Source organism: Variovorax sp. DXTD-1 (genome assembly GCF_003984625.1).
In the GTDB taxonomy this organism is placed as follows: Bacteria; Pseudomonadota; Gammaproteobacteria; order Burkholderiales; family Burkholderiaceae_C; genus Variovorax.
Genome location: NZ_RWKH01000011.1, coordinates 113,287 through 168,360, shown reverse-complemented (window position 1 = coordinate 168,360; position 55,074 = coordinate 113,287). Strand labels below are relative to the sequence as shown.

Below are 55,074 nucleotides of genomic sequence, written 5' to 3'. Positions count from 1 at the left end.
CCTCGACCGCGTGCGCCGCGCCGCCGTCGATGCCCGCGTCTGGGCTGTGGTCAAAGCCAACGCCTATGGCCACGACATCGAGCGGGTGTATGAAGGCCTTCGCGGCGCCGACGGCTTTGCGCTGCTCGACCTGGCCGAAGCCGAACGGGTGCGCGCACTCGGCTGGCGCGGCCCCGTGCTGCTGCTCGAAGGCGTGTTCGACGCACGCGACCTGGAACTGTGCTCGCGCCTCGACCTCTGGCACACGGTGCACTGCGACGAGCAGATCGACATGCTCGCGGCCCACAAGACGCTCAAGCCGCAGCGCGTGTTCCTCAAGATGAATTCCGGCATGAACCGCCTGGGCTTCGCGCCCGAGCGCTTCGGCTCGGCCTGGACGCGCCTGAACGCGCTGCCGCAGGTCGACGAGATTTCGCTGATGACGCATTTCAGCGACGCCGACGGCCCCCGCGGCATTGCGCACCAGATCGAAGTGTTCGAACGCGTCACGCGCGACCTGCCGGGCGAGCGCTCCATTGCGAACAGCGCCGCCACTCTGCGCCATGCCTCGCAGACCCGCGGCGACTGGGTGCGCCCCGGCATCGTGCTGTACGGCAGCGCCCCCGACTTTCCGCAGCACGACACCGCGCACTGGCAGCTGCAGCCCACCATGACGCTCGCGACCAAGCTCATTGGCGTGCAGCAGCTGAAGGCGGGCGACACCATCGGGTACGGCTCCAACTTCACGGCCGAGGGGCCGCTCACCATCGGCGTGGCCGCGGTCGGCTATGCCGACGGCTATCCGCGCCATTGCAACACCGGCACGCCGGTGCTGGTGAACGGCGTGCGCACCCGCATGGTGGGCCGCGTGAGCATGGACATGATCACCGTCGACCTCACGCCCGTGCCGGAGGCGAAGTTCGGCGCCGAGGTCACGCTGTGGGGCCGTTCGGCCGCAACCGGCGCCGTGCTGCCCATCGACGAGGTCGCTCAGGCGGCCGGCACCGTCGGCTACGAACTCATGTGCGCGGTGGCGCCGCGCGTGCCGTTCGCTTCCGCCGACGGCGCATGAAAGTTCTTGCCGGCTGATCGGCGAGGGCCAGCCGATCGTCATACGCTGTCCGTGGGATGGCTGCGCGCCCGTGCGGCCGCCACACTCGTGGCATGGCTGAACCACTTCCCGCTCCCGGATTCCCTCTTGAATACGAACTCTTCGACACCGTCACCGAGGCGGCGCGCGCGGCACTGGAGTCCGTGCTGATCGAGTCGATCGAACGCCGCAAGGAGTTCGGCGCCATGATCTGCCAGCAGGGCAACCAGTTCTTCGCGATGCCGCCGCGCGAGGGCGACACCAACACGGTCGACGTCGGCCACCGCCTCGGCAACAGGGGTTGCCCCGAGGGCGCGACGGCGGTGGCTTACTACCACACGCATCCGGCCTACAAGGGCGCAGGCTTCAACATGGAGCCCGACCGCTTTTCGCCCGAGGACCGCGGCGTCGCGGACGATTTGAAGATCGACGCCTACGTGGGCAGCGTCTCGGGCCTGTTCCTTCGCTACGACCACCGCATGCGCAAGATCATGGTGGCCGGACCGCGCCTGCGCAACGCCCGCGACCTGCCTCAGCCGGTTCCGGTGAAGAAGCCAGCGGTGAAGAAGCCTGCGCCGAAGAGGCCGCGGCAACACATCATTCCGGCGCCGCGGCTGCTCTGAAGCCGTGCGCCGGCGCCCCGGCGTTCAGTACAGCCCGAGCTGCCGCATCCGCAGCCGCGCCAACCCCAGCAGCGCATCGGTGAACGGCGTGGCCACCGCCGTGAGCTCCCCCAGTTCGCGCACCACCGTGACCAGCGCATCGAGTTCCACCGACCGCCCGGCTTCCACGTCCTGCAGCATCGAGGTCTTGAACGCGCCGAGCTTCATCGTCACCGCATGCCGGTCTTCGGGGCTCTGGGTGATCTCGATGCCGATGCGGCGCCCGATTTCCTTCGCTTCGAGCATCACGGCCGAGATGAAGCCGCGCACGTAGTCGTCGCCCATGATCAGGTCGGTGGTGGCACCCGTCAGCGCGCTGATCGGGTTCACCGTCATGTTGCCCCAGAGCTTGAACCACACGTCCTTCTGGATCTGCGGCGACAGCGTGGCGTCGAAGCCGCCGTTCTCGAGCAGCTCGACCAGCTTTTTCACGCGCGGTGTGGCTTCGCCCGAAGGTTCGCCCACGATCAGCCCGTTGCCGAAGTGATGCCGCACCACGCCCGGCGCATCGAGCGAGCAGCTCGCGTGCACCACGCAGCCGATCACGTTGCGCGCCGGAATGGCCTTTGCAATTGCGCCATCCGGATCGACGGCTGCCAGGCGGTGGCCGGTGATGGCCCCGCCGAACCCGCCTTCGAGAAACCACCAGGGCACGCCGTTCATCGCCACCAGCACGATGGTGTCGGGCCCGATCAGCGGGCCGATGCGTTCGGCCACGCCGGCCAGCGCGGGCGCCTTCACGGCGATGACCACCAGGTCTTGCGTGCCGAGCGATTCCGGGTCGGCCACCGCGTTGACCGGCACGCGCGTGCGCACGGCGCCGCGCATCAATGAGAGGCCGCCTTGCTGCAATGCCTCGAGCGTGGCGCCGCGCGCCACCACATTGAGCCGCTCGCCGGCCTGCGCGAGGCCGGCACCGATCCATCCGCCGATTGCGCCGGCGCCGTAGATGCAAATCTTCATGAAAGAGGCCGCCTCAGTTTCTGTAGCTCGGGTCGATGCGGTCGACCTGGCGCACCAGCGCATCGAACACGTCCTGCCCCGCGCCGTGCTCGGGGCTGAACTGCAGCGCATCGCGCGTGCAGCGCTCGGCGATTTCCTCGCTCACGGGAATGGCGGCGCCCATCGAAAACGTCGCCATCTGGACTTCGCAGGCGCGCTGCAAGGTCCACAGGATGGCGAAGGTCTGGGGCAGCGTTTGTCCCCAGGCCAGCAGGCCATGGTTGCGCAGGACCACCGCGTTGCGATTGCCGATGCTCTTGAGCAAGCGCGGACCTTCGTCGGCATGGATGGTGATGCCCTCGAAGTCGTGGTACGCCACCATGTCGTGCAACTGGGCGGTATAGAAATTGGTCTGCTGCAGGCCGCCCTGCAGGCAGGCCACGGCCACACCGGCCGTGGTGTGCGTGTGCATCACGCAGTGCGCGCCGGGCAGGCCGTCGTGAATGGCGGCGTGCACCGTGAAGCCGGCCGGGTTCACCGGGTAGGTCGATCCGTCGAGCACCTTGCCCTGCAGGTCGATCTTCACCAGGTTGCTGGCCGTGACTTCGCTGTAGTGCAGCCCGAAGGGGTTGATGAGGAACTGCTTCTCCCCGCCCGTCACGCTGTCGGGCAGCCGCAGCGTGATGTGGTTGTAGATCATCTCGGTCCAGCCCAGCATCGCGAACACGCGGTAGCAGGCCGCAAGCTCTTCGCGCGCGGCGCGCTCGTCCGAATGGATCGAGGGATGGACCGGTGCCGACGGCGGCACGCGGGTGGCGAGTGTGTTCATTGCAGTTCCTTCATATGGGTTTATCCCTCCGCGGTGAAGCCGACTTCCTTGACGATCGGCGCCCACTTGGCGGTGTCTTTCTTGAGCAGGTCGGTCAGTTCGCCCGGGGTGGAAGACATGGCTTCCAACCCGAAGTTGCCGAGACCTTCGATCACGTCCTTGTGCGCCAGCGCGGTCTTCATGGATGCGTTCAGCCGCGCGACCACGTCCGGCGAGGCCTTGGCGGGCAGGAAGAAGGCGAACCATTCGCTGTGCGCCATGTCCTGGATGCCCTGCTCGCCGAAGGTGGGCACGTCGGGCGCGAAGCGGCTGCGCTTGGAACCCGAAACGCCCAGGATGCGCACCTTGCCCGAGGCCAGGTGCTGCGTGATGTCGCCGATGGGCCCCGACACGGCCGAGATGTTGCCGCCCAGCAGGTCGAGCATGGCCGGCTGCGTGCCGCGGTAGGCGGCATGCTTGAGCTCGACGCCGCCCTTCTTGCCCAGCAGCGCGCCGATGAAGTGCGGCGTGGAGCCCGCGGCGGGCGAGCCGAAATTGGCGCCGGTCGGGTTGGCCTTGGCCCAGGCCAGGAACTCGGGCACCGTCTTCACGTTGGCCGGCACCGAGGGGCCAACCGCAAAGCCGAAGTCGAAGATGCAGGCGATGCTGACCGGCGTGAGGTCGACCATCGGGTCGTACGGCAGCTTCTTGTAGATGTGCGGATAGATCGTGAGGATCGAGGTCGGCGTTTGCAGGATGGTGGCGCCGTCGGCGGGCCGGCCCTTCACGTAGCTCACGGCGATCTGGCCACCCGCGCCGGTGCGGTTTTCCACCACGGCCGACTTGGCGTAGTCGGGGCTGAGCTTCTGCGCGATGCGCCGGCAGGTGGTGTCCGAGGTGCCGCCGGCCGCAAAGCCGGTGACGATGGTGGCGGTTTCGAGCGAGGCTTGCGCGAAGGCGTGCTGGCCCAGGCTCGCGAGCAGCGCCGAGGCGCCGGTGGTCTGCAGCAACTGGCGGCGGGTGAATGTCATGGTCTGTCTCCGGGTGTTGGTGGTTGGTTGCGGGTTTACGACTCGTCGCGCAGCCAGGTGACTGCGCCCGAATGGGTCACTGCGCCCTGATGGGCAGGACGCACGGTGAGCGCGTATTTTTCCAGCAAGCCGCGGTGCGCCACCCCCGCGTTTACCTCACGTTTGGAGAGCCGGAGCGCAATTTCTTCCGCCGTGAGTTCCACCGAAATGCTGCGTGCATCGGCGCGCGCATCGATGGCCACCACATCGCCGTCGCGCAGCACCGCAATCGGCCCGCCGTCGGCTGCTTCCGGGCCGGCATAGCCGATGCACAGGCCGCGCGTGGCGCCGGAAAAGCGGCCGTCGGTCAGAAGCGCCACCCTGTCGCCCATGCCCTGGCCGTAGAGCAGGGCGGTAATGCCCAGCATCTCGCGCATGCCGGGGCTGCCCTTGGGCCCTTCGTTGCGGATCACGATCACGTCGCCGGGCTCGTAGCGGCGGTTCTGCACCGCCGCCTGGGCTTCTTCCTCGGAGTTGAAGACGCGCGCCGGGCCGCGGTGCACCAGCGTCTGCAGGCCCGCGGTCTTGAGCAGCGCGCCGTCGGGGCAGAGATTGCCCTTGAGTACGGCCAGCCCGCCGTCGCGCGTGATCGGGTTGCCGGCTGCGCGCACCACGCGGCCGTCGGGCGCGGCGGCATCGGCCAGCTCTTCGGCCATGGTGCGGCCGGTGAAGGTGAGTGCGTCGCCGTGCAGAAAGCCTTGCTCCATCAAGGTGCGCAAGATGACGCCCGCGCCGCCGATGTAGAACACGTCGCGCGCCAGGTACTGGCCGCCCGGGCGCAGGTCGGCGATGAGCGCCGTGCGCGCGAAGATCTCGGCCACGTCGTCCAGGTGGAACTTGATGCCGGCTTCGTGCGCAATGGCCGGCAGGTGCAGCGCGGCATTCGTCGAGCCACCCGTGGCCGAGACGACGGCGCAGGCGTTTTCGAGCGCCTTGCGCGTGACGATGTCGCGCGGCAGTGGGCTGTCTCCCATCACCGCCTTCATGAGGTTCTTCGCGGCGCGGCGCATCAGCGGTGCCCGCTCGCTGAACACCGCCGGCACCATGCTGGAGCCGATGGGCGCAAGCCCCAGCGCCTCGGACACCATGCCCATGGTGTTGGCCGTGAACTGGCCCGCGCAGGCGCCCGCCGTGGGGAGGCAGGCGCGGCTCATGGCATCGAGTTCGCCGTGGGTGGCGGTGCCGGCCAGCACTTTGCCGATGGTTTCGTACGTATCGACCACGTTGAGGTCGCGGCCATCCGGCCCCGGCATCTGCCCCGGCAGCGCCGAGCCGCCATGCACGAACACGCTCGGCACGTTGCAGCGCACCATGCCCATCATCAGGCCCGGCAGGTTCTTGTCGCAGGCGCCGATAGCGAATATGCCGTCCCACTGGTGGCCGCGCGTGGAAGCCTCGACGCTGTCGGCAATCAGCTCGCGCGAAATGAGCGAGAAGCGCATGCCCGAATGCGCCATGGTGAGCCCGTCGCTCACCGACACCACCGGGCATTCATGCGGCGTGCCGCCACCGGCGTAGATGCCGGTCTTGGCGTGCTGTGCCTGCTCGCGCAGGTTGAGGTTGCACGGGCTCATTTCGCCGCCAGTGTGGAACACGCCGATGTGCGGACGTTCGATGTCCTCGTCGTCCTGGCCCAGCGCATGCAGAAAGCTGCGCGTGGTCGCGCGGATCGTGCCTTCGCGGATGGTGGCGGAGCGGAAGCGCTTTGGGTTGGTCGGGGAAGTCATGGCGCAGGAAGGGGAGCGTTTTCAGTAGCCGTTGGGCGTGGCGGTGCCCGCGGCGTTCTTGTCGGTTTTGTATTTGGCCGCCAGTTGCTTCGCTGCCGCCGTGAGCAGAATGGTGTCCACCCCCACGGCGACGAATTGCGCGCCGGCGGCCAGCCACTTGCGCGCCTGTTCCTCGGTGGTCGAGAGAATGCCCGGCGCCTTGCCGGCCTTGCGGATGCGCGCGATGGCGTCGGCGATCACGGCCTGCACCTCGGGGTGGTTCGGCTGGCCCACGAAGCCCATCGATGCCGACAGGTCGGCCGGCCCGATGAACACGCCGTCCACGCCCGGGGTGGCCGCGATGGCGTCGAGGTTCTTCATGGCTTCGACCGTTTCGGCCTGCACCAGCAGGCAGGTCTGCGCGTTGGCTTCATGCAGGTACCCGGGGTAGGCCTGCCAGCGCGAGGCGCGCGCCAGGGCGCTGCCCATGCCGCGAATGCCTTCGGGCGGGTAGCGCATGCCTCGCACCATGCGTGCGGCCTGTTCGGCGGTGTCGACCATCGGCACCAGGACGGTCTGCGCGCCGATGTCCAGGTATTGCTTGAGCAGCGTGGTGTCGCCCACCGGAACGCGCACCACGGGGTGTGAGCGTTCGGCCTCGGGCTGCGCCGACCATGCGCTGGAGATGCCCTGCAGCTGCGCGAGCACAGAGCGCACGTCGTTGGGCGCATGCTCTCCATCGACCAGCAACCAGTCGAATCCGGTGCCCGCCAGCAGCTCGGCCACATAGCCGTCGGCCAGGCCGACCCAGAGGCCGATTTTCTGTTCGCCGGCCTGCATTGCCTGCTTGAAGGTATTGAGCGGTGTTTGCATGGAAGTCTTTCAGGCGAAACGGAAGGCGATGCTGCCCAGCGGGCCGTAGTCGGCATGGAAGGTGTCGCCCGGCAGGGCGGTGGTCGGCCGCGTGAACGAGCCGCCGAGCACGACTTCGCCGGCTTCGAGGCGTTCGTCCCACGGCGCGAGCTTGTTCGCGAGCCAGGCCACGCCCGTGGCCGGGTGGTTGAGCACGGCCGCGGCCACGCCCGATTCCTCGATCACGCCGTTCTTGTAGAGCAGCGCGCTCACCCAGCGCAGGTCGACCGCATCGGGCTTGACCGGTCGGCCGCCGAGCACGATGCCCGCATTGGCTGCGTTGTCGGCAATGGTGTCGAACACCTTGCGCGGCGCCTTGGTGTGTTGGTCGAACTGTTCGATGCGCGCGTCGATGATCTCGATGGCGGGCACCACGTAATCGGTGGCGGCCAGCACGTCGAAGATGGTCACGTTCGGACCCTGCAGCTTCTTGCCGAGAATGAAGGCCAGCTCCACCTCGATGCGCGGCGCGATGAAGCGCGTGAAGGGAATGTCGCCGCCCTGCTCGAAGAACATGTCGTCGAGCAGCGTGCCGTAGTCGGGTTCGTCGATCTGGCTGGACAGCTGCATGGCACGCGAGGTGAGGCCGATCTTGTGGCCCTTCACGGTGCGGCCTTCGGCGATCTTGGCCTTGACCCATTCGCGCGAGATGGCATAGCCGTCTTCCACCGTCATTTCGGGAAAACGCTTGGAAAAATGCTCGACCTGCACGCGCGATTTTTCGCTTTCGTGCAGTTCGGCCGCCAGCCTGGCAATGGTGTCGGAGGTGAGCATGAGCTTATTTGTTGAAGAGGGGATGCAGGTTGCTGTGCTTGCCGTCATACACCTGGCCCGGGCTTTCGTCTATCTGCAGCGTGATGCCGATGTGGCGCTTGTCGAAAATCGGTTCGAAATGCGCGCGCACGTCGGCCAGCAGTTCGTCGCCGGCCTTTTTCTTCACGGCTTCGGAGCGCCCGCCCGCCATGCGGATGTTGAGGTACACGAAGGCGTAGTCGGCCTTGCCATCGGCCACCGCATAGTGCGCGGCGGGGTAGGCCAGCACGCGGGTTCCGCCGATAGGGAACACCGGCTTGCCGGCCTCGTCGTGCTGCTTGAGCATGGTGTCGGCCAGCGTGCGGCAAAGCGCCGACATGTCGGTTTCGGCTTCGATGTTGGGCGTGTACAGGATCACGAGATGAGGCATGGCGGTGTTCTGCTCATTCTTCGATCGACATCGTCGCGGCGGTGCATGTCACCGCGAAGATGGGGATGGCCTTCATGTGCAGGATGCGGCCCTTGCCGCGCGCGGCCGCAGCCACGCTAAGAAAGGTACGAATCTCGAAGCCGCCCTGGCCGGCTTCGCGGTACGTGGCTTCGTCGTTGTAGTCGGCCTGAGAGAGCAATGCTTCGCGGTCGTTGGCGCACCAGCGTCGCATGAACTCGGCGTCCCACTCCGCGTTGACCTTGCCCGAATCGGGTGTGGCGGGCCAGTGCGAAATGCCGCCGGTGCCCACCAGCGCAATGCGTTCGGGCGCCTTGTCGCAGGCGCGGCGCAATGCCTCGCCGAAAGCCCAGGCGCGGTGCAGCGGCGTGAGCGGTGGCCCCTGGCAGTTGATGTTCACGGGGATGACCTTGGTGTCGAACTTCGGCGTGAGAAAGTGCAGCGGCACCATGATGCCGTGGTCGAACTTCCATTCTTCCGCGTAGGCCACGTCTGCCGTCTGCATCACTTCGCGAATCAGGCGCTGCGAGAGCGCGGCGTCGCCGGGCACTTTGGTTTTCTCGATGCCGAGCCACTTCGGGTCCTCGATCGGCCCCTCATAGCTGTCAGCCATGCCGATGGCGTACGCCGGCATGTTGTTCATGAAGAAGTTCGCGAAGTGCTCGGCCGCGACCACGATCACCGCATCGGGCTTCGTCGCGCGCATCGCTTCGCCGAAGCGATGAAACTGCGCGTGAAATTCGTCCTTCACCGCCGGATCGGCGAGGTGCGCGCGGCCGGTGATGCCAGGGGCGTGGCTGCAAACGCCTGCGAATACAAGACTCATACGCCTGCCACCTTTTCGTCAGTGCCCGTTGTCATCGCGTAGATGCCTGCGCGCACGGGACCGTATTTGCGCACGCCTTCGCGCATGGCTTCCAGGTAGTCGGCCCATGCAATGCCGAGCAGCGGTGCGAAGTGCATCAGGAGCTGTCCGTTGCAGCCGAGCACGTAGAGCTTGCCGATGTCGCCCTTGTCGATGGCTTCGCGTTCTTCGTCGTTGAAATCATAGGCCGCCAGCAAGGCTGCGCGCGTTTCGCCGGCTTCTGCGTAGCGGCGCTGCACGTCGGTGTCGCGGTTGAGGGCGAACAGGAATTTTTGCATTGCGTAGAGGCTCATTGCAATTGCTCTGTGTCGTTGTTCAGGGCGTGTGCAAAGGCCACCGGGTACTCCTCTCCGCGAATGTCCCCCGGGGCTGCGCCCCTCCTCCTTTATTTCGCTGCGCGGAGCACCCGATGCCCTGTGCACTTGGGCAGGCTGTTGGTGCGTGCCCAAGAGGGTATTCCGTGTTCATCTCACACACCCCAATGCGGAATATGGTGCGATCCCATCGACACCGCGACGTTCTTCGGCTCGCAAAACACTTCATAGCTCCACGTACCGCCTTCGCGTCCCGTTCCCGAGGCCTTGGTGCCACCAAAGGGCTGTCGAAGGTCTCGTACGTTCTGGCTGTTGACGAAGCACATGCCAGCCTCAACTGCTGCCGCCATGCGGTGCGCGCGGCCGATGTTCTCCGTCCACACATAGCTCGAGAGGCCGTATTGGATGTCGTTGGCCAGGCGGATCGCGTCGGCCTCGTCCCTGAACGGGATCAGGCAGGCGACCGGGCCGAAGATTTCTTCTTGCGCAATCCGCATGCGGTTGTCGACGTCGGCGAAGACCGTGGGCATCACATAGTTGCCTTTCTTTACGCGGTCCGGCAGGTTGCTCGGAACCTCGAGTCCGCCGCACAAGAGCGTCGCGCCTTCCTTCGGGCCGAGCTCGATGTAGCTGCGCACCTTCGCCATGTGGCCCTGCGAAATCATCGGGCCGATGATGGTGTTCTCGTCGAGCGGGTCGCCCACGGTGATGCGCCTGGCGCGCTCGGCGAACTTCGCGGCAAAGTCGGCGTAGATCGACTGCTGCACCAGGATGCGCGAGCCGGCCGTGCAGCGTTCGCCGTTGTTGCTGAAGATCATGAACACCGCCGCATCCAGCGCACGGTCCAGGTCTGCGTCGTCGAAGATCACGAACGGGCTCTTGCCGCCCAGCTCCATGCTGAACTTCTTCAGGCCCGCGCTCTTCACGATGCGGTTGCCGGTGGCGGTGGAGCCGGTGAACGAAATTGCGCGTACATCGGGGTGTGCCACCAGCGGCTCGCCCGCTTCCTTGCCGTAGCCGTGCACCAGGTTCAACACGCCGGGCGGAATGCCCGCTTCGAGCGCGAGCTCGCCCAACCGTGCGGCCGTGAGCGGCGAGAGCTCGCTCATCTTCAACACCGCGGTGTTGCCGAAGGCGAGGCAGGGCGCGACCTTCCACGTGGCCGTCATGAACGGCACGTTCCACGGACTGATGAGCGCGCACACGCCCACGGGATGGAACAGCGTGTAGTTCAGGTGCGTGGGCGTGGGATAGGTGTGGCCGTCGACGCGCGTGCACATCTCGGCAAAGTAGTAGAAGTTGTCGGCCGCACGCGGAATGAGCTGCTTGCCGGTTTGCGAGATGACTTGGCCACAGTCGTTGGTCTCGGTCTGCGCGATCTCCGGCACGTGTTTCGCGATCAGGTCGCCCAGCTTGCGCACCAGCTTCGCGCGCTCGGTCGCGGGCAGCCCGGCCCACTTTGGGAACGCTTCCTTGGCCGCGGCCACCGCCGCGTTCACTTCGGCTTCGCCGCCGGAGGCAACCTCGGCCAGCACCTCTTGCGTGGCGGGGTTGACGGTTTCGAAGTAGTCGGTGCCGGCCACGCGCTTGCCGGCGATCAGGTGATCGACTCTCATGCTTTTCCTTGGATGGTGTTGACCAGCGCGCCGACGCCCTCGATCTCAGTCGCCACCACATCGCCGGGCTTGCAGTCGACCACCCCGTCCGGCGTGCCGGTGAGGATCAGGTCGCCCGGCGAGAGCGTCATGAAGCGGCTGAAATACTCGATGAGAAACGGTGCGTCGAAGATCATGTCGCGCGTGCTGCCCTGCTGCGTGACAGTGCCGTTGACCGTCGTCTTGAGGGCAAGCGCCATCGGGTCCGGCACGTCGGCCGCATCGACGAACCAGGGGCCGAGCGGCGTGCAGGTGTCGCGGTTCTTCACGCGCAGGTTGGGGCGGTACCAGTTCTCAAGGTAGTCGCGAATCGCGTAGTCGTTGGCCACGGTGTAGCCGCCGATGAAGTCGTAGGCGTCATCGCGCGTCACGTTCTTCGCGGTCTTGCCGACGACGATGGCGAGCTCGCATTCGTAGTGCATGAACTGCACGCCGTTCGGGCGGTGCGTGTGCTGGCGGTGGCCGATGAGCGTGCTCTGGCCCTTGACGAACGCCAGCGGTTCCTCCGGCGCCTTGAACTCGAGCTCCTTGGCATGGTCGACGTAGTTGAGGCCAAGCGCGAGGATGGTGCGCGGCCGCGCCGTGGGTGCGAGCGGCGGCAGCCAGGTGAGCTGCTCTTGCGGCACGACGCGGCCGTCGTCCAGGCGCACGGCCGCGTCGGGCTGGCCGCCGAATTCGTGGGCAATGCCGGTGTGCTCGCGGCCTTCGTAGATGACGCGTGCGTGCTTCATGCGGCGGCCTCCTGCACCAGCGTGTTGATCAATGTCTCGAAACCGGGCGAGGAGATCTCGATGCGGTCGCCCGCGCGCGCCAGCGGCCGACCGGCATCGCAACCCAGCAGCAGCACGTCGCCGTGCGCGAGCGTCATGAATTCGCCCACGTCGGCAAGCAGTTGCTGAGCCGGCCGCACGAGCTGCGAGAAATCGATCGACTGCTTGAGCGCGCCGTTGATGCGCACCTCGATGCGAAAGTTGGCTGGGTCGGCCACTTCCTGCGCATCGCGCAGCGCCGGGCCGATGCCGAGGAAGCCATCGACGCACTTGAACTTCACCGGCGGGCGAAAGAAGCTCGCATGCGGGATCGACAAATCGTTCATCAGCACGAAGCCTTCCACATCGCCCTCGGCGCCGATCACCAGGCCGATGCTCGCGCCGATCTCCACTTCGGGCACGGATGCAGGCACGGTGATCGCGCTGCCATGCGGGCTCCAGGTGTTGGCAGTCTTCACATAGAGCACCGGCGCTTTCGGCGGCGCCTTGTACGGCGGCTGCGTCATTTGTGGCGCGAGCGCTTCCACTTCCGCGCGGAAGTTCAGCAGCGTGCCGTACACCGTGCCGGTGGGCAGGAAAGGAGAGGGGGTCATTCGGGCTGCTCCAGCGCGATGAGTTCGTCGAGCAGCCCGTAGAGCTGGGTGAGCTTGGCCTTGCCGAGCGACTTTTCCATCCACTCGTAGTGCGCCTCGATGCTGGTCGACAGACGCTTTACCAGCTTCATGCCGTGCGCCGTGGCTTCGACCACGGTGCGGCGCTGGTCCGCGGGATCGCGGCTGCGCGTGATGAGCTTGTCGCGCTCCATGCGCGCCAGCACGCCGGTAAGGCTGGGCCCAAGGATGAACGCCTCTCGCGCGACGTGGCCTGTTTCTACAGCGCCGTGCTCGCCGAGCACGCGCAGCACGCGCCATTGCTGGTCGGACAACGCGTGTTCGCGCAAGCTGGGCCGGGTGTGGGCCATCACGGCTTCGCGGGCCTGCAGCAGCAGGCGCGGCAAATTGCGGTGCGCGAAGGTGGTGCTCAAGAGCGGTGCCTTTCAAATTAGTTAACATGTTAAATGATTGGGAGTTTCTTTCCAAGCCGTTTTCCATCAGGGTTTGTGCGGACACCTAAACTCCTTGCATGGCCAAGGAAAAATCTCTCTTCGTCTGCAGCGAATGCGGCGGCACCAGCCCCAAGTGGCTCGGCAAATGCCCGAGCTGCGGCGCCTGGAACACACTCATCGAGCAGGTGGCGGGCAGCAGCAGCGGCCCGGCCAACAACCGCTTCGGCACGCAGTACGCCGCGCTCGCGGGCGTGTCCGAACTCGCAACCCTCTCTGAAATAGAAGCGACCGACGTCGCGCGCACGCCCACCGGGCTCGACGAGCTCGACCGCGTGCTGGGCGGCGGCATCGTCTCGGGCGGCGTCACGCTGATCGGCGGGGACCCGGGCATCGGCAAGTCGACGCTGCTGCTGCAGGCGGTCGATGCGCTGCAGCGCGCGGGGCAGAACGCGCTTTACGTCACCGGCGAGGAAAGCGGCTCGCAGGTGGCGCTGCGCTCCAAGCGGCTCGGGCTCGACCATTCGCAGGTGCAGGTGCTGGCCGAGATCCAGCTCGAAAAGATCATTGCCACGCTCGACGCCAATCGGCCGGCCATCGCGGTGATCGATTCGATCCAGACGGTGTATTCCGATCAGCTCACTTCGGCCCCCGGCTCGGTGGCGCAGGTGCGCGAATGCGCGGCGCACCTCACGCGCTTTGCCAAGACCAGCGGCACGGCGGTGGTGTTGGTGGGCCACGTCACGAAGGAGGGCGCGCTCGCTGGCCCGCGCGTGCTCGAGCACATGGTCGATACGGTGCTGTACTTCGAGGGAGACACGCATTCGAGCTTCCGCCTCGTGCGGGCCATCAAGAACCGCTTTGGCGCCGTGAACGAAATCGGCGTGTTCGCCATGACCGAGCGCGGCCTGAAGGGCGTGACCAACCCGAGCGCGATCTTCCTGAGCCAGCATGCCGAGCCGGTGCCCGGCAGCGTGGTGCTGGTCACGCTCGAAGGCACGCGGCCGATGCTGGTGGAAATCCAGGCGCTGGTCGACAACGGCGGGCCGAGCCCGCGCCGCCTGTCGGTGGGCCTGGACCGCGACCGCCTCGCGATGCTGCTGGCCGTGCTGCATCGCCACGCAGGCGTGGCCTGCATGGACCAGGATGTGTTCGTCAACGCGGTGGGCGGCGTGCGCATCAGCGAACCCGCGGCCGACCTGGCCGTGATGCTCGCCATTACTTCGAGCCTGCGTGGCAAGCCGCTCCCCAAGGGCTTCATCGCGTTTGGCGAAGTCGGCTTGGCGGGCGAAGTGCGCCCCGCGCCGCGCGGACAGGAGCGCCTGCGCGAAGCGGCCAAGCTGGGCTTCAGCGTGGCCGTGGTGCCCAAGGCCAATGCGCCGCGCAAGGGCACGAAGGAAATCGAAGGCCTGACCATTCACGCCGTCGAACGCATCGAAGAGGCGATGGACGTGGTCCGCCGCCTCGACTGATTGATTGATTGCCGGGAAAAAAATGCCCGGCGCACCACAGGCGCGCCGGGCCACCCTCCCTACCCCCCGATGTGCATCGTGAACGCCGGTCCGCCGTTGAGCACGCATTGGCCGCTGCCCAACGTGGCCGAGTTCATCGTGTACTGGCAACTCAGGTTGCCGCCGCGATTGCCGCTGGCATTCGCCAGGCCGGCACCTCGCGAGCCCGCAACCCGGGTCGCCTCTCCCTGAAACTGCTCATCGCCGATCACCGTATTGAAGCGTCCGCGTCCGTTCATGTCGTTGGTCACAGTGCCTGCAATGGTTCCGTAGCGCGCCGCTTCGGCGTTCGACGGATACAACCGCGCACTGAAGCTTTGCGCCACCGGGCCCGGTGCGACGGCATAGGCCTGCGAAGGCGGCGCCGCGGGAGCGGGTTGTCCGAGCGGCACCACGTAGCAACCGCTGAGAGCGGTGGCCGTGAGTGCGGCGCAAAGGCTGAGACGAACGAATGTGACGGATCGGGGAATGCTCATACGCTTTTCAGTGGCCCGGGCTGATGCCCGTGAGATGAAATGTGCCGGCTGGTGCTCCCGCGCCGGGTGCTTTTCAGGGCGAGTACCGCGCCGCGCGCCCGGCGGTAGCCACGGCCGCTACTGACGCCGGCCTTGCCGGGGCGGCAAGAAAGTGCCCGCTATTCACATGCGTACTTTCGAATGATGCCGGCCGGGCGCAGGCCGCCGCGCGGCGACAATGCGCGCCATGAATTTCCAGAAATTGCTGGTGCCCGTGGGCGCCATCGTCCTTCTCGGGCTGGCTTGGCGCAGCGGCGGATGGGGCGGCGTCGCCCTCGCGGGCGGCGTGATCGTGATGTTCCTGCTGATGCACTTCACCCGCGCCATGCAGGTGCTCAAGCGCGCGGCCGATCGCCCGGTCGGCTATGTCGCAAGCTCGGTGATGCTCAACGCCAAGCTCAAGAAGGGCGTCACGCTGATGCACGTGATCGCGATGACGCGAGCGCTTGGCGAGCTGCGCTCGCCGCAGGACGAGCAACCCGAGCTCTACCGCTGGACCGATACCGGCGGCTCGTACGTCGACGCCGTGTTCAACGGCGGCAAGCTGCAAAGCTGGACGCTGACACGCCCTGAAGCGGAGCCCGACGCCCCGCCTTCCGAAGAAAACACGGCGGGCTGAGCCGCCGCGAAGCGCCGTCAGATCAGAACGGCGCGTCTTCCTCGACCTCGGCGTCCGCCGGGGTGGTGGTCATGGGCGCCTCCGCAGCAGCCTTGGGGGGTGCATCGGTCGGCGCGCCGCTGAACGCCGCTTCGCCGCCCAATGCATCGAGCAGCGCCGGCACCAGCTGGCCGAGCTCGCCGGTGGCAATGGCCACGTCGGCGTCGAAGTTGTCTTCCTTCTTGCCGCCCGAGGCACCGTCGCCCGTGCCTTCGAGAAACACGATCTTGCGGATCAGCATGCCGTGCGTCAGCTCGAAGGACACGCGGTCGTCCCAGGTGAGCGCCAGGCGTGTGGGGCGCTTACCGTCGGTGATGTGCTTTTGCACTTCCTCGATGTCGAGCGGATGCTTGGCGTAGCGCACTACCGCCTTGGAATCGTCCGACGCCTTGAGCTCGCACTCGCGGTCGATGGTGAAGCCGGCCGGCGGCTCCTGCGTGAGCAGCCAGTTGGCCATGGCGGCGGCGGGCTCGATCTGCGTATTGATGAGGGCCACGGCAAAGCCGTCGAGCGACTTCACGAGGCTGGTCACCACTTCGTCCGCGCGGGCGGCATTGGCGCTGTTGATCACGAGGCGGCGCTCGGCCTGGTCGATCCACACGGCCACGCGGGCGCTGCGCGTGAAGGCCATGGGCAGCAGCTCGAGGGTGATGTCTTCCTTGAGCTCTTTCTTTTCCTTCTTGCCGGGCTTGCGGCCGGTGGTGGTTTCGATCTGCGCGCAGCGTTCGTCGAGCTTGCGGCGCACCACGGAGCCGGGCACCTGCTTGCTCTCGATCATGTATTCGACCAGCCACTGGCCGCCGATGGATTCGACCAGCGGGCCGTTGGCTTCGCCGCGGGGTTCGACCCAGCCGGCGGATTTTTCCTGCGAAGGGCCGCAGGGTTCGAAGCGCTGCTTGCCGAGGCCTTCTTCGATCTCGGTCAGTGTTTGGGACCAGGCAGGTTCGATGCGATAGACGATGACGTTCTTGAATACGGACACGGAAACCCTTTTTCCACTGGTTTGGACAACCCGCCATTGTCGGGCACCCCGTTCCGCCGGGCGCCGTAAAATCGAAAGCTTTTGCGACTCCCGGGTCGCTCCCCACACAGCTGCCCCCCAAAGGAATCAGGAAATGAGCTCGATCCCCCCCTCGCTGGACGACCGTGACGGCAAGATCTGGATGGACGGCGAACTCGTGGACTGGCGCGACGCCAAGATCCACGTGCTGAGCCACACGCTGCACTACGGCTGCGGCGCATTCGAGGGCGTGCGCGCTTACAAGACGGCCGAAGGCACGGCCATCTTCCGCCTGGCCGAGCACACCGAGCGCCTGTTCAACAGCGCCAAGATCCTGCGCATGAAGATTCCCTTCTCGCAGGAACAGCTGAACGAAGCCCAGAAGCAGGTCGTGCGCGAGAACAAGCTCGAAAGCTGCTACCTGCGCCCGCTGATCTGGATCGGCTCCGAAAAGCTCGGCGTCAGCCCCAAGGGCAACAAGGTGCACGCCATGGTGGCGGCCTGGTCGTGGGGCGCCTACCTGGGCGAAGAAGGCATGAAGCGCGGCATCCGCGTGAAGACCTCGAGCTATACCCGCCATCACGTCAACATCACGATGACGCAGGCCAAGACGGTGAGCAACTACACCAACTCCATCCTCGCCAACATGGAAGCGCTGGACGACGGCTACGACGAGGCGCTGCTGCTCGACGCGAACGGCTTCGTCTCCGAAGGCGCGGGCGAGAACATCTTCGTGGTGAAGGGCGGCGTGGTCTACACGCCCGACCTGTCGGCCGGCGCGCTGAACGGCATCACCCGCAACACCATCCTGCACGTGTGCAAGGACCTGGGGCTCGAGCTGGTGCAAAAGCGCATCACGCGCGACGAGGTCTACATTGCCGACGAAGCCTTCTTCACCGGCACCGCGGCTGAAGTGACGCCCATCCGAGAGCTCGACCGCGTGGAAATCGGCAACCGCGGCGACGGCGGCTCGCGCGGCCCGATCACCGAAAAAATCCAGGCTGCCTTCTTCGACATCGTGAACGGCAAGAACCCCAAGTACGCCCACTGGCTCACGAAGGTCTGAGAAACATGTCTACCAACGCAGTCGTCGAACTCCTGGCCAAGGAGCTCAACCACCAGGGCGGCGTGTTCTGCCCCAGCCCCAAGGCCGACATGAAGCTCTGGAACACCCATCCCAAGGTGTACCTCGACGTGGCGCGCACCGGCGAGGCCAAGTGCCCGTACTGCGGCACCGTCTACCGCCTGAAGGCGGGCGAGACGGTGTCGTCGCGGCACTGAGCAGTGCCGGCCGCTGTCCGATAGCGATCTAGCTGGAAGCGGGAGCCTCGGGCACCGCTGCCATGCGGCTTCCCGGCAACAAGTCGTTCCAGGGTTGCGTGCTCCGGGGTTCCTGCGCAAGCCGCAGGTACACCATTGCAATCCACAGCAGCGCTAGGCCGATCTGCGCGTCGCGTACAGCGGAGTTCACGCTGGACGCGATCAGCGCGATCAGCGTGGCCGCCAACGCGTAGCGACCCGCAATGTCGGGCCGTTTCCACGCCTGCCACACGGCGCCGACCATGATCACCAGCAGGCTCAGCAACGCCGGCAGGCCGCCCTGCGCGCCGACCCACAGGAAGTCGTTGTGCGGCATGTTCGAATCCGCAAACATCGCCGGTCCGCGCTTGTGCCACTGGCTGGTCCAGCCGCCGATGCCCCATCCGGTGAGCGGCCGGTCGGCAATCATGAGGCCGGTGTCGCGGTACATGTAGTAGCGGATGACCCAGCTGCCCTTGAAGACCGCGCCGGCCTGCGCCTTTTCGATCTCCTCGATGCCGGTCTCGACCTTGTGCTGCAGCTGCGGCAGCTGGTAGAGCGCGGCGGCCAGCACCACGGCGCCCAGCACGAGCGAACTCACCAGCATCTTCAGGTGGCTGCGCCATTGGTGGATGCACACCACCGGAATCACCAGCATCAGCGCGAGCACCGAGGTGCGCGAGGTGAGCGGCAGCGCCACCACCAGGCCCAGGCCGAGCACCAGCACAAAGGCGGGAACGGCACGCAGCGGCCTGTGCGCGGCAATCTGCGCAATGCCCCACACCGCGGCCGTGGAGGCCACCACGCTGAAAAGCAGTGCGTTGCTGATGGACTTGTTGCCCACCTCCATGACCACCGCGCGCAGCGGCGACCAGATCGGAAAGCCTGTGGCGTAGAACGCGACGATCAGCACGATGTTCAGCGCCGCGATCAGCAGGAAGCCGCGCAGCGCCCAGATCGCTTCTTCGCGCGTGAGCGCCATCGCCATCAAGATGGTGATGCCGATGCGCAAGCCGTGGAACAGGTTGGAGCCGGTTTCGGGGTAGTGCGGCCCGATGGCCAGCACGATGAAAGTCCACCCCAGGTACGCCACCAGCGGCCACCACAGCGGGTTGGCGCGCAGCCGCTCATAGCGCTCGCGCAAGCTGCCGGCCACCAGCATGGTGGCGAGCAGCAGCAAAGCCGAAAGGTAGGTGACGCCGACGGGCAGGAACACCACCAGCCCCCAGAACGCGGCCGCGGGCCTGACGATGTGCGATCTCTGCATAGGGGCGGGATTTTAGGTGGGGCCGGGTGGCCCCGACCTGACTGGCCCCGGCCCGCCGCCGGGAGGCGGATTCAATGTGCGGGTGCGCCCGCCGGCAGGCGGATCACGAAGCTCGCGCCGCCCTCCGGCCCCTCTTCGCAGCGCACGCTGCCGCCATGCCGCTCGGCAATCGACTTCACCAGCGCCAGCCCCAGGCCGACGCCGCCGTTGCGCTCGCTGGCGCCGGGCAGCCGATAGAAGGGCTCGAAGATGCGTTCGCGCAGGGCCGGTGGCACGCCCGGTCCGCGGTCGGTAACGCGCACCGTGGCAAAGCCGTTGGCACTGCCAAGCTCCACCCGGATGTCGCCGTTGCCATAGCGGCGCGCGTTCTCGAGCAGGTTGCGGATCGCGCGGCGCAGCAGGCGCGACACGCCCGGCACGGTGAGCCTGGCGTTGTCGGTACCTTCGACCAGGTCGAGTTCGGCATTCACCTGCGAGCACTCCTCGGCCGCGAGCCCGGTCAGGTCGACCGCCTCGATGGTGCCCATGTCGGCCTCGCTCGCATCGAGCCGGCTGGCCAGCAGGATCTCGTCGATGAGCTGGTCGAGCTCGCCGATGTTGCGCGAGATTTCGTCGCGCGCCGCGGGGCTCGGGCGGTCGCCCATCAGTTCCAGCCCCATGCGGATGCGGGTGAGCGGCGAGCGCAGCTCGTGCGATGCATTGGCCAGCAGCGATTTGTGCGAGCGCACCAGTTTTTCGATGCGTTCGGCCGATGCGTTGAAACGTTTGGAGAGATCAGCCACTTCGTCCTGCCCTTCTTCGATCACGCGCACCGAAAGGTCGCCCTCGCCCCAGCGCTGCACACCGCGCTGCAGCGTCTCCAGCCGCTGGGTCAGGCGCCGCACGATGGGGTACACGCCCAGCGCCACGGCAATGCCCACGAGCGCAATCATCCAGCCCAGGCCGAAAGGCGTGCGCCAGGGCGCGAACCCGCCGGTGCCGGTGGGCCGGTCGCGCGGCGCCACGCGCAGCGTGATGGCCTTGCCGTCGCTCAGCGTCACGTCGAACTCCAGCCCCTGGCCCGGCACGCGCAGCGCCTTGCCGCTGCCGATGGTGCGGTCCTGCGCATCGAGCACCACGACGTTGCGCGGCACCGGCGCCAGGCGCTCGCGCTCGGCCTCCGCGGCTTCGCGCACGATCCAGTTGGCCATCAGCGTGAGGATGACGACGCCGCCCACCACCGCAAGCCAGATGCGAACGTAGAGGTGCCGGGAGTACAGGCTGCGCAGCATCGGCCGGTCAGTCCTGCTGCTTGGCGAACACGTAGCCCACGCCGCGCACCGTGAGGATGCGCTTGGGGTTCTTGGCGTCGACCTCGATGGCGGCGCGGATGCGGCCCATGTGCACGTCGATCGAGCGGTCGAAGGCCTCGAGCTCGCGGCCGCGCACGGCTTCCATGATCTGGTCGCGCGTGAGCACGCGACCCGCGCGCTCGGCCATGGCCACCAGCAGGTCGAACTGGTAGGAGGTGAGGTCGGCCAGCGCGCCGGCCACGGACACGGTGCGCGCATTGCGGTCGATCTCGAGCGTGCCGAAGCGCATCACCGTGCTGGCTTCGGTGTCGGCGTTGTTCTCGCTGCGGCGGCGCAGCACCGCGCGGATGCGCGCCAGCAGCTCGCGCGGCTCGAAAGGCTTGGGCAGGTAGTCGTCGGCGCCGATCTCCAGGCCGATGATGCGGTCCATGGGGTCGCCCTTGGCGGTGAGCATGAGCACCGACACCTTCGACGCCGGTGCGGGCAGCGAGCGAATGCGGCGGCAGATTTCAAGGCCGTCGGTGTCGGGCAGCATCAGGTCGAGGATCACCAGGTCGGGCGCGTGCTGCTGCAGCTGCTCGAGGCCGCTGGCGCCGTCGCCGGCATGGGTGAAGAGAAAACCCGACTGCGTCAGGTATTCGCCCACCATCTGCGCCAGGCGGGCGTCGTCTTCGATCATCAGGAGTTGGGGGGTGCTCATGCGCTTCATGGTCGTGCACGGGGGGCAACGGGGCTTGAACGCTCCGTAAAGTTGGGTAAACGCGGCTCCCGGTGGTCAACCGGAAGCGCTGCGAAAAGCATAGCGCCGCTTTCCGCGCGTGCGGGCGGCGACGACATGTTTTCTTCGAGGAGAGAGGGCAGGGGGCAATCGCCCAGGTCCGTATTGTCGGCCCGCGCCCGCTCGAGAATTTCGCGTGCGAGCTGCCGCAGCTGCGCTGTGGAGGCCCGGATGCGCGCCTTGAACCCGGCATCGTCCAGCCGCGGGTCCTTCAGGCTCCGGTTGAGTTCGGCGAACCATGGCATCGCGGCCTGGTCGAGCAGGGCCGGTGCATTGCGCCTGGCGCTTGCCGCGGACCATGCCCGCAGCAGCTGCTGGACCGCCAGGTTCAGGCGCTGGCAATGCTGCAGTTCTTCCTTCAGGCTGCCGAGCAGCATCAGGTCGGTGAGCCGCTGCTGGAAGAAGATCTGCGACAGCACGCCCCAGTAGTAGGCATAGTCCCAGATCACCTTCACCGGCAGCACCTCGGGGTCGCCGAAGAGGGGGTACTGGTCCTGGTAGAGCGCCAGCGTGCTCTCGTAGAACGAGTGGTAGATCTGGTCGTACAGCTGCGCGCGCGCCTCCACCGAACGGCCCGCGCGGTCGTGCGCCACCAGGTCGGTGATGTAGGTGTTGCTCATCGCGATGAAGTCGCTGCCCGGCGAATAGAACGGGTCGAGGAACAGCCCCGCCTCACCCGTCAGCGCCCACCGCTGGCCCGAGACCACCTGCTTGCAGCCATGCGAGAAGTGCTTGAGAAAGGCGAAGTCCTGCAGCAGGTGCCGCTTGCCGTCGAGCGCTTCATGCAGCCGCGGCTGGTAGGTGGCAAACCACTGCATCGCCTTGTCGAAGGTGTCGAAGGTGTCCAGCGGATGCAGCTTCGGGTCCGCCACGATGCCCACCGAGTGTGAACCCGAAGCCAGCGGGATCAGCCACGCCCAGTACCCGGCGCCGCACAGGTGATTGGTCGAAAGCCAGCGCGCGCGGGGATCGCAGCGCGCCTGCCAGTCGGCGTTGTCGCTCCAATCGTCGATGGCAATGCGCTCGCCGATGCGAAACCACACCGCGTTGACGTCGTGCGCGTTGGGCTCGGCCAGCCCCAACTTGCGCTTGAGCAGCCCGGCCCGCCCGCAGGCATCGATGATCCAGCGCGCCTCGGCGCTGTGCGTCTCCTCGCCGCGCGACCATTCGACGCGATGCGGCGCCTTGGCGTCCGAAGCCAGTTCGACCCGGCGCACCAGCGAGGCATCGTCGAAGCGCACGCCGCGCCGAACGGCCTCTTGGGCAAGATAGTTCTCGAAGATGCCGCGGTCGATCTGGTAGCTGGGCACCGCCAGGTAGCGGCTCGCGCCGATTTCGGTGACCTGGTCGATGTCGCGTCGGCCCTCGCTGAAGAAAAAGCGAAAGCCGAACTTGCGCAGCTGCGCGCTGTCCATGTGCGGCTTGAGGCCGAGCACCGTGTCGAAGTAGTGCGCGCCGATTTCCACCGACGACTCGCCCACCTTGTGGGCCGCGTGCGGCACCGGGTGCTTTCGCCGCTCCAGCACCAGCACGTCGATGTCGTCGAAGCGCTGCTTGAGCTGCAGCGCCAGCGTGAGGCCCGCGAGCCCGCCGCCCATGATCACTGCGTCACATGTATGCGCAGTGCCGGTCATGGAACTTCAGTCCCGGACCCGCTGCAGTTGCAACCGCAGCGCCAGGGTGGAAGAAAGCGGCAGGTCCAGCGGCCCGGGCGGGTCGTCGTCCGCCACGCGCGCCAGCGATTCGAACAGGCCGAGCGCGTGCGCCATCGGGTTGATGTGCACCAGCGTCTTGGCGGCGTCCGAAATCGGCGCCGGCGCGCTGCCGTCGCCGCTCTGCGTCGACCAGTCGAATGAGGCCACGGTGCGCTCGGTGCGCTCGGGCGCAATCACCAGCGCCACGGCCAGCAGGCCCTGGCTGTCGGTGACCGAGGTCAGCGCGCCCACGGTGGGCGTGTCGTAGCCCACCAGCAGCACCGGCGATTGGTCGGCCGCGCACTGCACCGCGGCCTCGAGCAGGCCGGCGGCAAAGCTGTTCTCGTAAGCCGACACCGAGTTGCTGGCCGCCATGCAGCCCGTGCCGATGGTCCAGTAGCCCACGGCCGCGTTGTGCACCGAGTTGTGAAAGCGCGTGGGCGACAGCACCGTCGGGTCTGTGGCCAGGGTGCTGCACATATAGTCGTTGATCGACAGATCGCCGTGCGCCGAGACGAATACACAGGGCACGTCTGCCGCATTGCGGCCCGCGCCCGCCATGGAGGCGGCAGCCACCTCCAATGCGAGCGCCACGGTATCGGGTGCGCGGCGGCGCTCGGCGGGCGCCAGCACCTGCGGCGATGGGCGCTTGGCGGGCGGGTCGGTGAGCGTGCCTTCACCGCGAAAGGCGGCACGGGCGGCCTCCCAGCCGGGCAGGGTGGGCGTCCAGAAGGCTGGGCCTTCGATGTAAAGGGTGGGCGGCTTCGGAGCCTGGTTCGCGGCGGTCATTGAGCGGCCTTGCCGAACACCAGCGAGCAGTTGTTGCCGCCGAAACCGAAGGAGTTGGTCAGCGCGTAGCGAACCTCGCCGTGCGCAGGCTCCAGCTTGATCTGCGGCCCGAAGCCGGTATCGAGTTCGTTCGTGTTCACGGTGCCCGGCATCAGCCCGCGCTCGATGGCCAGCAGGCTGATCACCGATTCGACGATGCCCGCCGCGCCCAGCGTGTGGCCCATGAAGCCCTTGGTCGAGCTGGCGTGCGTGGAGGCGGGGAAGCGGCGCGCCACCAGCGCGCCTTCGACCTCGTCGTTTTTCTGGCTCGCCGTACCGTGCATGTTGATGTAGTCGATGGCGTCGGGCGCCAGGCCCGCGCGCGCCAGCGCCTCGTCGAGCGCGCGTTCGGCGCCCAGGCCTTCCGGGTGCGGCGTCGACATGTGGTGCGCATCGCTGGCTTCACCGTAGCCGAGGAGGCGCAGCGGAGCGTCCGCATCGTCCTGCACGCGCTCCACCAGCGCAAAGCCGGCCGCCTCGCCCAGGCTGATGCCCTTGCGGCCGGCGTCGAAAGGCCGGCAGGGCTCGCTCGACACCAGCTCGAGCGAATTGAAGCCGAACAGCACGCTGCCGCACAACGTGTCGACCCCGCCCACCACGGCGGCGTCGGCCAGCCCGAGGCGGATCAGCCGCTCGGCCGAGGCGAACACCTTGGCGCTCGACGAGCAGGCAGTGGAAATCGTCTCGCTGGCCCCGGTGAGCCCGAGCACCTGCTGCACGAACATCGCCAGCGAATGCGGCGTGTGCACGGCCGGTCGGCGCTGGTTCACCGGAAAGAGCCCGTCGGCGTCGAGCTGGGTGTAGGCCAGTTCGGTTTCGCCGATGCTGGACGTCGATGTGCCCAGGATCAGCGCAATGCGCGAGGGCCCGTACTTGGCCCGTGCGGCCGCCACGGCTTCGGGGAACCCATCGGCGTGCAGGCCGAGCCAGGCGAGCCGGTTGTTGCGGCAGTCCCAGGGGGCGAGGTCTTCGGGCAGGCGAATGTCTTCGAGCCCGTCGACCCGGCCGATCCAGGTGGGCAGCGGCGCATCGCCGAAATCGTTGGCGCGCAAGCCGCTGCGCGAATGCGCGAGCGCCTCGGCGAGCGGCTCCTTGCCGACGCCGACGGCCGAAGTGGCCGTGAAGGCGCTGATCTGAAGGGGAGAAATGCGGGGCGGCACGTTGCTTGAGGGTTCGGGCGAAAGTAAACGCTTTGAAAGCGATGCGGAAGGTAACCGGAAAGTCGCAGCCTACCAGTTGTACGGGGGCTCCAGCGTCAGCTGTTTTCCTATAAGGCCCGTGCTCTATTGACGCTCGGCGGGGGCTGTGGTCGTGGTGACGCGGGCGGCCAGCGCCACCAGCAACAGCACCGGCACCCCCAGCAGGGCCGTGACGGTAAAGAAGGGGGCGTAGCCGTAGGCATCCACAAAAACGCCCGAGTAGCCGGCAATGAACTTCGGCAGCAGCAGCATCAGCGAACTGAACAGGGCGTACTGCGTGGCGGAGTAGCTGATGTTCGTCAGGCTGGAGAGATAGGCGATGAATGCCGCCGAGGCGATGCCGCCAGCCAGGTTGTCGGCCGACACCACTGCAATCAGCGCCGTGAGGTCGTGCCCGCGCGAGGCCAGCCAGGCAAACAGCAGGTTGCTGGCGGCGCTGAGGACCGCGCCCAGCATGAGCACGCGCATCACGCCCAGTCGCATCGACAGCACGCCGCCGACGAAGGCACCCGCCAGCGTCATCACCACGCCGTAGATCTTGCTGACCGTGGCTACTTCGTCCTTGGTAAAGCCCATGTCGACATAGAACGGGTTGGCCATGATGCCCATCACCACGTCGCTGATGCGATAGATGGCAATCAGCGCGAGGATCAGCGCGGCCTGCCACTTGTAGCGGCGAATGAAGTCGGCAAAGGGCTCGATGAGCACGCCCTGCAGCCACTCGGCCGCGTTCTTGGCCTTGGGCAGCACGCGCCGCGCGGGCTCGGGCGAGAGCAGCACCGTGAGCACGCCCACCGCCATCGAGGCGGCCATGACCAGGTAGGCCGTCTTCCAGGCTGCGTTCTGGTACGCCGCCGCGCCGGTGACGCCGGCCACCGGCGCCGCCTCGGCCCAGGCCGCGACCCACAGCACGCCGGCACCGGCCCAGATCATCGCGAGGCGGTAGCCGGTTTGATACGCGGCGGCGAGCGCGGCCTGCTTCCGGGTTTCAGCCGATTCGATGCGGAAGGCGTCGAGCGCGATGTCTTGCGTGGCCGAGCCGAACGCCACGAGCAGCGCACACCAGATCAGCGGCACCAGTCCCTGGCGCGGATCGTTCAGCGCCATGCCGACCAGCCCCGCGATCACCAGCCCTTGCGCCAGCAGCAGCCAGCCGCGCCGGCGCCCGAGCAGCGTGGTCAGCGGCGGCAGCGGCAGCCGGTCGACCAGCGGCGCCCAGACCCACTTGAAGCCGTAGGCCAGCCCCACCCAGCTCAGGTAGCCGATGGTGGTGCGGTCGATGCCTGCTTCCCGTAGCCGGAAGCTCAGCGTGCCCAGCACCAGCAGCAGCGGCAGGCCGGCGGAAAAGCCGAGCGCCAGCATGCGCAGGGTGGCAGGCTCGAGATAGACCTTCAGCGCGTCGCGCCAGGGCAGGGAAGAGGCGGTGGGGGTTTCGGCGGGCTGGGCAGACATGAACCCCGGATTGTCCATGAGGGCGCGGCATGCGCCGAGCCGTCTTTTTGTCGGCAATTGTTCCTATGATCTGCGCATGTGCACACGATGCGAGCTCCTTCTTCCTTCTGCGGCTTCTTCAGTCTCCCGTTCCTCGGCCTGGCAGCCGCGGCGGGCCTTCCTGCTTGCCGCGGCCGGCGTGGCACTGACGGGTCCGGCGCTGGCGCAGGTCAACGTGGGCAATGCCTCCGTGGCGCGCAACCTGGTGCCTGCCGACCGGATCGAGGCCGCCGGCGTCCAGCAGTACGGGCAATTGCTCGCGCAGGCGCGCGCCAAGGGGGCGCTGGCGGGCGACGGCAACGCCCAGCTGCAAAGGCTGCGCACCATCGCCAACCGTCTGATTCCCTTTGCCACGCCCTGGAACACGCGGGCGCGCGATTGGAAGTGGGAGGTCAACCTCATCGGCAGCAAGCAGATCAATGCCTTCTGCATGCCGGGCGGCAAGATCGCCTTCTTCACCGGCATCCTCGAGCAGCTCAAGCTCACTGACGACGAGGTGGCGATGGTGATGGGCCACGAGATGGCCCATGCGCTGCGCGAGCATGCGCGCGCCCGCATGGCCAAGAGCGCCGGCACCGGCGCCGCGCTGTCCATCGGCGCGCAGCTGCTGGGCCTGGGCCAGATGGGCGACCTGGCGGCCCGCGCCGGCACGCAGTTGATCACCCTCAAATTCAGCCGCAGCGATGAGACCGAGGCCGACCTCGTCGGCCTGGAACTGGCGGCGCGGGCGGGCTACGACCCGCAGGCCTCGGTGTCGCTGTGGAAGAAGATGGCCACGGCGTCCAAGAACCAGGGCGGGCTGAGTTTTCTGTCGACCCACCCGAGCGGGCCGGACCGGATCCAGAAGCTCGAAGCCAACCTGCCGAAGGTGGAAAAGCTCTACCGCGAAGCCAGGCGCGGCAGCTGACCGTTCCTTGTGGAAGGCGGCACCCGCGTGCGCGGGTACCGCGCGATCACGGTGCGCCGAGCGGAATGAACGCCATCCGAGGGTCGCTCGTCAGACCGACGGCGGTCATTCCGTCGGGCGTCACCACGAGCTGGCGGTCGAGGAGGTTTCTCGCGTAGCCTGCAAACTTGAAGGACCGCAACAGGGCCCCGTCGGGCGCGTGGACCCAGATGTCGGCACTCGAGTACAGGCCGCTGATGCCGCAGATCGCACGGCCGTCCCGCGTGACCTTGACGTTGTTGGGGTAGGCATCTCCGCCTGGAAGGCTCGCAATGAAGGCCAGGTTAACGGGATTCACGGAGGAGCAGAGATACGGCGCACCCGATGCGATATAGAGCGCCGTCGCGTCGGCGTTCACCGCAATGCCCTGTCCATTGCTGCTGCCGTTGATGAAGCTGGCCCCTGCGGTGCCTTTAGCGATCAGGGTTCCTCCCCCCATGGCCGAATAGTCGAGGTCGAGCGCCTGCACGCCGGAGGGGCTGAGGCCCCGGGTGTGGGAGAAGAGCCTTCGTCCGTCGGACGATGCTGCGTACACCACGTTGCCAAAACCGCTCGGCAGCATGGCAATCCTTCGACCATCCGCGTAGGCGCCGCCGTCACCGGCAAGAACGATGTCCTTGCCATTGGTGCGGATCGCCAGCAGGCTCAGGCTCGCCTGGACGCTCCCTTGCAGCGGCCAGGCGTCGGTCTTCGACGCGGTCGCCAGATCGACCACCACGATGCTCTTGCTGGTCGTGTCCACTGCGTAGAGCTTGCTTCCATCGGCTGCAACGGCCATCTCGGCCAGTGTGGTCCCCGCGTTCGCGATGGTGCCGACCTTCGTGCCCAGGTGGGCGTTGTAGATGTCGATGGCGCTGCCGCCGTTGTGTGCGTAGACGTAGGGCCGGATCGTGTCGGCGACGGCGTTCAGATAGTCCGTGGGCAGCGTGGTCAGCGTGCTAAGCCCGTCGCCGGAGCGCCACAGGCCGACGCGGACGATCGCATCCGACACACCAGGGGTCGAGGTTCTCAGCGTGACCGTCGCATAGCTGATCGCGTCAGTCGCAGCCAATGCCGGATTGGCGACGAGCGCCAGGTCCGGCCCGGTGCTGGTCGTGCCGCCGCTCGTCACCGAAAGCCATGGCGCGCTGGAGGTGGCGGTCCATGGGATGGCGGCGCCGAAGTTGTCGGTGACCCGCAGGGTTCTGGTGAGCACCGATCCTGCCGGCGTGCTGGCGAAGCCGATGCCCCATTCGGAGGAAAGAAGCTGCCGCTTGTCCCGGTTCAGGACCACCGTCAACGGCAGCGAGACCGTGTCGCCGTTGACCTTGGCCGAGACCGTCGCAATGCCGGAATGGGTGCCGGGCGCGGCGGCGCTGACAACCGGAGAGAAGCTCAGCGGCGTGCCGCTCGCATCGACGCTCCCGGACGTGGGCGACACGGTGGCCCACGTGATGAGCGGCGCAGACAGGGTCCAGGGCCACTTGTTGGCGCCGGTGTTCAGGCTCACCGAGACCGACTGCGCGACCTCGTCACGACCTTTGGGGCCACCGAGCGTGACGGTGGTGGACGGCGCCGACAAGGTCGGCTTCGCGAGCGTGAGCGCGGCGTTCACGGTCTTGCTCGGGTACCCGGCCGAGGCAAGCACGATGCTCGTGGCGTGAGCGCCCGAGGCCAGGCTGGACTTGCTCGCGTCGGCCCGCGCGGTCAGCAAGCCCGGTGTGATGCCCGACCCTGGCGCGAGGAGCAGCCATGGCGCGGCGGTGTTGGCCGTCCAGCTCGCGGATACACCGTTGTCCAGATCGAATGTCAGCGTCTGCGGCGGGATGGTCGCGCCATTCACGCCGGTGAAAGAGAAAGCCGCGGTGCTGACCCGGAACTGCGTGGGCAGCAGTTCCAGCGTGAACCCGACCCGGGCCTCTTGGCCATCCGCCGAGCGCACGACCAGCTGGTCCTGATAGATCCCGGCAGCCATGCCCTGGATGGCGAACCGCGCCCTGAGGGTGGCGGGCAGCGTGCCTTCCGAGGGGGTGGGTTGGAGCCAGCTGCTGCCGGTGCTGGCCTTCCAGCCGCCGGCGGGCCCCCTGATTTGCACGTCGATCCCGGGCGGATCGGCTGCGCCCACGTGAGCGGTCGCGCGGGTGCTCATCCACGTGAAGGCCGTCAGCGGGTTGGGCGTGACGTTGACAAGGTAGGGCAGGGAAACCCGTGAGCTCGCGTAGCGTCCGGCACAGGCCGGATCCTTGCAGAGATAGGCCGGGAACGCTCCTTGGTACTTGCCCGGTGCGAGAGTGGCCGAGGTGTTCAGGACCGCCGCGTAGCTCGAGGCGTCGATGCGGACCAGGCTGAGGCCACTGCCCTGGCTCAGTATCTGCTGCGGATCGTCCAGCGCCAGATAGACCGGGCCATCGAAACCGCCTGCATGGGTGACGTCGACCTTCACCATGTGGCTGACGCTGGTGCCGGGCCGCTGGTTGCCGGTGAGCGCCGCCAGAGAAAAGCTGATGTCGGCCGGGGCGGTGCCCGTGTCGGTCGGCGCGGAAGCTTCCGAACCGGCGCCGACTGCACCTGGGAAAGCTGAACCGCCTCCACCGCCTCCACCGCCACATGCGGCAAGTGCCAAACAAAGGCCGACGACGGCCGCGAATCTCAGCGCCATATTCCTCCCGCTTTTTTCCCCAACCCGCTCGAAGCCATGCAACGATGCCATCGCTGCATGGTGGCGAATTCTCAATACTTGTGTCGCAAGTATCGCAGCTTCGCATGTCACGGCGAGCGTCGGCGGCGGCCTGGCCACCGCTGGCACACAGTTTGCATCTCAACTTGTACACAAGTTTGGATGCTTTGAAATGGTGCATGAAGAAAACGGATCGGCCGCCGCGGCGTGGATCGCGCGCTTCCCTCGGCCCGTGCCCGGCATGGATACGGGAAAAGGCCCGCTCGCCGGCCTGCGCTTCGCAGTCAAGGACAACATCGACGTGGCCGGCGTGCCCACCACGGCCGCTTGTCCGGCCTTCGACCGCAAACCCTCGGCACACGCGGCCGTGGTGCAGAAGCTGCTCGATGCCGGTGCATCGCTTCTCGGCAAGACCAATCTCGACCAGTTCGCCTGCGGCCTGAACGGCACGCGCTCTCCCTATGGCGAGGTGCCCAATGCCTTCGATCCGCGCTACGTCTCGGGCGGCTCCAGCTCGGGCTCGGCCTATGTGGTGGCCGCGGGCGAGGTCGATTTCGCACTCGGCACCGACACGGCCGGCTCGGGCCGCGTGCCCGCGGGGCTCAACAACATCGTCGGCATCAAGCCCTCGCGCGGCTTGCTGAGCGCCTTCGGCGTGGTGCCTGCTGCGCAGAGCGCGGACTGCGTGTCGATCTTCGCGCGCACCGTCGGCTTGGCTGTCGACGTGCTTCTTGCGGCCGCGGGTCCGGACGCGCGCGATCCCTATTCGCGCGAACTTGCCTTGCGCAGCGACCCATTTCCATCGGCATTCCGCTTCGGTGTGCCCGATACGCTGAGCTTCTTTGATGATGCAGAAGCCGAAGCGGCCTTCCGCGACGCACAGGCGCGGCTCGTCGCGCTCGGCGGCACGCCGATGACGATTCCCTTCGCCCCGCTCGCCGAGGCCGCCGCGCTGCTTTATGAGAGCGCACTGGTGGCCGAGCGCTATGCCGCGGTGCGCGGGTTTTTCGATGCGCATGGCCCCCAGGTCATCGAACCGGTGCGCGGTATTCTCGAAAGCGGGCGCGGCTACAGCGCCGCCGACGTGTTCGAGGCGCAGACAAGACTGCGCGCGCTCGCGCAACAGGTCGAGCCGATGTGGCGCGGCATCGACGTGCTGCTGGTGCCGACGGCGCCCACGCACTACACGCGCGACCAGATGCGCGCCGATCCGGTCGTGCTCAACCGCAACCTCGGCGCGTACACCAACTTCGTCAACCTGCTGGACTACGCCGCCATCGCGGTGCCGAGTTCGCTGCGCGCCGACGGCCTGCCGTTCGGTATCACGCTGATCGCCCCGTGCGGCAGCGACCTTGCGCTGGCCGATCTGGGCCAGCGCTATCACGACGCCACAGGCCTGCCGCAGGGCGCTACCGGGCAGCCGCTGCCCGAGCCGCGTCCCATTCCGGGCCTGGGCGTCTCGCAAGCGCAGACGATGCCCATCGCTGTCGTCGGCGCACACCTTTCGGGCATGCCGCTCAACAGCCAGCTCACCGAGCGCGGCGCCACGCTGCTGCGTGCCACGACCACCGCGCCGCGCTACCGGCTTCACGCATTGCCTGGCACCGTGCCGCCCAAGCCGGGACTGCAGCGCAGCGCAGGCGGCACCGCCATCGCGCTCGAAGTGTGGTCGGTTCCGGTTGCGCAGGTCGGCAGCTTCCTGGCGCTGATTCCGCCTCCGCTGGGGCTCGGCAGCGTGGAGCTTGCCGACGGCAGCTGGGTGCACGGCTTCATCTGCGAAGGCCATGCGCTGGCCGACGCCGAAGACGTGAGCCACCACGGCGGCTGGCGTGCCTACATCGCGAGCCGCACCGTTCCTTCCCAAGCCATTTCAACCTGATCGATCGAGGAGTCTTCATGCGCATCCCTGAAAAATCGCCCGCCGCCGCCTCGCGCCGCCAGCTGTTGCAGGCCGGCGCAGCGGGCTTGGCCGTGCTGGCCGCACCGGCCATCGTGCGCGCGCAAGCCGCACCGAAGATCCGAATCGGCTTCTGGCCCGTGGCCGCCGGTCTGCCCTTCTTTGCCGCGGTGGACCGCGGTTACTTCAAGGAAGCCGGCCTCGACGTGGAGCCGCTCAAGTTCGCGGGCGCGCAGCAGGTCATGGAAGGCATGCTGGCGGGCCGCTGCGACGGCAGCTCCAACGGCACCGGCTCGGCCAACCTGGCCATCGGCGAGATCGCGCAGCCGGGGCTCTTCAAGATCTTCTGCACCAACCCGAGCAACGCCAAGTTCGTGCTCGACGAATTCATCGTCGCCAAGGACAGCCCGATCAAGACCATGGCCGAGCTGGCCGGCAAGAAGATCGCTTCAGGCCCCGGCATTCAGAACGTGACCTTGTGCAAGACCATGCTCGAACGTGCCGGCGCCAAGGGTGCCACGGTGAGCGAACTGCCCATCGGCCAGCACGTGGCCGCGCTCGTCGCGGGCCAGGTCGACGCCTGCTACACGCTGGAGCCCACCGGCACCGTGGGCCGCATGAACGGCACCACGCGCGTCATCGAGGCCGGCGTGGTCGCCAAGTACATCCTGGGCGACCCCATGGCGCCCTGGCACGGTGGCGCGGCCAGCCTTACCAGCGAGTTCATCAAGAAGAACCCCGAAGTCGCCAAGAAGTACATCGCCGCCTATGCGCGTGGCGTGGAGCTGGTGCGCACCAAGCCCGACGATGCCCGCCAGCACATGAAGGGCTACACCGCCATCGAGGGCAAGCTCACGGCCGAAGTACCTCTTGCCTCTTACATGCTCTACAACGAGTTCAAGCCGAGCGACGTGGCGTATTTCCAGAAGTTCTACGACCTGTTCACCGAGAAAGGCATCTTCGAGAAGAAGGTGCTGGTGGACGGGCTGCTCTACAAGGCATGACTATGGCCCTGCCCAAGCCCTCGCTGCGCGACCGGCTGCTGCCCTTCATCGGACCCGTGGTGCTGTTCATCGTGTGGGACCTGGCGGTGCGGCTCGGCTTCATCAAGCCGATCCTGCTGCCCACGCCCGCCGACACCGTTGCGGCGCTGATCACGGGCCTTGCGGGCAGGCCGCTGCTCACGGACTTTGCGATGACCGTCTGGCGCACGCTGCAGGCCTTTCTGATTGCGGCGGTCGTCGGCGTGCCGCTGGGCGTGCTGCTCGGCAGCAATGAGAAGGCCTACCGCAGCGTCGAATTCCTGATCGACTTCTTCCGCTCCACGCCTTCGTCCGCGCTCATTCCGCTGTTCCTCCTGATCTTCGGCGTATCCGACGTCAACAAGGTGGCCATTGCGGCTTTCGGCGCGCTGCTGATCGTGGTGTTCAACAGCGCCTATGGCGTCATCAATGCGCGCAAGCAGCGCGTGATGGCGGCGCGCGTCATGGGTGCCTCGCGCTGGCAGATCTTCAAGGACGTGCTGGTGTGGGAAAGCCTGCAGCCCAGCTTCGTGGGCCTGCGCTCGGCGGTGTCGATGGCCCTGGTGATCGTCATCGTGGCCGAAATGTTCATCGGCTCCGACACCGGCCTTGGCCACCGCATCATCGATGCGCAGCAGGTGCTCAACGTGAAGAGCATGTATGCGGCCATTCTTGCCGCCGGTGCGCTGGGCTATGCGCTCAACATTCTTTTTCTTGTGGCCGAACGCCGCATCGTGCACTGGAGCGGCCGATGAAAGCCACGCAAGACATCGTCGTGAACGGCCCGGTGTATGCCGACGTGCCCAAGCCCGTGTTCAAGCCCGGCCCGGCCGGCACGCACATCACCATTCGCGGGCTTACGAAGTACTTTGCGGGCTGGCCGCTGTACGAGAACTTCGACCTCGACATTCCCAAGCACAAGATCGTCTCGGTGTTCGGCCCCAACGGCTGCGGCAAGTCCACGCTCATCAACATGATCGCGGGGCTCATTCCCATCGATGCGGGCGAGATCCTGTTCGACGGCAAACAGCGCAAGGACACCAAGATCGGCTACGTATTCCAGAACTACCGCGAGGCGATGTTCCCGTGGATGCGCACCATCGACAACATCGCCTATCCGCTGAAGCTCGAAGGCCGCAGCAAGGCCGAGGTCGACCGGCGCATGGAAGAGCTGGTGGCTTCGTTCGACGTCAAGTTCGACCTGAAGCGCTTTCCGTACGAACTCTCGGGCGGCCAGCAGCAGACCGCATCGATCATGCGGGCGCTCGCGCCCAACCCCGAGGTGCTGTTTCTCGATGAGCCGTTTTCCGCGCTCGACTTCGAGATGACGCTCTTCATCCGCGAGAAGCTGCAGGAGGTGTTCATGCAGACCGGCACCACCATGCTGCTGGTGTCGCACGACCTCGAAGAGGCTGTGTACCTGGCCGATGAAGTGCTGCTCCTGACCAAGCGGCCCACCAAGGTGGCCGAGATCCTGCGCTACGGCGATGCACGGCCGCGCACGGTCGAGACGCTGAGCACCGAGAGCTTTGTCGCAATGAAGAAGCTCAGCCTCGACATCTTCCAGCGCGAGGTTCGCAGATGACCCTGGAGATCAACATCCCCGAGGTGCTTGCCGAAGTGACCGCGGTGTTCGCGCGGTATGAAGAAGCACTCGTCACCAACCGCCGTGATGTGCTCGACGAGCTGTTCTGGAACAGCCCGCACACGCTGCGCTACGGCTACTCAGAGAACCACTACGGTCACGCGGCCATCAGCGCCTTTCGTGCATCGCTGCCGGTCCAGAGCCCGCCGCGCGAGCTGCTGCGCACCGTCATCACCACCTACGGCCGCGACCTTGCGACCGCCAATGCCGAGTTCCGCCGCGAAGGCAGCCGCCAGACCGGTCGCCAGAGCCAGACCTGGCTGCGCACCGCCGACGGCTGGCGCGTGGCCGCCGCGCACGTGAGCCTGATCGACTGAACACCCAGGCACATTTTTTGCACCCTACCTTGTATCCAAGACCGGAGATCCTCATGACCAGCCCCATCAATCGCCGCGAGTCCCTCAAATCCCTGGCCGCGCTCGGCGCTGCCGGTTCCCTCGGAGGCTGGAGCGCCCTTGCCGGCGCACAGGCCAAGCCGCTGACCGTCGGCGTGATCTACGTCGGCGCGCGCGACGACTACGGCTACAACCAGGCGCACGCCATGGCGGCGGCGGAGGTCAAGAAGCTGCCCGGCGTGAAGGTGGTGGAAGAAGAGAACGTGCCCGAGACGGCCGCCGTGCAGAAGACCATGGCCGGCATGATCTCGCAGGACGGCGCCAAGCTGCTGTTTCCCACCTCGTTCGGCTATTTCGATCCGCACATCCTCGCAGTTGCGCCCAAGAACCCCGATGTGCGCTTCTCGCACTGCGGCGGCCTCTGGACAGAGGGCAAGCACCCGAAGAATGCCGGCAGCTTCTTCGGCTATATCGACGAGTGCCAGTTCCTGAACGGCGTGATCGCCGCGCACATGACCAAGAGCAACAAGATCGCCTTCGTTGCCGCCAAGCCCATTCCGCAGGTGCTGCGCAACATCAACGCCTTTACGCTCGGCGCGCGGTCGGTCAAGCCGAACATCACCTGCAGCGTGATCTTCACCGGCGACTGGTCGATGGCCGTGAAGGAAGCCGAGGCCACCAACAGCCTGGCCGATCAGGGCTGCGACGTGTTCACCATGCACGTCGACGGCCCCAAGGTGGTGGTCGAGACGGCGGCCAAGCGCGGCAAGATGGTTTGCGGCTACCACGCGAGCCAAGCCAAACTGGCGCCCAACGCGTACCTCACCGGTGCCGAGTGGAACTGGCTCACGGCCTACAAGGCGGCCATCGACGCCGCGCAAGCCGGCAAGCCGCACCCGAACTTCCTGCGCGGAGGCCTAAAGGAAGGCTACGTGAAGATGTCCGCCTACGGCCCCATGGTGCCCGACGCCGCAAGGAAGCAGGCCGACGACATCAAGGCCAGGATGATCGCGGGCACCTTCGACATCTTCAAGGACGGCATCAAGGACAACAAGGGCGCCGTCGTGGTGCCGGCGGGCAAGGTGCTGAAGCAGACCGACCTGGAGCTGGAAAAGATGAACTACCTGGTCGAAGGCGTGATCGGCTCGGCCTGATTCCAAGTTGATCTTCACCATGCGCCACGCGCTCAAGGAATTCGCCCTGCCGGTGTTCGCCATTGCGGCGGCGCTGCTGCTGTTTGGTGTGCTGGTGGCCTTTGCCGGCGCCGATCCGGTGGAGGTCTGGGCAACGCTGTTCAAGGGTGCGTTCGGCGACTGGTTCTCTTGGCAGAACACCTTGCAGCGCGCCGCGCCGTTGATGCTCACCGCGCTGTGCGTGGCGCTGCCGGCGCGGGCGGGGCTCATCGTCATCGGCGGGGAGGGTGCGCTGGTGCTGGGCGGCCTGGCCTCGGCGGCGCTCGCGCACGCGGTGCCCTTGCCTCATAACGTCGTAGGTACCGCGGCAGTGTGCGTTGCGGGCGCTCTTGCCGGGGCGCTGTGGATCGCGCTTGCGGGCTGGCTGCGCCAGTACCGCGGCATCAACGAAACCATCAGCAGCCTGCTGCTGGCCTACATTGCCATCGGCATCTTCAAGCACCTTGTCGAAGGGCCGCTGCGCGACCCGGCCAGCCTCAACAAGCCATCGACCCATGCGCTGAACGAGGGGCTGCTGATCGGCGGCATCGGTGGCTCCGACGTGCACTGGGGCTTCGTGATCGGCGTGGTCGCCTGCCTCGGGCTCGCGTGGTGGCTGCGCGCCACCGCCTCGGGTTTTTCGGTGCGCGTGGTGGGCGGCAATCCGCGCACGGCACAGCTCGTGGGGCTGCCGGCCACACGGCTCATCCTTGGCGCCTGCGCGCTCGGCGGTGCCTGCGCGGGGCTCGCGGGCGCGGTCGAGGTGACGGCGGTTCACACCAATGCGAATGCCTCCCTGATTGCGGGCTATGGCTACGCGGGCATCCTGGTGTCGTTCATCGCGCGGCACAACCCCGCGGCCATCGTGCCGGTGGCCATCCTGTTCGGCGGCTTCGGCGCGGCGGGCAGCCTGTTGCAGCGGCGGCTTGGTTTGCCCGATGCCTCGGTGCTGGTGCTGCAGGGCATTGCGTTCGTGCTCATTCTTGCGAGCGAGGGCCTGCGCATGGTCGACTGGGGCGCGCTGCGCGCACGCATGCTCCGCGCTTCGGGGAGCCCGGCATGAACGCAGCGCCAAGGGTGCACCAATGACCGCTGACCAGTGGATCGCGCTCGTGGCCGGCATCGTCGGCGGTGCGCTGCGCGTGGGGGCACCCTTTCTCTTCGTGAGCCTGGGTGAATGCCTTACCGAGAAGTCGGGGCGCATTAACCTGGGGCTCGAGGGCGTGCTGGTGCTGTCGGCCATGGCGGCTTTCGGTGGCGCCTATCTCACCGATTCGGCTTGGCTCGGCGTGCTGATCGGCGCGGTGGCGGGCGCGGCGCTCGCGCTGCTGCACGGCCTGCTGTGTTCGCTCGACCGGGTGAACGACGTGGCCACCGGCATCGCGCTGATGCTGCTCGGCACGGGGCTCGCGTTCTACTTGGGCAAGCCACTGATCCAGCCGCAGGCGCCGCAGATTCCCGCCATACCGCTGGGCTTCTGGAGTGACAACACGGTGGTGCGATCGGCGCTGCAGCTCAATGCGCTGGTGCCCATCGGTGTGGCACTGGCCGTGCTGCTCTGGTGGGGCTTTGCGCGGACACGCGCCGGCTTGCTGGTGCGCATGGCCGGCGATTCGGCGCAGGCCACACGGGCGCTCGGCTATTCGGTGTCGGGCCTGCGCATTGCAGCGACCACAGCGGGCGGCTTCATCGCGGGGCTCGGCGGCGCATCGCTCACGCTGTTCTATCCGGGCAGCTGGAACGAAGGCATCTCCAGCGGCCAGGGCCTCATTGCCGTCGCGCTCGTGATCTTCGCGCGCTGGAGCCCGCTGCGCTGCGTGGGCGCTGCGTTTCTCTTCGGCGGTGCGGGTGCCATCGGGCCCGCGCTGCAGTCCATCGGCGTCGGCTGGGGCTACCACCTGTTCAACACCGTGCCCTACGTGCTCACGCTGGTCATTCTTGTGCTTACCTGCAGGCCCGGCAGCACGGCACTCGGCAGCCCCGGCGAACTTTCATCGACAAGGAACTGAACGCCATGACAACGACAACTGGCCGCCATGTAGAGGCCGAGCCCTACGCCTGGCCCTACAACGGCGCATTGCGGCCCGACAACACCGCGTTGATCGTGATCGACATGCAGACCGATTTCTGCGGCAAGGGTGGCTACGTGGACGTGATGGGCTACGACCTTTCGCTGGTGCAGGCGCCGATTCAGCCGATCGCGCGAACGCTCGCGGCGATGCGGCCGCTGGGCTTTCACATCATTCACACGCGCGAAGGCCATCGGCCCGACCTGGCGGACCTGCCCGCCAACAAGCGCTGGCGTTCGCGCCAGATTGGCGCGAACGGAGTGGGTATTGGCGACGACGGGCCGTGCGGACGCATCCTGGTGCGCGGCGAGCCGGGATGGGAGATCATTCCCGAACTGGCGCCGCTCGCCGGCGAGGTGGTGATCGACAAGCCCGGCAAGGGGTCGTTCTACGCGACCGATCTCGAACTGATCTTGCGCACGCGCGGCATCGAGAACCTGATTCTTGCGGGCATCACCACCGACGTGTGCGTGCACACCACCATGCGCGACGCCAACGACCGCGGCTTCGAATGCCTGCTGCTGTCCGACTGCACCGCTGCCACCGACCATGGCAACCATCTGGCGGCGCTGAAGATGATCACGATGCAAGGCGGCGTGTTCGGTGCGCACGCCGCCTCGCAGCAGTTGCTCGCTGCGCTCAGGTGACGCACGCATGAGCGCCGCGCCCCATGCGATCGGCGCCCTGCCGGGCGGCAGCGGCGCACTCGCGCTCGACACCTACGAGCTGACCAAGCGCTTCGGCAGCTTCACCGCCATGGACCGCGTGACGATGCGCGTGGAGCCCGGCACGGTGCATGCGCTGCTCGGCGAGAACGGCGCGGGCAAGAGCACGCTGGTGAAGTGCGTGGCCGGTTTCCAGCGCGCTGAGGAGGGTAGCATCCTGATCGACGGCCGCGAGCAGGACATTGCCAATCCCATCGTGGCGCGCGCGCTGGGCATTGGCATGGTGTACCAGCACTTCACGCTGGCGCCGGGCATGACCGTGGCGGAGAACCTGCTGCTCGCGGGCGGCAAGACGCCCGCGCTGATCGACTGGAAAGCCAAGCGCGCGGAGCTGAAGGATTTTCTCGCGATCACGCCCTTCAGCCTCGACCTGGACGCGCGGCCTTCGGAGCTTGCCGCGGGCGAAAAACAGAAGCTCGAACTGCTCAAGCAGCTGTACCTGAAGCCGCGGCTCCTGATCCTCGATGAGCCCACTTCTGTGCTGACGCCGCAGGAGGCGGACGAGGTGCTGGGCCATGTGCGCGAGTTCGCGCGCAGCGGCTTGTGCACCGTGCTCATCATCACGCACAAGTTCCGCGAGGTCATGGCCTATGCAGACGGTGTGACGGTACTGCGCCGCGGCAAGGCGGTGCACCATTGCCGCGTGGCGGACACGAGCCCGGCACGGTTGGCAGGGGCCATGATGGGCGGCGAGGATGCTGAGGCTTCCTCCTCCGCACCGGCTGCATTGCCCGCTGCCAGAAAGCCCGTGTCCGCAGCGGCACCCATTGCATTGAAGGTCGAAGGTCTCCGCGCCCAGGGCGACCGGGGCACCCTGGCGCTGCACGACCTGGCGCTTTCGGTGCGCGCGGGCGAAATCCTCGGCGTGGCGGGCGTCTCGGGCAACGGGCAGCGCGAGCTGGTCGAGGCCCTGGTCGGGCAGCGGCCGCGGCTCGCCGGCAAGGTGAGCGTCATGGGTCAGCCATACAGCGCACGGCGCGGAGAGAACCGAAGCCTCAAGGTGCGCAGCCTGCCTGAGGAGCCGCTGCGCAACGCGTGCGTGGGCGATCTCAGCGTGGCGGAGAACATGGCGCTGCGCGATTTCGACAGGCCGCCCTTGTCGCGAGGCGGCGTGTTGAACTTTCCCTTCTGGCGCAATCGGGCGCGCGAGTGGATTGCCGAATACGGCGTGAAGACGCAAGGTGAGGGCGCGCCGATTCGCAGCCTTTCGGGCGGTAACGTGCAGCGCGCCGTACTGGCCCGTGAACTCGCCGGCGACATCAACGTATTGATCGCCGCCAACCCGGTGTTCGGCCTCGACTTTGCGGCCGTGGCCGAGATTCACGAGCGCATCGTGCAGGTGCGCGGGAAGGGCGGAGCGGTGCTGCTCATCAGCGAAGACCTCGACGAACTGCTTGAGCTGGCCGACCGCATCGTCGTGATGAGCGAAGGGCGCATCGTGTTCGAGACTTCGGCTGAGGGCGCTGAGAGGCACGTGATCGGGGCGCACATGGGTGGCGGGCATCATGAGCCGTTGGAGGCTGTGGCATGAGTGCTCTGCTGTTCATCGGAAGGCCGCAAACCGGGCTCAAAGGTGGAGTGTTTGCCCCTGTGCATCCCGCCCATCGCCGCACCCGCGCCCTCTGAACAAGCGAGCAACAACATGCGCATAGAAGAAGCCATTCCCTTCCCCTACGAGTTCGGGATCAAGAAAGCTGCCCTGGTCCTCATCGACATGCAGCGCGACTTCATCGAACCCGGCGGCTTCGGTGAAACGCTGGGCAACGATGTGACCCTGCTCGAAGCGATCGTTCCGGCGACAAAAGCGGCGTTGCAGGCCTGGCGGGAAGCCGGCGGCCTCGTGGTGCACACGCGGGAGGCGCACAAGCCTGATCTTTCCGATTGCCCGCCTGCCAAGCGCAACCGCGGCAATCCGGCATTGCGGATCGGCGACGAAGGTCCGATGGGCCGCATCCTTGTGGCGGGCGAACCGGGCAACCAGATCATCGATGCGCTGGCGCCGGTCGAAGGCGAAATCGTCATCGACAAGCCCGGGAAGGGCGCGTTCTACGCCACCGGTCTGCATGAGCTGCTGCAAGCGCGCGGCATCACGCACCTGCTGTTCGGCGGGGTGACCACCGAAGTGTGCGTGCAGACCAGCATGCGCGAAGCGAACGACCGCGGCTACGACTGCCTTCTGCTCGAAGACTGCACCGAGAGCTACTTTCCGGCCTTCAAGGAGGCCACACTCGACATGGTCCGCGCCCAGGGCGGCATCGTCGGCTGGACCGCGCCAAGCAGGGCGCTGCTGGCTGCGCTTCGCGGCGGGCAATGACAGCGACTAATATTCCCCACGTGCCTACTGTTCGTTCCCGCTCCGCTTCGCCCGTATCCGCCGTCCCCGCCCCCGGCGAAACCGCTTTTCGTACGCGCGCCGACGAGGTGTACGCGCAACTCAAGCGCGACGTGGCCGATTTCATCCTTGTTCCGGGCGACCGCTTCACCGAGAACGAGATCAGCGAGCGGCTCGGCGTTTCGCGCACGCCGGTGCGGCAGGCGCTTTTCCGCCTTCAGCAAGAGGGCTTTGTCGAGGTGCTGTTCCGCAGCGGCTGGCGCGTGCTGCCTTTCGACTTCGACCAGTTCGAGCAGCTTTACGACCTGCGCATGGTGCTCGAGACCACGGCCGTGCATCGCCTGTGCGAAGCCGACCGCCGCGTCGACCGCAGCCTGCTCGAGGCGCTGGCCGACATCTGGCTTGTGCCCGCGGCCCAGCGCAGCAGCGACACCGCGCAGGTGGCGCAATGGGACGAGGCCTTTCACTGCTCGCTGGTGGCCGCCGCGGGCAACGCCGAGATGGCGCGCGTGCACGGCGACGTGACCGATCGCATCCGCATCATCCGCCGCCTCGACTTCACGCAGCAGCCGCGCATCGACGCCACTTATGACGAGCACGCCAAGATCCTGAAGGCCGTTCGCGCCAACCGCGGCGACCAGGCCGCAATGCTGCTGCGCGCGCACATCGAGACCAGCCAGGCCGAGGTGCGCAAGATCACGCTGCACCAGGTGCACCTGGCGCGGCACGCGGGCAAGACAGCGCCGCGCTGAAGCGGGCAGGCGGGCTACAGCGTGAAGTCGTAGTCGACCGTGATCGGCGCGTGGTCGCTGAACTTGATGGTCTTGTAGATCTGCTCATTGCGCGCCAGCGCGCCGAGCGCCGGGGTGGCCAGGTGGTAGTCGAGCCGCCATCCCACGTTGTTGGCATAGGCCTGGCCGCGGTTGCTCCACCAGGTGTACGCCTCGGCGGTGGTCTCGGGCTTGAGCATGCGGTACACGTCCACCAAGCCCGCGCCATCGGCGCCGGCGTCGAGCAGGCGGGTCATCCAGGCGCGTTCCTCGGGCAGGAAGCCGCTGTTCTTCTGGTTGCCGCGCCAGTTCTTGAGGTCGATTTCCTTGTGCGCGATGTTGATGTCGCCGCAGAGGATGAACTCGCGCTCTTTCTTGAGCGCAATCAGGTGCGGGAAGAAGCCCTTCAGGAAGCGGAACTTGGCCTCCTGCCGTTCCTCGCCCGAGCTGCCGCTCGGAAAGTAGCAGCTGATGATCGAGAGCTTGCGCTCGGGCGTGTCGAAGCGCAGCTCGAGATACCGGCCTTCAGCGTCGAATTCGGTGTCGCCCCAGCCCACGACCACGGCGCTTGGCGCGTGCTTTGTGTAGATGGCGGTGCCGGCGTAGCCTTTTTTCTCGGCAAAGTGGAAATAGCCCTTGAGACCGGCCATTTCTTCGAACCTGCCTTCGATGTCGCTGGCCTGCACCCGGATCTCCTGCATGCAAATACAATCCGGCGCAAGTTCGGCCACCCAGTCCGCCACCCCTTTCGTGGCGGCCGAACGCAGGCCATTGAGATTGAGGCTGGTCAGTTTGAACACAAGGAAATTCCGATGGCTGTAGATGGTGTGGAAAGCAGTGCGGTGGCGCAGGACTTCGTCCAGTTCGCACTCGACTCTGGCGTGCTGCGCTTCGGCGAGTTCAAGACCAAGGCCGGCCGCCTGAGCCCCTACTTCTTCAATTCGGGCCTCTTCGACGACGGCGCCAAGATCGCTCGTCTCGCCGGATTCTATGCAGACCGGCTGATCGAAAGCGGCGTCGAGTTCGACATGATCTTCGGCCCCGCCTACAAGGGCATTCCGCTGGGCGCCACGGTGGCGGCCGAACTGGCCCGGCGTGGCCGCAACTACCCCTTTGCCTACAACCGCAAGGAAGCCAAGGCCCACGGCGAGGGCGGCAACCTGGTGGGTGCGCCGCTCAAGGGCCGCGTGCTCATCGTCGACGACGTGATGTCGGCCGGCACCGCGGTGCGCGAATCGATTGCGGCCATCGAAGCCGCCGGCGCCACGCCGCACGCGGTATCGATTGCGCTCGACCGGCAGGAGAAAGCCACCGAAAACGGCGTGGACGTGGACCACAGCGCCGTGCAGTACGTGCGCAACCAGCTGGGCCTCCAGGTGGTGGCCATCGCCACGCTCGACGACCTGCTGAACTACCTGTCGGGCAACGCCGCCGCCGACCTGGGTGCGCATCGCGAGCGCGTTCTCGCCTACCGCGCCCGCTACGGCGCCATTTGAGGCCACTCCCATGCCCGTGCGCAAGCTCGACCAGCCGGCCCGTCCTTTCGCCACGCCGGTGCTGCCGCTGCTGCTGCCGCTGATGGCAGCGCTGTTGCCCATGGCGGCGCCGGCGCAGCCCGCGCCGGCACCGGCCGCCATCTATTCGTGCACCGACGCCCGCGGCCGCACGCTCACGGCCGACCGGCCGATTGCCGAATGCATCGACCGCGAGCAGCGCGAACTGAGCCCGAGCGGCACCACTCGCCGCAAGATCGAGCCGACCTACACCGCGCGCGAACTGGCCGAGCGCGAAGACCGGGCCCGCGAGGCGGCGCTGCAGGCCGCGCGCCTGATCGACGAGCGCCGGCGGGAGCGTGCATTGCTGGTGCGCTATCCCAACGTGACCGTGCACGAGCGGGAGCGCAAGGAGGCGCTGGTGCAGATCGATGCGGTGATCCAGGCCGCGCAGAAGCGCCTGGCCGAACTTGCCGAAGACCGCAAGAAGATCGACGAGGAGCTTGAGTTCTACAAGCATGACATCAGCAAGGCGCCGGGCGCGGTGCGCCGCAAGCTCGAAGACAACGCGCAGAGCGTGGCCGTGCAGAACCGCTTCATCGGCGAGCAGGAAGACGAGAAGAAGCGCGTGAACGCGCGCTTCGACGAAGAGCGCGCGCGCCTGAAGCAGATCTGGTCCCCCCAGAACGGCGGCGGCAAGTAGCTCCGCCGCCGTAGGGGCCGGTCAGGCCAGCTTGGCCTTGAGCAGTTCGGTGACCTGAGCGGGGTTCGCCTTGCCGCCGCTGGCCTTCATCACCTGGCCCACGAGGCCGTTCAGGGCCTTTTCCTTGCCGGCGCGGTACTCGTCGACGTTCTTCTGGTTCTTGGCAATCACTTCGTCCAGGATCTTGTCGAGCGCGCCGGTGTCGTTCATCGGCTTCAGGTCCTTGGCTTCGATGATGGCGTCGACATCGCTGCCGTCGCCGGTCCAGAGGGCATCGAACACCTGACGGGCCGCGTTGTTGGGCAGCGTGCCGTCGGCAACGCGTTGCACCAGCTGGGCGAGCTGCTGCGCCGAAACCGGTGCGGCCTCGATGCCGATTTCCTGCGCGTTCAGGCGGCGTGCCATCTCGCCCGTGATCCAGTTGCTCGCGAGCTTGGGCGTGGCGCCGGCCTTCACTGCGTCGTCGAAGTAGCGAGCGAGCGAGGGGCTCTGGGTGAGCTGCGCCGCGTCGTATTCCGACAGGCCGTAGTCGCTCACGTAGCGCTCAGCCATCGCCCGCGGCAGCTCGGGCATCTCGCTGCGCACGCGTTCGATCCAGTCGGCCGCAATGACCAGCGGCGGCAGGTCCGGGTCGGGGAAGTAGCGGTAGTCGGCCGAGTCTTCCTTGGCGCGCATCGCACGCGTCTCGCCCGTGTCGGGGTTGAACAGCACGGTGGCCTGTTCGATCTTGCGGCCGTCTTCGATCTCCTCGATCTGCCAGCGGATCTCGTAGTCGATGGCTTGCTGCATGAACTTGAAGCTGTTCAGGTTCTTGATCTCGCGCCGCGTGCCGAGCTTTTCGCCGGGCCTGCGTACAGACACGTTGGCGTCGCAGCGGAAGCTGCCTTCCTGCATGTTGCCGTCGCAGATGCCGATCCACGTGACGATCTTGTGCAGCTCGCGCGCATAGGCCACGGCCTCCGCGGTGGAGCGCATGTCGGGCTCGGTCACGATTTCGAGCAGCGGCGTGCCGGCGCGGTTCAGGTCGATGCCGCTCTGGCCGATGAAGTCTTCATGCAGCGACTTGCCGGCGTCTTCTTCGAGATGGGCGCGCACCAGGCGCACCGTCTTCTTTTCTTCGCCCAGGAAGAACGACACCGAACCGCCTTGCACCACCGGAATTTCGAACTGGCTGATCTGGTAGCCCTTGGGCAGGTCGGGGTAGAAGTAGTTCTTGCGCGCGAACACGCTGCGCGGCGCAATGTGCGAGCCGAGCGCCAGGCCCAGCTTGATGGCGCGTTCGACGGCGCCCTTGTTCATCACGGGCAGCGTGCCGGGCAGCGCCAGATCGACCGCGCAGGCTTGCGTGTTGGGCTCCGCGCCAAAGGCGGTGGAGGCGCGGCTGAAGATCTTGCTCGCGGTCGACAGTTGGGCGTGCGTCTCGAAGCCGATGATGACTTCATAGCCGCGCACCAGCGGGCCGGTCGGACGGCCTTCTTGTTGTGCTTCGAAGGTGTTCACGGTCTCGCTCATTTCAGAAGCCCTCCGGCGTGCGCGTGTGCCAGTCAGTGGCTTGTTGGAAGCGGTGCGCTGCACCGAGCAGCTTCGCTTCGCCGAAGTAGTTGCCGATCAGCTGCAGGCCAACGGGCATGCCTGCATCAAAGCCCGCGGGCACGCTCATGCCGGGCAGGCCGGCCAGCGACGCGGGCAGCGTGAAGATGTCTGCGAGGTAGTCGGCAACGGGGTCGTCCCCATGCTCGCCGATCTTCCACGCGGTGGTCGGCGCGGCAGGGCCTGCGATCACGTCGCACTGCTTGAAGGCCTGCTGGAAGTCGTCGGCGATCATGCGGCGCACCTTTTGCGCCTGCAGGTAGTAGGCGTCGTAGTAGCCGTGCGAGAGCACGTAGGTGCCGATCATGATGCGGCGCTTCACCTCGTCGCCAAAGCCTTCGGCGCGCGTGCGCTCGTACATGTCGCCCAGGTCCTTGTACTGCTTGGCGCGGTGGCCGAACTTCACGCCGTCGAAGCGGCTCAGGTTGCTCGACGCCTCGGCCGCGGCCAGGATGTAGTACACGGGGATCGACAGCTCGGTGCGCGGCAAGCTCACTTCGACGCGCTTGGCTCCGAGCTTCTCGTATTGCGCCAGCGCCGCATCGACGGCGGCGCGCACGCCCGGCGCCACGCCTTCGCCGAAGAACTCCTTCGGCACGCCGATGCGCAGGCCCTCGAGCGAATCGTTCAGCGAGCGGCTGAAGTCTTCGGCGGGCTTGTCGAGCGAGGTGGAGTCGCGGTCCAGGTCGGGGCCGCAGAAGGCCGACAGCAGCAGCGCGCAGTCTTCGGCCGAGCGGGCCATGGGGCCGGCCTGGTCGAGGCTCGATGCGAACGCCACCATGCCGTAGCGCGAGGCGCGGCCGTAGGTCGGCTTGATGCCCGTAATGCCGCAGAACGAGGCCGGCTGGCGGATCGAGCCGCCGGTGTCGGTGCCGGTGGCCGCGGGGGCCAGGCGTGCCGCCACGGCCGCGGCGCTGGCGCCGGACGAGCCGCCCGGAATGCGCTCGCGGTTCCAGGGGTTTTGCACCGGCACCGCCTTGTCGTGGCCCACGGCGGGTACGGCCACGTTCTCGTTGGCCGAGCCCATGGCGAATTCGTCGCAGCTCAGCTTGCCGAGCGTGACCGCACCGGCTTCGGCCAGGCGGCGCACCACGGTGGCATCGAAGGGCGAGCGGTAGCCGGCGAGCATCTTCGAGCCGGCGGTGGTGGCGAAATCGGTGGTGACGAAGATGTCCTTGTGCGCAATCGGCACGCCGGCCAGTGCCGGGGCATTGCCGGCGGCAAGCTGCGCGTCGGCCGCACGGGCCTGGGCCAGCGTGACTTCCTCGTTCACATCCACGAAGGTGCCGAGCGATTCGTGGGCCTTCATGCGGCCGAGGAAAACCTGCGCGGTTTCAACGGCGGAAACCTTCCGGTCGGCCAAGGCCTTGGCCAGAGCGACCACGCCCATCTGATGCAATTCACCGCTCATTCGATCACCTTGGGCACGAGGAACAGGCCGGCTTCGACGGCCGGGGCGCTCTTCTGGTTGGCTTCGCGGTTGTCGGGTTCGCTCACCACGTCGTCGCGCAACCGCAGCGTGATGTCCTCGATGGCGGCCACCGGGTGGGCCAGCGGTTCGACGCCAGCGGTGTCGACCGAACGCATACGTTCGACTAAATCAAAAAAGCCGTTAATCTGGCTGAGCATGCGCTCGCTTTCGTCGGAAGCAAGCTGCAGCCGTGCCAGCGAGGCAATGCGTGCAATATCTGAAGCGGAAAGTGACATGGGTCGAAATGGCTGGAAAACCGAGAGTATTCGCACGCCGGAGAGGGTGCTGACACGGGATTCAGAGGGGGATTCAGGTATTATCCCGCCTTTGCCGCAACCCCCGCGAACACGCCGGCTTTTGCGCCAAAAACGATCAATCCACCCCGTCAAACGACCAAAAAACAGAGAGCGACGACTTGCCGGCGCGCAGGCGTGCTCCAGAGGATTCCGCACATGTTTGGAGCTTTCCGTCGGTACTTTTCCACCGACCTCGCGATCGACCTCGGCACCGCCAACACGCTGATATTTGCCCGCAACAAGGGCATCGTGCTGGACGAACCGTCGGTGGTCGCCATCCGCCACGAAGGCGGCCCCCACGGCAAGAAGGTGATCCAGGCCGTCGGCCGGGAAGCCAAGGCCATGCTGGGCAAGGTGCCCGGCAACATCGAGGCCATCCGCCCGATGAAGGACGGCGTGATTGCCGACTTCGTGATCACCGAGCAGATGATCAAGCAGTTCATCAAGATGGTGCACCCGCGCACGCTGCTCACGCCGAGCCCGCGCATCATCATCTGCGTGCCCTGCGGCTCCACCCAGGTCGAGCGCCGCGCCATCAAGGACGCCGCCGAAGCGGCGGGCGCCACATCGGTCTACCTCATCGAGGAACCCATGGCCGCGGCCATCGGCGCGGGCCTGCCGGTCAGCGAGGCCTCGGGCTCGATGGTGGTCGACATCGGCGGCGGCACCACCGAAGTGGGCGTCATCAGCCTGGGCGGCATGGTCTACAAGGGCTCCGTGCGCGTCGGCGGCGACCGCTTCGACGAAGCCATCATCAACTACATCCGCCGCAACTACGGCATGCTGATCGGCGAGCCGACGGCCGAAGTCATCAAGAAGAACATCGGCTCGGCCTTCCCGGGCTCCGAAGTCAAGGAAATGGAAGTCAAGGGCCGCAACCTTTCCGAAGGCGTGCCGCGCAGCTTCACCATCAGCAGCAACGAAGTGCTGGAAGCCCTGACCGATCCGCTCAACAACATCGTCTCGGCCGTGAAGAACGCGCTGGAGCAAACGCCGCCCGAACTGGGCGCCGACATCGCCGAGCGCGGCATGATGCTGACCGGCGGCGGCGCACTGCTGCGCGACCTGGACCGCCTGCTGGCCGAGGAAACCGGCCTGCCGGTGCTGGTGGCCGAAGACCCGCTGACCTGCGTGGTGCGCGGCTGCGGCATCGCACTCGAGCGCATGGACCGCTTGGGAAGCATCTTCACGAGCGAGTGAATGCGCCACTGCCCTCATCGGCCGGCCCTGCTTGTGCAGGCCGGCCTTTTTGCCATCTGACGTTGCACAGCCAGGCCTGAACCATGCCCTTGGGCACGCTCGATCGCACAGCCCCGCCCCTGTTCAACCAGGGGCAGTCGGCCCTGAGCAAGTTGATTTTCTTCGGTGCGCTGGCGCTCTTCCTGATGGTGGCCGACGCGCGCTTTCATCTGGTTCAGCCGATCCGCGCGGCCGTGGGCGCGGTGCTCTATCCGGTGCAGTGGCTCGCGCTCAAGCCGGTGCAGTTCGTGGTGGGCGGCAGCCGCTACTTCGAAGACCTGCAAACGGCCCAGCGCAACGAAGAAGAAGCCCGCAAGGCGCTCATGCAGCAGGCCGAGCGTGCGAGCCAGGCCGACACGCTCGCGCAAGACAACGCGCGCCTTCGCGCCTTGCTCGAACTGCGCCAGACCACCCAGGCGCCCGGCCGCGCCGCCGAGGTGCTCTACGACGCCGCCGACCCGTACACCCGCAAGATCGTCATCGACCAGGGGCTCACGGACGGCGTGGCGGCCGGTTCGCCGGTGATCGATGCGGACGGCGTGCTCGGCCAGGTGACGCAGGTGCTGCCCTTCACGAGCGAGGTCACGCTGGTGATCGACCGCGATCTTTCCATTCCCGTGCAGAACACCCGCACCGGCGTGCGCAGCGTGGCCTTCGGCGATGCATCGGCGCACGGCGCGGGGCTGGAGCTGCGCTTCATGGCCGCCAATGCCGATCTGCAGGAGGGCGACCTGCTCTCCACCAGCGGCGTCGACGGCGTCTATCCGCCCGGCCTGCCGGTCGCCAAGATCGAGCGCATCGAGCGCCGTGCCGATTCGGCCTTTGCGCGCATCTACTGCGTTCCGCTGGCGCGCGTGACGGCCGCGCGCTACGTGCTGGTGCTGGCGCCCACGGGAGCGCCCGCGGCACCGCCCGCGCCGCCCGCTCCCGCGCGCGGCAAGAAGCCCGAGCCCAAGGCGGACAAGAAAGCCGCGGAGCGCGCCCGATGATCAAACGCCCCGGCCAACAGCAGCTCCTGCTGCCCGTCAGCCCGCTCTTCATGTGGTCGAGCCTGGTGGTGGCGCTGCTCATCAACATGATTCCGATCGGCCGCGCCGCGTGGATGCCCGACCTGCTCGCGCTGGCCATCGTGTTCTGGGGCGTGCACCAGCCGATGCGCGTGGGCATTGGCGCGGCCTTCGTCTTCGGGCTGTGCATGGACGTGCACCAGGCGTCCATGCTGGGCCAGCATGCACTGTCCTACACCACGCTGGGCTTCTTCGCGATCACCATCCACCGGCGCCTGCTCTGGTACCCCGTGGCGTCGCAGGCGCTGCAGGTGCTGCCGCTCTTTGCGCTCTCGCAGTTCATCGAGGTGGTGACGCGCATGATCGGCGGCGGCATATTTCCGGGCTGGTGGGTGCTGGCCTCCCCGGTGGTCGAGGCCGCGCTGTGGCCGCTGGCAACGGCGCTGCTGCTGGCGCCCCAGCGCCGCACGCCGGAACCCGACGAGAACCGTCCCCTCTAGTCATGGTGCCCCCCGGCTTTTCACTTCGCTTCGCTGCGTGTAACTCCACCCCCCGAGGGGGAGGCGCGGCTCGCCTTGGGGCGGCCCGGCGGCGGCCGCACGCGCCCGCATTTGCCATGGCCGCATTTGCCAACGCACTTGCACGCGCCTAAGCTCACGCCGCCATGACCGAAATCCGCAACGTTGCCGCCGACCTCGCGCGCTTCAAGCGCCGCGTGATCGTGATCGGCATGGTGGTGCTGTTTGCCTTCGGGCTGCTGGGCGCGCGGCTGTTCTACCTGCAGGTGGTGCGGCACGACGACCTGGCCGAGCAGGCCGAGAGCAACCGCACGGCCATCGTGCCGGTGGTGCCCAACCGCGGGCTCATTCTCGACCGCAACGGCATCGTGCTGGCCTCGAACTACTCGGCCTACACGCTGGAGATTACGCCTTCCAAGGTGGGCGACGTCGAAGAGACCATCGACGCCCTGACCCAGGTGCTCGAGGTTTCGCCGCGCGACCGCCGCCGCTTCAAGCGCCTGCGCGAAGACTCTCGCAGCTTCGACTCCATTCCGATCCGCACCCGCCTGAGCGACGAGGAGGTGGCCCGCTTCGCGGCGCAGCGCTACCGCTTTCCGGGCGTGGAAATCAAGGCGCGGCTGTTCCGCAACTATCCGCATGGCGAGGTCGCCTCGCACGTGCTCGGCTACATCGGCCGCATCAACCAGCGCGAGAAGACCGCGATGGAAGACTGGGCCGAGGAAGACCAGGCCAACTACAAGGGCACCGACTACATCGGCAAGCTCGGCATCGAGCAGAGCTACGAAAAGACGCTGCACGGCCAGACCGGCGTCGAGCAGATGGAAACCTCGGCCGGCGGCCGCGCGGTGCGCCGGCTTGCCAGCCATCCGGCCACCCCGGGCAACACCGTGATGCTGTCGCTCGACATCAAGCTGCAGAAGCTGGTCGAAGACATGTTCGGCGACCGCCGCGGCGCGCTGGTGGCCATCGACCCCAAGACCGGCGAGGTGCTGGCCTTCGTGAGCAAGCCGACCTTCGACCCCAATCTTTTCGTCGAAGGCATCGACACCGAAAGCTGGAAAGAGCTCAGCGAATCGCTCGACAAGCCGCTGCTCAACCGGGCCCTGCGCGGCACCTATCCGCCCGGCTCGACCTACAAGCCCTTCATGGCGCTGGCTGCATTGCAAACCGGCAAGCGCGGCGCCAGCGTGGTGGTGAACGACCCCGGGTATTTCAACTTCGGCGGCCACCGCTTCGGCAGCCCCGAGGGCAACCTGGGCGGCGTCGACATGCGGCGTTCCATTCAGGTGTCGAGCAACATCTATTACTACTCCCTGGCCAACGAGATGGGCGTGGACCTGATCCATGATTTCATGAAGCCGCTGGGCTTCGGGCAGCTCACCGGCATCGACCTGGGCGGCGAGGTGCGCGGCGTGCTGCCCAGCACCGAATGGAAGCGCAACGCCTACAAGCGGCCCGAGCAGAAGAAGTGGTACGCGGGCGAAACCATTTCGCTGGGTATCGGCCAGGGCTACAACACCTTCACCATGCTGCAGCTCGCGCAGGCCACGGCCATCGTGGCCGATGGCGGCATGAAACGCAAGCCGCACCTTGCTCTCGCCACGCGCAACACGGTGAGCGGCGAAGTCGCCCCGCTGCCGCAACCGCCTGCGGAGAACCTCGGCTACACGCCGGCCAACATCGCGGTGATCCGCGAAGGACTGACCAGCGTGGTGACCAGCGGCACCGCGCGCAGCGTGTTTGCCGGCGCGGGCTACCAGGCGGCCGGCAAAACGGGGACGGCACAGGCTGTGACGCAGGCGCAGAACACCAAGTACAACGCCCGCGCGCTCGAAGAGCACCAGCGCGATCACGCGCTTTTCATGGCGTTTGCACCCGTCAGCAACCCGAAGATCGCCCTGGCGGTGATTGTCGAGAACGCCGGTTGGGGCGCGGGCGCCGCGGCACCCATTGCGCGCCGCGTGTTCGACTACGTGTTGATGGACCAGTACCCGAGCGAGGCCGACTTGGCCGCCGTCAGGATCGGCAAGGCCGGCGCGCCGATCGGCAAGCCGCGCGTGGCGAGCGAAGTGGCTTGGCCGGTGGCGTCGACTGCTGCGACCGCACCCTGATTGTCTTTCTCCCTCTCCCTCTGGGAGAGGGTTGGGGTGAGGGCAAGCGGCTATCAAGGCCGCGCGATGTGGTGAGGCCCACTGCCCTCACCCTAGCCCTCTCCCAGAGGGAGAGGGGACAACACCTCAAGCCCCAGCCACCGTGCCGCTGACTTCACCCAAGCCGATGCGCACCGCGCCCTCCCGCTCGCAGTAGCCGCGCATGACCAGCGTGTCGCCGTCTTCAAGGAAAGTGCGCTTCTCGCCGTTGGGCAGCGTGATCGGCTGCTTGCCGGCGAGCGTCAGCTCCATCAGCGAGCCGGCTTGGTCGGGCTTGGGGCCCGAGAGCGTGCCGGAGCCCAGCAGGTCGCCGGGCTGCAGGTTGCAGCCGTTCACCGTGTGGTGCGTGACGAGCTGCGCGGCGGTCCAGTAGGCGGCCTCGGTGGTGTTGCCGCGCGTGAGCCGCGTGGGCGCTTCGCCCGCGGCGCGCATCTTTGCGGTCTGCAGCAGCACCTCGAGCGTGATGTCGAGCGCGCCGCTGTCGCGGTTCGACGGCGCGTCGAGGTACGCGAGAGGCTGCGGATCTCCCGCCGGCCGCTCGAAGCGGGCGCGGAACGGCGCCAACGCCTCCATCGTCACGATCCACGGCGAGAGCGTGCTGGCGAAATTCTTCGCGAGAAACGGGCCGAGCGGCTGGTATTCCCAGGCTTGCAGGTCGCGCGCCGACCAGTCGTTGAGCAGCGTCACGCCGAACAGGTGGTCTTCGGCGTCGCCGATGGCAATCGGTTCACCGAGCGCATTGCCGCGGCCGATGAAGAAGCCCAGCTCCAGCTCGTAGTCGAGCCGCTTCGAAGGGCCGAAGCTCGGCTCTGCGGCGTCTGGCGCCTTGGTCTGGCCCTGCGGGCGCTTGAAGACCTGGCCGCTCACGTCGATCGACGATGCACGGCCGTGATAGCCGATGGGCACCCACTTGTAGTTGGGCATCAGCGGCTGGTCGGGGCGGAACAGCTTGCCGATGGTGGTGGCGTGGTGAATGCCCGTGTAGAAGTCGGTGTAGTCGCCGATGCGGCAGGGCACGGTGAGCTCGGCCCTGGCCTGCGGCAGCAGTGCCTTCGACCATGCGGCCTCTTTGCCGCTGCCTTCCGCAAGGCCCGCCGAGATGGCCGCGCGGAGTGCCTGGCGGTCTTTCACGCCCGCGTTCATCAGCGTGTTCATGTCGTCGGTATCGACCAGGCCTGCGGCCTTCAGGTCGAGCACCTGGTCGCCGATGGCAACCCCGATGCGAAAGGCCTCGCTGCTGCCCGCCGCGCGAAAACGGCCGAAGGGCAGGTTCTGGATCGGGAAGTCGCAGCCGGCTTCGTTGGCCGAGGCAACCCAGCTGCGCAGCTTCGGGTCGTGGGTGGCGTTCAGTGCGATGGTCATGGAATGTCTTTCTTTGGATGTGGCGTCTGCTCGTCGGCCGTCAGGGTTTGAACTGGTCCTTGAGGCCGGCCCAGCAATCGGCGTAGTCGATGTCGAGCGCGGGGCTCTGCAGCGCGAAGTTCGTCGGAATGAAGCGGTAGCGGCTCTCGAACATGAAGGCCAGCGTGTTGTCCAGCTTGTGCGGCTTCAGGTCGGTGTTCGTGGCCTTGTCGAAGGCTTCCTCGTCGGGTCCGTGCGGCACCATGCAGTTGTGCAGGCTCGCGCCGCCGGGCTTGAAGCCGCCCGGCTTGGCGTCGTATTCGCCGAGCACCAGGCCCATGAATTCGCTCATGAGGTTGCGATGGAACCATGGCGGACGGAAGGTGTTTTCCATCACCATCCAGCGCGGCGGGAAGATCACGAAATCGCAGTTCGCGGTGCCGGGTGTGTCGCTCGGCGAGGTCAGCACGGTGAAGATCGACGGATCGGGATGGTCGAAGCTGATGGAGCCGATCACCATGAAGTTGGCCGTGTCGTACTTCACCGGCGCCAGGTTGCCGTGCCATGCGACCACGTTGAACGGCGACTGCCTGGTGGGCGCCTTCCAGAAGCGGCCGCCGAACTTCTTCACCAGTTCGTAGGCGCCGCCGTCTTCCTCGAAGGCCGCCACGGGCGCCTGGAAGTCGCGCGCATTGGCCAGGCCGTTCGAGCCGATGGGGCCGAGTTCGGGCAGGCGGAAATGTGCGCCATAGTTTTCGCAGACATAGCCGCGAGAGATTCCGTCGGGCAATGCCACCTTGAACACCATGCCGCGCGGAAGCACCGCAATCTCGCCGGGCTTCACGTCGAGCACGCCCAGCTCGGTCGTGATCACGAGGCGGCCCTGCTGCGGCACGACGAGCATTTCACCGTCGGCATTGACGAAGGCGCGCTTCTCCATCGAGCGGCCTGCAAGGTACATGAGCGAGCCGATGCCGACCTGCGATTCCGCATCGCCGTTGGCCGCAATGGTGTGCATGCCGTCGACAAAGTCCACGTCGGCCGCGCCGTCGAGCGGCATCGGATGCCAGCGCAGGGGCTCGGGCGGCAGTGCGATCTCGCGGTCGGCGCCGGTGCTCCAGTGCGGCTGGGCATACGGCTGGTAGC

54 protein-coding genes (2 of these 54 cut by a window edge) are annotated in these 55,074 nt (G+C 67.0%); 25 read left to right on the top strand and 29 right to left on the bottom strand.

Annotated elements, in window-relative coordinates; all coding sequences use genetic code 11:
• Nucleotides 1–1,051 carry the 3' portion of an alanine racemase gene (gene alr, locus EJI00_RS12780; RefSeq protein WP_126747884.1) on the top strand. It extends 50 nt beyond the left edge of the window, so only the last 1,051 of its 1,101 coding nucleotides appear in the window; its start codon lies beyond the left edge, outside the window; the stop codon is at nt 1,049–1,051.
• A 92-nt stretch (nt 1,052–1,143) separates the two neighbouring features.
• Nucleotides 1,144–1,692, top strand: a complete 549-nt coding sequence (locus EJI00_RS12775) for a DUF4329 domain-containing protein (RefSeq protein WP_185868123.1) — start codon at nt 1,144–1,146, stop codon at nt 1,690–1,692.
• A 24-nt stretch (nt 1,693–1,716) separates the two neighbouring features.
• Here the strand turns inward: EJI00_RS12775 and EJI00_RS12770 are convergent, their stop codons facing one another.
• The 13 genes from EJI00_RS12770 to hpaR form a co-directional block, all read right to left on the bottom strand.
• Entirely contained in the window at nt 1,717–2,694 is a 978-nt protein-coding gene (locus EJI00_RS12770) for a 2-dehydropantoate 2-reductase (protein ID WP_126747882.1), read from the bottom strand.
• A 13-nt stretch (nt 2,695–2,707) separates the two neighbouring features.
• A complete protein-coding gene (locus EJI00_RS12765) occupies nt 2,708–3,502 on the bottom strand; it encodes a class II aldolase/adducin family protein (protein WP_126747881.1) in 795 nt (264 codons plus the stop codon).
• A 20-nt stretch (nt 3,503–3,522) separates the two neighbouring features.
• Nucleotides 3,523–4,512 carry a Bug family tripartite tricarboxylate transporter substrate binding protein gene (locus EJI00_RS12760; protein ID WP_126747880.1) on the bottom strand — a complete coding sequence of 330 codons (990 nt, stop codon included), beginning with the start codon at nt 4,510–4,512 and terminating at the stop codon, nt 3,523–3,525.
• 35 nt (nt 4,513–4,547) lie between these two features.
• Nucleotides 4,548–6,278 carry a dihydroxy-acid dehydratase gene (gene ilvD, locus EJI00_RS12755; protein WP_126747879.1) on the bottom strand — a complete coding sequence of 577 codons (1,731 nt, stop codon included), beginning with the start codon at nt 6,276–6,278 and terminating at the stop codon, nt 4,548–4,550.
• A 21-nt stretch (nt 6,279–6,299) separates the two neighbouring features.
• The gene (locus EJI00_RS12750; RefSeq protein WP_126747878.1) at nt 6,300–7,130 is read right to left on the bottom strand and encodes an aldolase/citrate lyase family protein; all 831 of its coding nucleotides are present in this window, start codon (nt 7,128–7,130) and stop codon (nt 6,300–6,302) included.
• Between the two features lie 9 nt (nt 7,131–7,139).
• Nucleotides 7,140–7,943, bottom strand: coding sequence for a 2-oxo-hept-4-ene-1,7-dioate hydratase (hpaH, locus tag EJI00_RS12745; protein WP_126747877.1), 804 nt, complete (start codon nt 7,941–7,943; stop codon nt 7,140–7,142).
• Nucleotides 7,944–7,947: 4 nt separating this feature from the next.
• On the bottom strand, nt 7,948–8,352 hold the full coding sequence (locus EJI00_RS12740; RefSeq protein WP_126747876.1) for a 5-carboxymethyl-2-hydroxymuconate Delta-isomerase: 405 nt from the start codon (nt 8,350–8,352) through the stop codon (nt 7,948–7,950).
• Between the two features lie 13 nt (nt 8,353–8,365).
• Nucleotides 8,366–9,196 (bottom strand): extradiol ring-cleavage dioxygenase, encoded by an 831-nt coding sequence (locus tag EJI00_RS12735; protein WP_126747875.1) that lies wholly within the window; start codon nt 9,194–9,196, stop codon nt 8,366–8,368.
• Complete coding sequence (locus EJI00_RS12730) at nt 9,193–9,528, bottom strand: aromatic ring-opening dioxygenase subunit LigA (RefSeq protein ID WP_126747874.1); 336 nt, start codon at nt 9,526–9,528, stop codon at nt 9,193–9,195. Before EJI00_RS12730 ends, EJI00_RS12735 begins: the two co-directional genes overlap by 4 nt.
• Before the next feature lie 176 nt (nt 9,529–9,704).
• Nucleotides 9,705–11,165, bottom strand: coding sequence for a 5-carboxymethyl-2-hydroxymuconate semialdehyde dehydrogenase (hpaE, locus tag EJI00_RS12725; protein ID WP_126747873.1), 1,461 nt, complete (start codon nt 11,163–11,165; stop codon nt 9,705–9,707).
• On the bottom strand, nt 11,162–11,935 hold the full coding sequence (locus tag EJI00_RS12720; protein WP_126747872.1) for a fumarylacetoacetate hydrolase family protein: 774 nt from the start codon (nt 11,933–11,935) through the stop codon (nt 11,162–11,164). The genes hpaE and EJI00_RS12720 overlap by 4 nt, the downstream gene beginning before the upstream one ends.
• Nucleotides 11,932–12,567 (bottom strand): fumarylacetoacetate hydrolase family protein, encoded by a 636-nt coding sequence (locus tag EJI00_RS12715; protein WP_126747871.1) that lies wholly within the window; start codon nt 12,565–12,567, stop codon nt 11,932–11,934. Before EJI00_RS12715 ends, EJI00_RS12720 begins: the two co-directional genes overlap by 4 nt.
• Entirely contained in the window at nt 12,564–12,998 is a 435-nt protein-coding gene (gene hpaR, locus EJI00_RS12710; RefSeq protein ID WP_126747870.1) for a homoprotocatechuate degradation operon regulator HpaR, read from the bottom strand. Before hpaR ends, EJI00_RS12715 begins: the two co-directional genes overlap by 4 nt.
• 98 nt (nt 12,999–13,096) lie before the next feature.
• On the opposite strand from hpaR, the gene radA reads away from it, so the two are divergent.
• On the top strand, nt 13,097–14,488 hold the full coding sequence (gene radA, locus EJI00_RS12705; RefSeq protein WP_126747869.1) for a DNA repair protein RadA: 1,392 nt from the start codon (nt 13,097–13,099) through the stop codon (nt 14,486–14,488).
• A gap of 59 nt (nt 14,489–14,547) precedes the next feature.
• Here the strand turns inward: radA and EJI00_RS12700 are convergent, their stop codons facing one another.
• A complete protein-coding gene (locus tag EJI00_RS12700; RefSeq protein WP_126747868.1) occupies nt 14,548–15,003 on the bottom strand; it encodes a hypothetical protein in 456 nt (151 codons plus the stop codon).
• A gap of 217 nt (nt 15,004–15,220) precedes the next feature.
• On the opposite strand from EJI00_RS12700, the gene EJI00_RS12695 reads away from it, so the two are divergent.
• Nucleotides 15,221–15,661: a glycerate kinase gene (locus EJI00_RS12695; RefSeq protein WP_126747867.1), complete on the top strand. Its 441-nt coding sequence runs from the start codon at nt 15,221–15,223 to the stop codon at nt 15,659–15,661.
• 22 nt (nt 15,662–15,683) lie between these two features.
• Here EJI00_RS12695 and EJI00_RS12690 read toward each other — a convergent pair whose 3' ends face one another.
• Complete coding sequence (locus tag EJI00_RS12690) at nt 15,684–16,682, bottom strand: recombination-associated protein RdgC (RefSeq protein WP_126747866.1); 999 nt, start codon at nt 16,680–16,682, stop codon at nt 15,684–15,686.
• A 133-nt stretch (nt 16,683–16,815) separates the two neighbouring features.
• Between EJI00_RS12690 and EJI00_RS12685 the strand changes: the two genes are divergently transcribed.
• Entirely contained in the window at nt 16,816–17,766 is a 951-nt protein-coding gene (locus EJI00_RS12685; RefSeq protein WP_126747865.1) for a branched-chain amino acid transaminase, read from the top strand.
• A 5-nt stretch (nt 17,767–17,771) separates the two neighbouring features.
• A complete protein-coding gene (locus EJI00_RS12680) occupies nt 17,772–17,981 on the top strand; it encodes a zinc-finger domain-containing protein (RefSeq protein WP_126747864.1) in 210 nt (69 codons plus the stop codon).
• Nucleotides 17,982–18,009: 28 nt separating this feature from the next.
• Here the strand turns inward: EJI00_RS12680 and EJI00_RS12675 are convergent, their stop codons facing one another.
• The 7 genes from EJI00_RS12675 to EJI00_RS12645 form a co-directional block, all read right to left on the bottom strand.
• Nucleotides 18,010–19,266 (bottom strand): O-antigen ligase family protein, encoded by a 1,257-nt coding sequence (locus EJI00_RS12675; protein ID WP_126747863.1) that lies wholly within the window; start codon nt 19,264–19,266, stop codon nt 18,010–18,012.
• A gap of 71 nt (nt 19,267–19,337) precedes the next feature.
• Complete coding sequence (locus tag EJI00_RS12670) at nt 19,338–20,537, bottom strand: ATP-binding protein (protein ID WP_126747862.1); 1,200 nt, start codon at nt 20,535–20,537, stop codon at nt 19,338–19,340.
• A 7-nt stretch (nt 20,538–20,544) separates the two neighbouring features.
• On the bottom strand, nt 20,545–21,267 hold the full coding sequence (locus EJI00_RS12665) for a response regulator transcription factor (protein ID WP_126747861.1): 723 nt from the start codon (nt 21,265–21,267) through the stop codon (nt 20,545–20,547).
• The gene (locus EJI00_RS12660; RefSeq protein ID WP_126747860.1) at nt 21,264–22,970 is read right to left on the bottom strand and encodes an NAD(P)/FAD-dependent oxidoreductase; all 1,707 of its coding nucleotides are present in this window, start codon (nt 22,968–22,970) and stop codon (nt 21,264–21,266) included. The genes EJI00_RS12665 and EJI00_RS12660 overlap by 4 nt, the downstream gene beginning before the upstream one ends.
• Nucleotides 22,971–22,976: 6 nt before the next feature.
• A complete protein-coding gene (locus EJI00_RS12655) occupies nt 22,977–23,819 on the bottom strand; it encodes a beta-ketoacyl synthase chain length factor (protein ID WP_126747859.1) in 843 nt (280 codons plus the stop codon).
• Nucleotides 23,816–25,018 carry a beta-ketoacyl-[acyl-carrier-protein] synthase family protein gene (locus tag EJI00_RS12650; RefSeq protein WP_185868122.1) on the bottom strand — a complete coding sequence of 401 codons (1,203 nt, stop codon included), beginning with the start codon at nt 25,016–25,018 and terminating at the stop codon, nt 23,816–23,818. Before EJI00_RS12650 ends, EJI00_RS12655 begins: the two co-directional genes overlap by 4 nt.
• Nucleotides 25,019–25,141: 123 nt before the next feature.
• A complete protein-coding gene (locus tag EJI00_RS12645; protein WP_126747858.1) occupies nt 25,142–26,527 on the bottom strand; it encodes an AmpG family muropeptide MFS transporter in 1,386 nt (461 codons plus the stop codon).
• 58 nt (nt 26,528–26,585) lie between these two features.
• Between EJI00_RS12645 and EJI00_RS12640 the strand changes: the two genes are divergently transcribed.
• Nucleotides 26,586–27,455 carry a M48 family metallopeptidase gene (locus tag EJI00_RS12640; RefSeq protein WP_126747857.1) on the top strand — a complete coding sequence of 290 codons (870 nt, stop codon included), beginning with the start codon at nt 26,586–26,588 and terminating at the stop codon, nt 27,453–27,455.
• A gap of 46 nt (nt 27,456–27,501) precedes the next feature.
• On the opposite strand, the gene EJI00_RS12635 is transcribed toward EJI00_RS12640, so the two are convergent.
• Nucleotides 27,502–30,183, bottom strand: a complete 2,682-nt coding sequence (locus EJI00_RS12635) for a YncE family protein (RefSeq protein WP_126747856.1) — start codon at nt 30,181–30,183, stop codon at nt 27,502–27,504.
• A gap of 139 nt (nt 30,184–30,322) precedes the next feature.
• Here EJI00_RS12635 and atzF point away from each other — a divergent pair, with 139 nt between their 5' ends.
• The 12 genes from atzF to EJI00_RS12575 all read left to right on the top strand — a co-directional run bounded on the left by atzF (nt 30,323) and on the right by EJI00_RS12575 (nt 42,099).
• A complete protein-coding gene (gene atzF, locus EJI00_RS12630) occupies nt 30,323–32,029 on the top strand; it encodes an allophanate hydrolase (RefSeq protein ID WP_126747855.1) in 1,707 nt (568 codons plus the stop codon).
• A gap of 17 nt (nt 32,030–32,046) precedes the next feature.
• Nucleotides 32,047–33,051 (top strand): ABC transporter substrate-binding protein, encoded by a 1,005-nt coding sequence (locus EJI00_RS12625; RefSeq protein WP_126747854.1) that lies wholly within the window; start codon nt 32,047–32,049, stop codon nt 33,049–33,051.
• The gene (locus tag EJI00_RS12620) at nt 33,048–33,824 is read left to right on the top strand and encodes an ABC transporter permease (RefSeq protein WP_126747853.1); all 777 of its coding nucleotides are present in this window, start codon (nt 33,048–33,050) and stop codon (nt 33,822–33,824) included. The genes EJI00_RS12625 and EJI00_RS12620 overlap by 4 nt, the downstream gene beginning before the upstream one ends.
• Nucleotides 33,821–34,654 (top strand): ABC transporter ATP-binding protein, encoded by an 834-nt coding sequence (locus tag EJI00_RS12615; protein ID WP_126747852.1) that lies wholly within the window; start codon nt 33,821–33,823, stop codon nt 34,652–34,654. Before EJI00_RS12620 ends, EJI00_RS12615 begins: the two co-directional genes overlap by 4 nt.
• The gene (gene hpxZ / locus EJI00_RS12610) at nt 34,651–35,031 is read left to right on the top strand and encodes an oxalurate catabolism protein HpxZ (RefSeq protein ID WP_126747851.1); all 381 of its coding nucleotides are present in this window, start codon (nt 34,651–34,653) and stop codon (nt 35,029–35,031) included. Before EJI00_RS12615 ends, hpxZ begins: the two co-directional genes overlap by 4 nt.
• A 53-nt stretch (nt 35,032–35,084) precedes the next feature.
• The gene (locus EJI00_RS12605) at nt 35,085–36,203 is read left to right on the top strand and encodes a BMP family ABC transporter substrate-binding protein (protein ID WP_126747850.1); all 1,119 of its coding nucleotides are present in this window, start codon (nt 35,085–35,087) and stop codon (nt 36,201–36,203) included.
• 19 nt (nt 36,204–36,222) lie between these two features.
• Nucleotides 36,223–37,284 (top strand): ABC transporter permease, encoded by a 1,062-nt coding sequence (locus EJI00_RS12600; protein WP_126747849.1) that lies wholly within the window; start codon nt 36,223–36,225, stop codon nt 37,282–37,284.
• A gap of 22 nt (nt 37,285–37,306) precedes the next feature.
• The gene (locus tag EJI00_RS12595) at nt 37,307–38,230 is read left to right on the top strand and encodes an ABC transporter permease (RefSeq protein WP_126747848.1); all 924 of its coding nucleotides are present in this window, start codon (nt 37,307–37,309) and stop codon (nt 38,228–38,230) included.
• A 5-nt stretch (nt 38,231–38,235) separates the two neighbouring features.
• Nucleotides 38,236–38,937 carry a cysteine hydrolase family protein gene (locus EJI00_RS12590; RefSeq protein WP_126747847.1) on the top strand — a complete coding sequence of 234 codons (702 nt, stop codon included), beginning with the start codon at nt 38,236–38,238 and terminating at the stop codon, nt 38,935–38,937.
• Between the two features lie 7 nt (nt 38,938–38,944).
• Nucleotides 38,945–40,546, top strand: a complete 1,602-nt coding sequence (locus EJI00_RS12585; RefSeq protein WP_126747846.1) for an ABC transporter ATP-binding protein — start codon at nt 38,945–38,947, stop codon at nt 40,544–40,546.
• Nucleotides 40,547–40,657: 111 nt separating this feature from the next.
• Complete coding sequence (locus tag EJI00_RS12580) at nt 40,658–41,329, top strand: cysteine hydrolase family protein (RefSeq protein ID WP_126747845.1); 672 nt, start codon at nt 40,658–40,660, stop codon at nt 41,327–41,329.
• Nucleotides 41,326–42,099, top strand: a complete 774-nt coding sequence (locus EJI00_RS12575; RefSeq protein ID WP_126747844.1) for a GntR family transcriptional regulator — start codon at nt 41,326–41,328, stop codon at nt 42,097–42,099. The genes EJI00_RS12580 and EJI00_RS12575 overlap by 4 nt, the downstream gene beginning before the upstream one ends.
• Before the next feature lie 14 nt (nt 42,100–42,113).
• Here EJI00_RS12575 and EJI00_RS12570 read toward each other — a convergent pair whose 3' ends face one another.
• Nucleotides 42,114–42,917 carry an exodeoxyribonuclease III gene (locus EJI00_RS12570; protein WP_126747843.1) on the bottom strand — a complete coding sequence of 268 codons (804 nt, stop codon included), beginning with the start codon at nt 42,915–42,917 and terminating at the stop codon, nt 42,114–42,116.
• A gap of 12 nt (nt 42,918–42,929) precedes the next feature.
• Between EJI00_RS12570 and pyrE the strand changes: the two genes are divergently transcribed.
• Entirely contained in the window at nt 42,930–43,613 is a 684-nt protein-coding gene (gene pyrE, locus EJI00_RS12565; protein WP_126747842.1) for an orotate phosphoribosyltransferase, read from the top strand.
• Between the two features lie 82 nt (nt 43,614–43,695).
• Nucleotides 43,696–44,313 (top strand): DUF4124 domain-containing protein, encoded by a 618-nt coding sequence (locus EJI00_RS12560; RefSeq protein ID WP_409514017.1) that lies wholly within the window; start codon nt 43,696–43,698, stop codon nt 44,311–44,313.
• A 21-nt stretch (nt 44,314–44,334) separates the two neighbouring features.
• Here the strand turns inward: EJI00_RS12560 and gatB are convergent, their stop codons facing one another.
• The 3 genes from gatB to gatC are packed head-to-tail and all read right to left on the bottom strand — an operon-like array spanning nt 44,335 to nt 47,610.
• Nucleotides 44,335–45,825 carry an Asp-tRNA(Asn)/Glu-tRNA(Gln) amidotransferase subunit GatB gene (gene gatB / locus EJI00_RS12555; protein ID WP_126747840.1) on the bottom strand — a complete coding sequence of 497 codons (1,491 nt, stop codon included), beginning with the start codon at nt 45,823–45,825 and terminating at the stop codon, nt 44,335–44,337.
• 1 nt (nt 45,826) lies between these two features.
• Nucleotides 45,827–47,314, bottom strand: coding sequence for an Asp-tRNA(Asn)/Glu-tRNA(Gln) amidotransferase subunit GatA (gene gatA / locus EJI00_RS12550; protein ID WP_126747839.1), 1,488 nt, complete (start codon nt 47,312–47,314; stop codon nt 45,827–45,829).
• Entirely contained in the window at nt 47,311–47,610 is a 300-nt protein-coding gene (gatC, locus tag EJI00_RS12545) for an Asp-tRNA(Asn)/Glu-tRNA(Gln) amidotransferase subunit GatC (RefSeq protein ID WP_126747838.1), read from the bottom strand. Before gatC ends, gatA begins: the two co-directional genes overlap by 4 nt.
• Nucleotides 47,611–47,826: 216 nt before the next feature.
• On the opposite strand from gatC, the gene EJI00_RS12540 reads away from it, so the two are divergent.
• From EJI00_RS12540 to mrdA, 4 genes are all read left to right on the top strand, one after another.
• Nucleotides 47,827–48,870, top strand: coding sequence for a rod shape-determining protein (locus EJI00_RS12540; RefSeq protein ID WP_007833435.1), 1,044 nt, complete (start codon nt 47,827–47,829; stop codon nt 48,868–48,870).
• Between the two features lie 83 nt (nt 48,871–48,953).
• A complete protein-coding gene (mreC, locus tag EJI00_RS12535; RefSeq protein ID WP_126747837.1) occupies nt 48,954–49,898 on the top strand; it encodes a rod shape-determining protein MreC in 945 nt (314 codons plus the stop codon).
• Complete coding sequence (mreD, locus tag EJI00_RS12530; protein WP_126747836.1) at nt 49,895–50,416, top strand: rod shape-determining protein MreD; 522 nt, start codon at nt 49,895–49,897, stop codon at nt 50,414–50,416. Before mreC ends, mreD begins: the two co-directional genes overlap by 4 nt.
• Before the next feature lie 164 nt (nt 50,417–50,580).
• Nucleotides 50,581–52,548, top strand: coding sequence for a penicillin-binding protein 2 (gene mrdA / locus EJI00_RS12525; RefSeq protein WP_126747835.1), 1,968 nt, complete (start codon nt 50,581–50,583; stop codon nt 52,546–52,548).
• A 126-nt stretch (nt 52,549–52,674) separates the two neighbouring features.
• On the opposite strand, the gene fahA is transcribed toward mrdA, so the two are convergent.
• Both fahA and hmgA read right to left on the bottom strand, forming a co-directional pair.
• A complete protein-coding gene (gene fahA, locus EJI00_RS12520) occupies nt 52,675–53,949 on the bottom strand; it encodes a fumarylacetoacetase (protein WP_126747834.1) in 1,275 nt (424 codons plus the stop codon).
• A 40-nt stretch (nt 53,950–53,989) separates the two neighbouring features.
• Nucleotides 53,990–55,074, bottom strand: the 3' portion of a protein-coding gene (gene hmgA, locus EJI00_RS12515; protein WP_126747833.1) for a homogentisate 1,2-dioxygenase. The gene runs 241 nt beyond the window's last position; only the last 1,085 of its 1,326 coding nucleotides appear in the window; its start codon lies beyond the right edge, outside the window; it ends in the stop codon at nt 53,990–53,992.

What these genes read in the sequence shown, in the direction of transcription:
- EJI00_RS12775 (WP_185868123.1), top strand. Translation starts at nt 1,144, where the DNA reads ATGGCTGAACCACTTCCCGCTCCCGGATTCCCTCTTGAATACGAACTC.
- EJI00_RS12770 (WP_126747882.1), bottom strand. Translation starts at nt 2,694, where the DNA reads ATGAAGATTTGCATCTACGGCGCCGGCGCAATCGGCGGATGGATCGGT.
- EJI00_RS12765 (WP_126747881.1), bottom strand. Translation starts at nt 3,502, where the DNA reads ATGAACACACTCGCCACCCGCGTGCCGCCGTCGGCACCGGTCCATCCC.
- EJI00_RS12760 (WP_126747880.1), bottom strand. Translation starts at nt 4,512, where the DNA reads ATGACATTCACCCGCCGCCAGTTGCTGCAGACCACCGGCGCCTCGGCG.
- ilvD (WP_126747879.1), bottom strand. Translation starts at nt 6,278, where the DNA reads ATGACTTCCCCGACCAACCCAAAGCGCTTCCGCTCCGCCACCATCCGC.
- EJI00_RS12750 (WP_126747878.1), bottom strand. Translation starts at nt 7,130, where the DNA reads ATGCAAACACCGCTCAATACCTTCAAGCAGGCAATGCAGGCCGGCGAA.
- hpaH (WP_126747877.1), bottom strand. Translation starts at nt 7,943, where the DNA reads ATGCTCACCTCCGACACCATTGCCAGGCTGGCGGCCGAACTGCACGAA.
- EJI00_RS12740 (WP_126747876.1), bottom strand. Translation starts at nt 8,352, where the DNA reads ATGCCTCATCTCGTGATCCTGTACACGCCCAACATCGAAGCCGAAACC.
- EJI00_RS12735 (WP_126747875.1), bottom strand. Translation starts at nt 9,196, where the DNA reads ATGAGTCTTGTATTCGCAGGCGTTTGCAGCCACGCCCCTGGCATCACC.
- EJI00_RS12730 (WP_126747874.1), bottom strand. Translation starts at nt 9,528, where the DNA reads ATGAGCCTCTACGCAATGCAAAAATTCCTGTTCGCCCTCAACCGCGAC.
- hpaE (WP_126747873.1), bottom strand. Translation starts at nt 11,165, where the DNA reads ATGAGAGTCGATCACCTGATCGCCGGCAAGCGCGTGGCCGGCACCGAC.
- EJI00_RS12720 (WP_126747872.1), bottom strand. Translation starts at nt 11,935, where the DNA reads ATGAAGCACGCACGCGTCATCTACGAAGGCCGCGAGCACACCGGCATT.
- EJI00_RS12715 (WP_126747871.1), bottom strand. Translation starts at nt 12,567, where the DNA reads ATGACCCCCTCTCCTTTCCTGCCCACCGGCACGGTGTACGGCACGCTG.
- radA (WP_126747869.1), top strand. Translation starts at nt 13,097, where the DNA reads ATGGCCAAGGAAAAATCTCTCTTCGTCTGCAGCGAATGCGGCGGCACC.
- EJI00_RS12700 (WP_126747868.1), bottom strand. Translation starts at nt 15,003, where the DNA reads ATGAGCATTCCCCGATCCGTCACATTCGTTCGTCTCAGCCTTTGCGCC.
- EJI00_RS12695 (WP_126747867.1), top strand. Translation starts at nt 15,221, where the DNA reads ATGCGCGCCATGAATTTCCAGAAATTGCTGGTGCCCGTGGGCGCCATC.
- EJI00_RS12685 (WP_126747865.1), top strand. Translation starts at nt 16,816, where the DNA reads ATGAGCTCGATCCCCCCCTCGCTGGACGACCGTGACGGCAAGATCTGG.
- EJI00_RS12680 (WP_126747864.1), top strand. Translation starts at nt 17,772, where the DNA reads ATGTCTACCAACGCAGTCGTCGAACTCCTGGCCAAGGAGCTCAACCAC.
- EJI00_RS12675 (WP_126747863.1), bottom strand. Translation starts at nt 19,266, where the DNA reads ATGCAGAGATCGCACATCGTCAGGCCCGCGGCCGCGTTCTGGGGGCTG.
- EJI00_RS12670 (WP_126747862.1), bottom strand. Translation starts at nt 20,537, where the DNA reads ATGCTGCGCAGCCTGTACTCCCGGCACCTCTACGTTCGCATCTGGCTT.
- EJI00_RS12665 (WP_126747861.1), bottom strand. Translation starts at nt 21,267, where the DNA reads ATGAAGCGCATGAGCACCCCCCAACTCCTGATGATCGAAGACGACGCC.
- EJI00_RS12660 (WP_126747860.1), bottom strand. Translation starts at nt 22,970, where the DNA reads ATGACCGGCACTGCGCATACATGTGACGCAGTGATCATGGGCGGCGGG.
- EJI00_RS12655 (WP_126747859.1), bottom strand. Translation starts at nt 23,819, where the DNA reads ATGACCGCCGCGAACCAGGCTCCGAAGCCGCCCACCCTTTACATCGAA.
- EJI00_RS12645 (WP_126747858.1), bottom strand. Translation starts at nt 26,527, where the DNA reads ATGGACAATCCGGGGTTCATGTCTGCCCAGCCCGCCGAAACCCCCACC.
- EJI00_RS12640 (WP_126747857.1), top strand. Translation starts at nt 26,586, where the DNA reads ATGTGCACACGATGCGAGCTCCTTCTTCCTTCTGCGGCTTCTTCAGTC.
- EJI00_RS12635 (WP_126747856.1), bottom strand. Translation starts at nt 30,183, where the DNA reads ATGGCATCGTTGCATGGCTTCGAGCGGGTTGGGGAAAAAAGCGGGAGG.
- atzF (WP_126747855.1), top strand. Translation starts at nt 30,323, where the DNA reads ATGGTGCATGAAGAAAACGGATCGGCCGCCGCGGCGTGGATCGCGCGC.
- EJI00_RS12625 (WP_126747854.1), top strand. Translation starts at nt 32,047, where the DNA reads ATGCGCATCCCTGAAAAATCGCCCGCCGCCGCCTCGCGCCGCCAGCTG.
- EJI00_RS12620 (WP_126747853.1), top strand. Translation starts at nt 33,048, where the DNA reads ATGACTATGGCCCTGCCCAAGCCCTCGCTGCGCGACCGGCTGCTGCCC.
- EJI00_RS12615 (WP_126747852.1), top strand. Translation starts at nt 33,821, where the DNA reads ATGAAAGCCACGCAAGACATCGTCGTGAACGGCCCGGTGTATGCCGAC.
- hpxZ (WP_126747851.1), top strand. Translation starts at nt 34,651, where the DNA reads ATGACCCTGGAGATCAACATCCCCGAGGTGCTTGCCGAAGTGACCGCG.
- EJI00_RS12605 (WP_126747850.1), top strand. Translation starts at nt 35,085, where the DNA reads ATGACCAGCCCCATCAATCGCCGCGAGTCCCTCAAATCCCTGGCCGCG.
- EJI00_RS12600 (WP_126747849.1), top strand. Translation starts at nt 36,223, where the DNA reads ATGCGCCACGCGCTCAAGGAATTCGCCCTGCCGGTGTTCGCCATTGCG.
- EJI00_RS12595 (WP_126747848.1), top strand. Translation starts at nt 37,307, where the DNA reads ATGACCGCTGACCAGTGGATCGCGCTCGTGGCCGGCATCGTCGGCGGT.
- EJI00_RS12590 (WP_126747847.1), top strand. Translation starts at nt 38,236, where the DNA reads ATGACAACGACAACTGGCCGCCATGTAGAGGCCGAGCCCTACGCCTGG.
- EJI00_RS12585 (WP_126747846.1), top strand. Translation starts at nt 38,945, where the DNA reads ATGAGCGCCGCGCCCCATGCGATCGGCGCCCTGCCGGGCGGCAGCGGC.
- EJI00_RS12580 (WP_126747845.1), top strand. Translation starts at nt 40,658, where the DNA reads ATGCGCATAGAAGAAGCCATTCCCTTCCCCTACGAGTTCGGGATCAAG.
- EJI00_RS12575 (WP_126747844.1), top strand. Translation starts at nt 41,326, where the DNA reads ATGACAGCGACTAATATTCCCCACGTGCCTACTGTTCGTTCCCGCTCC.
- pyrE (WP_126747842.1), top strand. Translation starts at nt 42,930, where the DNA reads ATGGCTGTAGATGGTGTGGAAAGCAGTGCGGTGGCGCAGGACTTCGTC.
- EJI00_RS12560 (WP_409514017.1), top strand. Translation starts at nt 43,696, where the DNA reads ATGGCAGCGCTGTTGCCCATGGCGGCGCCGGCGCAGCCCGCGCCGGCA.
- gatB (WP_126747840.1), bottom strand. Translation starts at nt 45,825, where the DNA reads ATGAGCGAGACCGTGAACACCTTCGAAGCACAACAAGAAGGCCGTCCG.
- gatA (WP_126747839.1), bottom strand. Translation starts at nt 47,314, where the DNA reads ATGAGCGGTGAATTGCATCAGATGGGCGTGGTCGCTCTGGCCAAGGCC.
- gatC (WP_126747838.1), bottom strand. Translation starts at nt 47,610, where the DNA reads ATGTCACTTTCCGCTTCAGATATTGCACGCATTGCCTCGCTGGCACGG.
- EJI00_RS12540 (WP_007833435.1), top strand. Translation starts at nt 47,827, where the DNA reads ATGTTTGGAGCTTTCCGTCGGTACTTTTCCACCGACCTCGCGATCGAC.
- mreC (WP_126747837.1), top strand. Translation starts at nt 48,954, where the DNA reads ATGCCCTTGGGCACGCTCGATCGCACAGCCCCGCCCCTGTTCAACCAG.
- mreD (WP_126747836.1), top strand. Translation starts at nt 49,895, where the DNA reads ATGATCAAACGCCCCGGCCAACAGCAGCTCCTGCTGCCCGTCAGCCCG.
- mrdA (WP_126747835.1), top strand. Translation starts at nt 50,581, where the DNA reads ATGACCGAAATCCGCAACGTTGCCGCCGACCTCGCGCGCTTCAAGCGC.
- fahA (WP_126747834.1), bottom strand. Translation starts at nt 53,949, where the DNA reads ATGACCATCGCACTGAACGCCACCCACGACCCGAAGCTGCGCAGCTGG.